The 57,671-nt window shown below is 65.2% G+C and carries 45 protein-coding genes and 2 pseudogenes (1 of these 47 running past the window's edge); 24 read left to right on the forward strand and 23 right to left on the reverse strand.

Annotated elements, in window-relative coordinates; translation table 11 throughout:
- The 3 genes and pseudogenes from HCU64_RS25495 to HCU64_RS23860 form a co-directional block, all read left to right on the forward strand.
- Positions 1–76: pseudogene (locus HCU64_RS25495) on the forward strand (HAD family hydrolase); the annotation flags it as partial.
- A 526-nt stretch (positions 77–602) separates the two neighbouring features.
- A complete protein-coding gene (locus tag HCU64_RS23855) occupies positions 603–2,906 on the forward strand; it encodes an FdhF/YdeP family oxidoreductase (protein ID WP_233386903.1) in 2,304 nt (767 codons plus the stop codon).
- A 204-nt stretch (positions 2,907–3,110) separates the two neighbouring features.
- Positions 3,111–3,233: pseudogene (locus HCU64_RS23860) on the forward strand (integrase); the annotation flags it as partial.
- Positions 3,234–3,472: 239 nt separating this feature from the next.
- Here the strand turns inward: HCU64_RS23860 and HCU64_RS23865 are convergent.
- Positions 3,473–4,426 (reverse strand): GlxA family transcriptional regulator, encoded by a 954-nt coding sequence (locus HCU64_RS23865; protein WP_233386904.1) that lies wholly within the window; start codon positions 4,424–4,426, stop codon positions 3,473–3,475.
- Positions 4,427–4,554: 128 nt separating this feature from the next.
- Here HCU64_RS23865 and HCU64_RS23870 point away from each other — a divergent pair, with 128 nt between their 5' ends.
- The 5 genes from HCU64_RS23870 to HCU64_RS23890 all read left to right on the forward strand — a co-directional run bounded on the left by HCU64_RS23870 (position 4,555) and on the right by HCU64_RS23890 (position 20,934).
- Positions 4,555–5,472, forward strand: a complete 918-nt coding sequence (locus tag HCU64_RS23870; RefSeq protein WP_233386905.1) for an alpha/beta fold hydrolase — start codon at positions 4,555–4,557, stop codon at positions 5,470–5,472.
- Positions 5,473–5,558: 86 nt separating this feature from the next.
- On the forward strand, positions 5,559–6,047 hold the full coding sequence (locus HCU64_RS23875) for a DUF302 domain-containing protein (protein WP_233386906.1): 489 nt from the start codon (positions 5,559–5,561) through the stop codon (positions 6,045–6,047).
- A gap of 1,084 nt (positions 6,048–7,131) precedes the next feature.
- Positions 7,132–17,706: an Ig-like domain-containing protein gene (locus tag HCU64_RS23880; protein ID WP_233386907.1), complete on the forward strand. Its 10,575-nt coding sequence runs from the start codon at positions 7,132–7,134 to the stop codon at positions 17,704–17,706.
- A gap of 163 nt (positions 17,707–17,869) precedes the next feature.
- On the forward strand, positions 17,870–19,570 hold the full coding sequence (locus tag HCU64_RS23885; protein WP_442786008.1) for a type I secretion system permease/ATPase: 1,701 nt from the start codon (positions 17,870–17,872) through the stop codon (positions 19,568–19,570).
- Positions 19,571–19,584: 14 nt separating this feature from the next.
- Positions 19,585–20,934, forward strand: coding sequence for an HlyD family type I secretion periplasmic adaptor subunit (locus HCU64_RS23890; protein ID WP_233386960.1), 1,350 nt, complete (start codon positions 19,585–19,587; stop codon positions 20,932–20,934).
- Positions 20,935–22,170: 1,236 nt separating this feature from the next.
- Here the strand turns inward: HCU64_RS23890 and HCU64_RS23895 are convergent.
- Positions 22,171–22,503: a hypothetical protein gene (locus tag HCU64_RS23895; RefSeq protein ID WP_233386909.1), complete on the reverse strand. Its 333-nt coding sequence runs from the start codon at positions 22,501–22,503 to the stop codon at positions 22,171–22,173.
- Here HCU64_RS23895 and HCU64_RS23900 point away from each other — a divergent pair.
- On the forward strand, positions 22,502–22,756 hold the full coding sequence (locus tag HCU64_RS23900) for a hypothetical protein (RefSeq protein ID WP_233386910.1): 255 nt from the start codon (positions 22,502–22,504) through the stop codon (positions 22,754–22,756). The two genes, HCU64_RS23895 and HCU64_RS23900, sit on opposite strands and share 2 nt — an antisense overlap.
- Positions 22,757–23,310: 554 nt before the next feature.
- Here the strand turns inward: HCU64_RS23900 and HCU64_RS23905 are convergent.
- The 4 genes from HCU64_RS23905 to HCU64_RS23920 form a co-directional block, all read right to left on the reverse strand.
- Positions 23,311–24,090, reverse strand: coding sequence for an SDR family oxidoreductase (locus HCU64_RS23905; RefSeq protein WP_233386912.1), 780 nt, complete (start codon positions 24,088–24,090; stop codon positions 23,311–23,313).
- A 126-nt stretch (positions 24,091–24,216) separates the two neighbouring features.
- Positions 24,217–24,672, reverse strand: a complete 456-nt coding sequence (locus HCU64_RS23910) for a carboxymuconolactone decarboxylase family protein (RefSeq protein ID WP_233386913.1) — start codon at positions 24,670–24,672, stop codon at positions 24,217–24,219.
- Between the two features lie 10 nt (positions 24,673–24,682).
- Entirely contained in the window at positions 24,683–25,090 is a 408-nt protein-coding gene (locus HCU64_RS23915) for a cupin domain-containing protein (RefSeq protein WP_233386914.1), read from the reverse strand.
- Positions 25,091–25,123: 33 nt separating this feature from the next.
- A complete protein-coding gene (locus tag HCU64_RS23920; RefSeq protein ID WP_325170022.1) occupies positions 25,124–25,918 on the reverse strand; it encodes an RrF2 family transcriptional regulator in 795 nt (264 codons plus the stop codon).
- Between HCU64_RS23920 and pdxR the strand changes: the two genes are divergently transcribed.
- Positions 25,862–27,301, forward strand: coding sequence for a MocR-like pyridoxine biosynthesis transcription factor PdxR (gene pdxR / locus HCU64_RS23925; RefSeq protein WP_233386916.1), 1,440 nt, complete (start codon positions 25,862–25,864; stop codon positions 27,299–27,301). The two genes, HCU64_RS23920 and pdxR, sit on opposite strands and share 57 nt — an antisense overlap.
- Before the next feature lie 199 nt (positions 27,302–27,500).
- Here the strand turns inward: pdxR and msrA are convergent, their stop codons facing one another.
- Together msrA and msrB are read right to left on the reverse strand one after the other, a co-directional pair.
- The gene (gene msrA / locus HCU64_RS23930) at positions 27,501–28,010 is read right to left on the reverse strand and encodes a peptide-methionine (S)-S-oxide reductase MsrA (RefSeq protein ID WP_233386917.1); all 510 of its coding nucleotides are present in this window, start codon (positions 28,008–28,010) and stop codon (positions 27,501–27,503) included.
- The gene (msrB, locus tag HCU64_RS23935) at positions 28,007–28,456 is read right to left on the reverse strand and encodes a peptide-methionine (R)-S-oxide reductase MsrB (protein WP_233386918.1); all 450 of its coding nucleotides are present in this window, start codon (positions 28,454–28,456) and stop codon (positions 28,007–28,009) included. The genes msrA and msrB overlap by 4 nt, the downstream gene beginning before the upstream one ends.
- Before the next feature lie 378 nt (positions 28,457–28,834).
- Here msrB and HCU64_RS23940 point away from each other — a divergent pair, with 378 nt between their 5' ends.
- A complete protein-coding gene (locus tag HCU64_RS23940) occupies positions 28,835–29,752 on the forward strand; it encodes an NADP-dependent oxidoreductase (protein ID WP_233386920.1) in 918 nt (305 codons plus the stop codon).
- A gap of 306 nt (positions 29,753–30,058) precedes the next feature.
- Here HCU64_RS23940 and HCU64_RS23945 read toward each other — a convergent pair whose 3' ends face one another.
- Positions 30,059–31,093, reverse strand: a complete 1,035-nt coding sequence (locus HCU64_RS23945) for a transporter (RefSeq protein WP_233386961.1) — start codon at positions 31,091–31,093, stop codon at positions 30,059–30,061.
- Between the two features lie 267 nt (positions 31,094–31,360).
- On the reverse strand, positions 31,361–32,743 hold the full coding sequence (locus tag HCU64_RS23950; RefSeq protein ID WP_233386921.1) for an aminotransferase-like domain-containing protein: 1,383 nt from the start codon (positions 32,741–32,743) through the stop codon (positions 31,361–31,363).
- Between the two features lie 354 nt (positions 32,744–33,097).
- Here HCU64_RS23950 and HCU64_RS23955 point away from each other — a divergent pair, with 354 nt between their 5' ends.
- From HCU64_RS23955 to HCU64_RS23995, 9 genes are all read left to right on the forward strand, one after another.
- Entirely contained in the window at positions 33,098–33,580 is a 483-nt protein-coding gene (locus tag HCU64_RS23955; RefSeq protein ID WP_183502014.1) for an MSMEG_0572/Sll0783 family nitrogen starvation response protein, read from the forward strand.
- Positions 33,581–33,635: 55 nt separating this feature from the next.
- Positions 33,636–34,745, forward strand: coding sequence for a Nit6803 family nitrilase (locus HCU64_RS23960; RefSeq protein WP_233386922.1), 1,110 nt, complete (start codon positions 33,636–33,638; stop codon positions 34,743–34,745).
- Positions 34,690–35,793 carry an MSMEG_0568 family radical SAM protein gene (locus HCU64_RS23965; protein WP_233386962.1) on the forward strand — a complete coding sequence of 368 codons (1,104 nt, stop codon included), beginning with the start codon at positions 34,690–34,692 and terminating at the stop codon, positions 35,791–35,793. The genes HCU64_RS23960 and HCU64_RS23965 overlap by 56 nt, the downstream gene beginning before the upstream one ends.
- A complete protein-coding gene (locus HCU64_RS23970; protein ID WP_233386923.1) occupies positions 35,790–36,335 on the forward strand; it encodes an MSMEG_0567/Sll0786 family nitrogen starvation N-acetyltransferase in 546 nt (181 codons plus the stop codon). The genes HCU64_RS23965 and HCU64_RS23970 overlap by 4 nt, the downstream gene beginning before the upstream one ends.
- On the forward strand, positions 36,335–37,321 hold the full coding sequence (locus HCU64_RS23975) for a sll0787 family AIR synthase-like protein (protein WP_233386924.1): 987 nt from the start codon (positions 36,335–36,337) through the stop codon (positions 37,319–37,321). Before HCU64_RS23970 ends, HCU64_RS23975 begins: the two co-directional genes overlap by 1 nt.
- Positions 37,318–38,493, forward strand: a complete 1,176-nt coding sequence (locus tag HCU64_RS23980; RefSeq protein ID WP_233386925.1) for an MSMEG_0565 family glycosyltransferase — start codon at positions 37,318–37,320, stop codon at positions 38,491–38,493. The genes HCU64_RS23975 and HCU64_RS23980 overlap by 4 nt, the downstream gene beginning before the upstream one ends.
- Entirely contained in the window at positions 38,486–38,767 is a 282-nt protein-coding gene (locus HCU64_RS23985) for an MSMEG_0570 family nitrogen starvation response protein (protein WP_233386926.1), read from the forward strand. The genes HCU64_RS23980 and HCU64_RS23985 overlap by 8 nt, the downstream gene beginning before the upstream one ends.
- Before the next feature lie 34 nt (positions 38,768–38,801).
- Positions 38,802–40,073, forward strand: coding sequence for an MSMEG_0569 family flavin-dependent oxidoreductase (locus HCU64_RS23990; RefSeq protein WP_233386927.1), 1,272 nt, complete (start codon positions 38,802–38,804; stop codon positions 40,071–40,073).
- Positions 40,074–40,162: 89 nt separating this feature from the next.
- Positions 40,163–40,957: a Pnap_2097 family protein gene (locus HCU64_RS23995; RefSeq protein WP_233386928.1), complete on the forward strand. Its 795-nt coding sequence runs from the start codon at positions 40,163–40,165 to the stop codon at positions 40,955–40,957.
- A gap of 350 nt (positions 40,958–41,307) precedes the next feature.
- Here HCU64_RS23995 and HCU64_RS24000 read toward each other — a convergent pair whose 3' ends face one another.
- Entirely contained in the window at positions 41,308–41,475 is a 168-nt protein-coding gene (locus HCU64_RS24000) for a hypothetical protein (RefSeq protein WP_233386930.1), read from the reverse strand.
- The gene (locus HCU64_RS25680; protein WP_442786010.1) at positions 41,472–41,552 is read right to left on the reverse strand and encodes an iron transporter; all 81 of its coding nucleotides are present in this window, start codon (positions 41,550–41,552) and stop codon (positions 41,472–41,474) included. Before HCU64_RS25680 ends, HCU64_RS24000 begins: the two co-directional genes overlap by 4 nt.
- 339 nt (positions 41,553–41,891) lie before the next feature.
- Here HCU64_RS25680 and HCU64_RS24005 point away from each other — a divergent pair, with 339 nt between their 5' ends.
- Positions 41,892–42,446 carry a cytochrome b gene (locus HCU64_RS24005; protein WP_233386932.1) on the forward strand — a complete coding sequence of 185 codons (555 nt, stop codon included), beginning with the start codon at positions 41,892–41,894 and terminating at the stop codon, positions 42,444–42,446.
- 21 nt (positions 42,447–42,467) lie between these two features.
- Here the strand turns inward: HCU64_RS24005 and HCU64_RS24010 are convergent, their stop codons facing one another.
- The 3 genes from HCU64_RS24010 to HCU64_RS24020 are packed head-to-tail and all read right to left on the reverse strand — an operon-like array spanning position 42,468 to position 44,170.
- Positions 42,468–43,253 (reverse strand): anti-sigma factor family protein, encoded by a 786-nt coding sequence (locus HCU64_RS24010; protein WP_233386934.1) that lies wholly within the window; start codon positions 43,251–43,253, stop codon positions 42,468–42,470.
- A complete protein-coding gene (locus HCU64_RS24015) occupies positions 43,250–43,759 on the reverse strand; it encodes an RNA polymerase sigma factor (protein ID WP_233386936.1) in 510 nt (169 codons plus the stop codon). The genes HCU64_RS24010 and HCU64_RS24015 overlap by 4 nt, the downstream gene beginning before the upstream one ends.
- Before the next feature lie 30 nt (positions 43,760–43,789).
- Positions 43,790–44,170, reverse strand: coding sequence for a COG4315 family predicted lipoprotein (locus HCU64_RS24020; protein ID WP_233386938.1), 381 nt, complete (start codon positions 44,168–44,170; stop codon positions 43,790–43,792).
- A gap of 610 nt (positions 44,171–44,780) precedes the next feature.
- Here HCU64_RS24020 and HCU64_RS24025 point away from each other — a divergent pair.
- The gene (locus tag HCU64_RS24025) at positions 44,781–45,134 is read left to right on the forward strand and encodes a hypothetical protein (RefSeq protein WP_233386940.1); all 354 of its coding nucleotides are present in this window, start codon (positions 44,781–44,783) and stop codon (positions 45,132–45,134) included.
- A gap of 4 nt (positions 45,135–45,138) precedes the next feature.
- On the opposite strand, the gene HCU64_RS25500 is transcribed toward HCU64_RS24025, so the two are convergent.
- Positions 45,139–46,539, reverse strand: a complete 1,401-nt coding sequence (locus HCU64_RS25500) for a sensor histidine kinase (RefSeq protein WP_233386941.1) — start codon at positions 46,537–46,539, stop codon at positions 45,139–45,141.
- A complete protein-coding gene (locus HCU64_RS24035; RefSeq protein ID WP_233386942.1) occupies positions 46,523–47,203 on the reverse strand; it encodes a winged helix-turn-helix domain-containing protein in 681 nt (226 codons plus the stop codon). The genes HCU64_RS25500 and HCU64_RS24035 overlap by 17 nt, the downstream gene beginning before the upstream one ends.
- A 418-nt stretch (positions 47,204–47,621) precedes the next feature.
- Here HCU64_RS24035 and HCU64_RS24040 point away from each other — a divergent pair, with 418 nt between their 5' ends.
- Positions 47,622–49,772: a TonB-dependent receptor gene (locus tag HCU64_RS24040; protein WP_233386943.1), complete on the forward strand. Its 2,151-nt coding sequence runs from the start codon at positions 47,622–47,624 to the stop codon at positions 49,770–49,772.
- A gap of 253 nt (positions 49,773–50,025) precedes the next feature.
- Here HCU64_RS24040 and HCU64_RS24045 read toward each other — a convergent pair whose 3' ends face one another.
- Positions 50,026–51,024 (reverse strand): GlxA family transcriptional regulator, encoded by a 999-nt coding sequence (locus HCU64_RS24045; RefSeq protein ID WP_233386944.1) that lies wholly within the window; start codon positions 51,022–51,024, stop codon positions 50,026–50,028.
- A 50-nt stretch (positions 51,025–51,074) separates the two neighbouring features.
- Here HCU64_RS24045 and HCU64_RS24050 point away from each other — a divergent pair, with 50 nt between their 5' ends.
- Complete coding sequence (locus tag HCU64_RS24050; RefSeq protein WP_233386945.1) at positions 51,075–51,803, forward strand: DJ-1/PfpI family protein; 729 nt, start codon at positions 51,075–51,077, stop codon at positions 51,801–51,803.
- A gap of 72 nt (positions 51,804–51,875) precedes the next feature.
- On the opposite strand, the gene HCU64_RS24055 is transcribed toward HCU64_RS24050, so the two are convergent.
- The 5 genes from HCU64_RS24055 to ilvD form a co-directional block, all read right to left on the reverse strand.
- A complete protein-coding gene (locus HCU64_RS24055; RefSeq protein WP_233386946.1) occupies positions 51,876–53,444 on the reverse strand; it encodes a solute symporter family protein in 1,569 nt (522 codons plus the stop codon).
- A gap of 10 nt (positions 53,445–53,454) precedes the next feature.
- Positions 53,455–53,751 carry a DUF485 domain-containing protein gene (locus HCU64_RS24060; protein WP_233386947.1) on the reverse strand — a complete coding sequence of 99 codons (297 nt, stop codon included), beginning with the start codon at positions 53,749–53,751 and terminating at the stop codon, positions 53,455–53,457.
- Positions 53,752–53,799: 48 nt separating this feature from the next.
- The gene (locus tag HCU64_RS24065; RefSeq protein ID WP_233386949.1) at positions 53,800–54,879 is read right to left on the reverse strand and encodes a carbon-nitrogen hydrolase family protein; all 1,080 of its coding nucleotides are present in this window, start codon (positions 54,877–54,879) and stop codon (positions 53,800–53,802) included.
- Between the two features lie 101 nt (positions 54,880–54,980).
- The gene (locus tag HCU64_RS24070; protein ID WP_233386950.1) at positions 54,981–55,877 is read right to left on the reverse strand and encodes a LysR family transcriptional regulator; all 897 of its coding nucleotides are present in this window, start codon (positions 55,875–55,877) and stop codon (positions 54,981–54,983) included.
- 233 nt (positions 55,878–56,110) lie between these two features.
- Positions 56,111–57,671, reverse strand: the 3' portion of a protein-coding gene (gene ilvD, locus HCU64_RS24075; protein WP_233386951.1) for a dihydroxy-acid dehydratase. Its footprint extends 272 nt past the window's final position; 1,561 of the gene's 1,833 nt are visible here — the last part of the coding sequence; its start codon lies off the right edge, out of view; it ends in the stop codon at positions 56,111–56,113.

Genomic DNA, 57,671 nt, shown 5'->3' on the forward strand with positions numbered 1-57,671 from the left:
ATCCGGGGCCGTCAGGGTCTACGAGGATCCCGCCGATCTGCTCAAGCACCTGGACGAGGTCGGAGGCAGGCGTTGAGAAAGTCTTCCGTGAAGTTGAAAACAGTAAGGAGATCGGTGGATACTCCCCACACGCGGACCTAAACCAACGCCACACTGCTATCGACTGCGTTTGACATGCCGCTTTGGCACCATGAAAATCCGACATGAGATCCTTGGGGCCGCAGAAATCGCAGAAGGAATGTCCGCTTTTGGGGGTGGCGCGATCGCCTGAACGGCGAGGTTGGGTTGAAAGCGGCGTTGCTCGAAAGGGTTGATTGTCGCCAGTCCGCTTTCAGGAGGCAAAGCCTAAGAAGCGGTCATTCCCCTGACCATCACAGCTCAGCAGCTTCGTGTCCAACCTCCTAGTAGAAGCCGCTTTTCGACGTTTCTCGAAGCAGCCGTTCCTCTTGCCACTATCTCGGCGGCTTCGCCCCGCCGTCGGCGATCCCGATCTGCGCCAGCCTTGATGTGCGCGGGCAGATCAGGCGGGCCGCGGCCAATTGGCAAGCCGTGGAACTCCCGATTCGAGGTGAGGTTGCCGAGGATCAGCGAGGAGCCAGCCTGTGAGCGACGTCGAGATCGAGCCCTACGACGATCCAGCGGGCGGCTGGGGCTCGGCCCGCTCGCTCGTCGAGATTCTGACACGCGAACAGATTCCTATCTCGGGCGCGGCTCTGCTGTTGAAGCAGAACAAGCCGGGCGGCTTCATGTGCGTGTCCTGCGCCTGGCCAAAGCCGGCGAAGCCCGCGACCTTCGAGTATTGCGAGAACGGCGCCAAGGCGACGGCTTGGGAGCAGACTCGCAAGCGCGTCGGTCCCGACTTCTTCGCGAAGCATACGGTCGCCGAGTTGCTGACTTGGACGGATTTCGATCTGGAGGCGCAAGGTCGGCTTACACATCCCCTGCGCTACGATCCGACGAGTGACCGCTACGCTCCGATCTCATGGGAAGACGCGTTTGCGGAGATCGGCCGCGAATTGTGCGGCTTCGATCCGAAATCCGTCGTCTATTATTCGTCCGGCCGCGCTTCGCTTGAAACCTCGTACATGTATGGGCTGTTCGCGCGGCTCTACGGCAACAACAACCTGCCCGACTCCTCCAACATGTGCCACGAGCCGACTTCGACGGGATTGAAGGCGTCGATCGGCGTGCCGGTGGGCACCACGGTGCTGGAGGATTTCGAGAGCACGGACTGCATCCTGTTTTTCGGCCAGAATGTCGGCTCGAACGCACCGCGGATGCTGCATCCGCTGCAGGATGCTCGGCGGCGCAAGGTTCCTATCATCACCTTCAACCCGCTGCGCGAGCGCGGACTGGAGCGCTTTACCGACCCGCAATCGCCCGTGGAGATGCTGACCAAGTCGTCCACGCGGATCTCGACGCAGTATCATCAGGTAAAGGCGGGAGGCGACATCGCGGCGATCACCGGAATGTGCAAGGCGCTCCTCGCGACCGACCGGGAGACGCAGGCGGAGGGGCGGCCGCGCGTGCTCGACGCCGTCTTCATCGCCGAGCACACCTACGGCTTCGAGGATTTCGTCGGCTTCTGCGATCGCCAGGACTGGGCAGTGCTCGAAAAACGATCGGGGCTAACGCGCGAGGCGCTGGAAGCCGCCGCCGCCGTTTACGGACGTGCTGAGCGGGTCATCGGCATCTACGGCATGGGGCTGACCCAGCATCGTAAGGGCACCGAAACGGTTCAGATGCTCGTGAACCTCATGCTGCTGCGCGGGAATATCGGCAGGCCGGGGGCGGGGCTCTGCCCGGTCCGCGGTCATTCCAACGTGCAGGGCCAGCGCACCGTCGGCATCGCCGAGAAACCGGAGCTGGTGCCCCTCGACAGACTCGCCGACCTCTACGGCTTCGAGCCGCCGCGCGATAAGGGCCTGAACACGGTCGAGGCCTGCGAGGGCATCATCGCTGGAAGCGTGAAGGCCTTCATTGGCCTCGGCGGCAATTTCGTGCGCGCGATTCCTGATACGGAGCGGATGGAGGAAGCTTGGCGCAGCATGCGTCTGACCGTGCAGGTCTCGACCAAGCTCAACCGGTCTCACCTCGTCAACGGCGCGGTCGCCTACATCCTGCCCTGCCTCGGACGGATCGAGATCGACGAGCAGGCGGCTGGTCCGCAGGCGGTCTCGATGGAAGATTCAACCTCCTGCTTCCACGGTTCTGTCGGCGTCACCAAACCGGTGAGCGATCACGTGCGCTCAGAGCCCTGGATCGTCGCGGGCATCGCCAAGGCAACCCTGCCGCCGAACCCCAAGGTCGACTGGGATGCGTGGGTCGGCGACTACGCCAAGGTGCGCGACGCCATCGAGGCGACCTATCCGATGGTGTTCAAGGATTTCAACGCGCGTCTGTTCGAGCCGGGCGGCACCCACAAGCCGCTCGCCGCGCGCGAGCGTCGCTGGGATACCGAAACGGGCAAGGCCAATTTCGTCGTGCCTCAGGGCCTCAACGAGGATCCTGACATGCCGGCCCGGCACGCAGACGTGCTCGACCTGATCACGCTACGCTCGAACGACCAGTTCAACACCACAGTCTACGGCTATCACGATCGCTTTCGCGGGGTGAAAGGCACCCGGCAGGTGCTGTTCATGAACGAGGTCGACATCGCCCGGCTCGACCTCGCGGACGGCGATACCGTCGACGTCGTCACGGAATCCAACGACCAGTATGTGCGAGCCGTGAAGGGGCTCAGAGTGGTCAAATACAGCATCCCGGAGGGCAATTGCGGGGGCTACTATCCCGAGTTGAACGTGCTCATCCCGCTCTCTCATCACGACGAGCAGGCTAAGACGCCAGCGGCGAAGGCGATCCCCGTCCGCATCGCCAAGGCAGGACCGAGGCCGATGCCAAACTGACCATTCGCAGCAATGAGCGCTGACCGCAGATCTCTATTTCGTGCAACGCGTCACGATCGTTAATGAAGCGGAGCAATGAGATCGGCAATCTGTTCGCCAATCTAGGGCAATTGCTTGCGGCCGGCTTCAGCCGGCTGCTTCGCGGCCATTGTTCGCTGGACGATGTCCTAAGCTTAGGTCCGCTTTCGGGACACTTACGCAGTGCGCGGGAAGAACCTGCGCGCCTGCCAGCTGCTGCTGGGGCACACGAAGCTTGAGAGCACGGTACGCTATCTCGGGATCGAAGCAGACGATGCGTTGGTGATGTCCGAGCAGACCGACATCTGACATTCACCTCGGCGGCCAATTTGGCCGTCGCACCTACCCCCTTCGTCCAACAAGGGTGGATAGCAGGCTTTGCTGCCCAGCCCGTGAGCGGACGTTCGGCTGCGAGAACGGTGGGTTGTCCAAGCAGGAGCCGTCGGCGCAGCCTCAGGCAGACACGTGCAAGGCGGCCGGCGACACCGGCTTGGAAGTTGCTGGAGTGAGAGGCCTGCACCTCCAGCGCGATCTCTCCCATGGACGGCTCAAGCGGTCTGGCCGGGATCGTGATGACGGACGCTGCGCCGGATGACCTGGGGTGGCTGACCGAACGCCCGCAGAAAGGCCCGCCGCATCCGTTCCCGGTCGGCGAAACCCGTCTCCCGAGCCACTGTGTCGAGCGAATGCCGGCCGTCCTCCAGCATCGTCCGGGCGGCCTCCAGGCGAAGGTTCTCTACCGCCTTCGCAGGTGATTGGCCGGTCTCCTCCCGGAAGATGCGGCTGAATTGGCGCGGGCTCAGATGGGCAGCGTCGGCCAGTTCCTCCACCGAGAGTTCGTTCCTCAGGTTGCCCCTAGCATAGGCCAGGACTTTCTGGACTCTGTCGGACCGCGGCTGAAGTTCCAGCAGCGCGGAGAACTGTGACTGGCCCCCCGTCCTGCGATGGTAGACGACGAGCATCCTGGCGATGCCCTTCGACATCTCGGGCCCCAGATCGTCCTCGACCAGAGCCAGCGTCAGATCAATCCCGGCCGTCATGCCGGCCGAAGTCCAGACGTTGCCGTCTGAGACGAAGATGCGGTCGTCGTCCACCTTGATTGTCGGATAGAGCCGCTGCAGGTCGCGGGCGTGGGCCCAGTGAGTCGCCGCCTTCCGGCCGTCGAGCAGGCCCGCCTCGGCCAGGAGGAACGCCCCCGTGCAGGTCGCGGCGACGCGGCGCGCAGTCGCCGCCGTCTCGCGCAACCGTTCGACGAGGCCCGGCGCCGAGGCATCGACCCTGACTGAGCCCACGACGATGATCGTGTCGAAGCGCCGGCCGGAGAACGGCTCCGACTTGATGACCATTCCGATGGAGGTCCGGATCTCCCCACCCCCTTCCGACAGGAAGGTCACGTCGTAAAAGTCCCGGCCGAGCTCATGGTTGGCCAGCTCGAAGGCCGTCAGGGGCGCGAGGTTCATCACCTGGAACCCTGGGAACAGGACGACACCAATAGACGGCACGAGGGGCCTCGCGAATGTCTTAAAAGGTTGGATGTTCGACATATGGGATATGGCGGGGTGCGTCTAGGTTCGATCGCAACAGGCACGGGCGACACCCCGCGCCGGCCCGTCGCCAAGGAACTCTTCCCATGACCACGCAAAGCATCACCATCCTCGGACGGGACGCCGAGGACCACACAAGCCGCTGGCTCACCTCCGGCGAGATCGCCGTAGCGACCCTGCGGGACGGGACCCGCATCCGCTACGTCCGGGTGGGAAGCGGGCCGAACCTTGTCCTGACTCACACCGTGCGGACGCAGCTCGACCTGTTTCAGCGTGTGATCCCGCTGCTCTCGCCCCACTTCACGGTCTTCGCCCTCGACTTGCCGGGTTTCGGCTGGTCGGACCTGAAGCCGGACGCCCCGAAGGACGAGCCCGCCCTGCGGGCGGCCCTGAGGGAATTCATCGCGACACTCGGTATCGAGCGCCCGATCCTCGCGGGCGAGTCGATTGGCGCGACGCTGTCGCTCTCCCTAGCCGCCGAACTCGGCGACGAGGTCGAGCGGGTCTTCGCCTTCAACACCTACGACTATCTGCCGGGACTGGAACGCTCGAACCTTTTGGCCTCGCTCATCATCAAGAGCGTGCGGGCGCCGGTCGTCGGTTCGGTCTTCGCCGCGCTGGAGAACCGGTCCATCACCGGCGGCATCATGAGTGGGGGCTTTCACGACCCGCGCAGCCTGCCCTCCGACCTTCTGGACGAGTACTCCCGGGTCGGCGCTCGTGCCGGTTACAGCAGGGCGGCGCGGACGCTACTCAAAGCGCTCCCGAGCTTCGTCGCGGCCCGCGCCCGCTATCGCTCGGTCACCGCGCCGGTCACGTTGGTCTGGGGTGACAAGGACTGGGCGAACCCGCAGGACCGCGCCGGCGTCGAGGCCGCACTCCCGTCGCCCGAGGTCCTCACACTCAACCGGACGGGGCACTTCAGCGCCCTGGAGCGTCCGCAAGCCTGGGCCGACATCATCCTGGCTCGGACAACGAAGCCGAAGGTCTCGGCCGTCGGTTGACGGCCGGCGGCCGACAAGCCGCGCGAGCGGCCGTCGTGGCCCACGCCACCACATCCCCTCACCCGAAGAAGCGAGGATCGACATCCATGTCCGAACAGATGACCTCGACCCACATCACGGTCGAGCACGTGACGCTCCGCTCTCCCAAGACCTACGAGGCGGTGCGCGCCGCCCTGGAGGCTTCGGTGCCTCCCCTCGATCACGCATATGCCGGGCTGCTGCGCGACGGAAAGGTGGACGCGGCGCGTGACCTCCTCGAACGGCAGGCGCCGCTCTCGATCTTCGGCGCCCGCGACCATGGCGGTCTGCTCCTCACCGCCGGCCTAACCCGCAAGGCCGTCCAGTACGACATCGGCAATCCGCTGACGGCCGCGCGGATGACCCGGCACGTCCTCTCCGCCGCTCAATACGCGCCGATCCGGGTGCTCCTGCGCGAGGATGCCGAGGGCGTAGTCGCGTTCGAATACGACCGCCCAGTCACAACCTTCGGACAATTCGCAAATCGGGAGGTCGACGCCGTTGCGGCTGACTTAGACGATCAGCTCAGGGGCGCGCTCGCTGCCGCAGCTGCTTGACTTTAAACGAGCAGTGGATGGGCTGCTTGCCGACCGTCGTGTCCGTTAAGCTTCGTCCACGAGAACGGCCGGGAAGCAGACAGTCCAAGAGTTCGCGAAGGGTCGGAAGCAGCATGTCCCCTTCCGAGCGGACGGACAAATTCCGTTCTTGGCCTAATGCGGCGTTGACTAGTGACTTGGATGGGTGGAAAGCGGTCTGGCTGCTTCCAAACGAGAAACCCGCAAAATCGGACATTAGGCGATCGACAGAAGTTGGCCGAAAGCAGAAAGGCTGCCTTCGGAAACGCAGGTGGAAAGGCGGGCATTATTGCGTTGCGGCCGATGCGTCATCTTCGGTCTCGCTTCCACCAAGGCTGTCCAAGACACTTGCCTTCTTTTTTCTTCGATGAATGGCCGGGAAGTTGCTGCCGGCACGCTGCCTGGAAAAACCCAGCGGAACTTGAGCTCGAACGCGATCGCAAGCCCCGATCTTGGCGCCTAGGATCGACTGCGAGGTGGCCGGTGATGCGCGCTTCCGCCAGTCTGCTTTGCTCGGGCTCTCCAGCGAGTCGGGCCGCAACGTAGCCCTGGCCAAGGCTTTGGCCGCACGGCTTGGAATCCCGCCCCGCCAGTCGGGTCTGAGCGGGTACGTTCCGTTAGGATCTTGAAGCGTCGGATCGACCAAGCGATTACCAAAAGCGGAGGCGGCCTGCGTGGACCCGCGCCGAGTGCGGAGGTCGGGCTCAATGTCACTTCGCGCCGCTCTGCCGAAACGTGAATATTGTTTTTACTAGCCGTTAGTTTTTTGGCCGACATTTTCAATTTTTGACTGAGTTAATGTTTTCTTAAATAATCAAATCAGTGTCGATTTATTTTTGAATTTCAAACTTGTTCCGTCAAACGTCGGAATTTTGCTTAGAAAAAACCTTTCCCATACTAGTACTAGCGCCACAGCCCCGGTCGTTCGACAAATCGCTCGACGATTAATTGGCGCATTGTGGGCTGAAAAACTCGGCTTTGCTTGCGTCTCCGAAAACTCTGCTCGGCATGCATTTGTTAAATTCGATGCGTGCCGAGATTGCGGGTCCGGTCTCGGGGATTGATCATGGCGGTTACGCAGACCTTCGAATCTTCTGTCGGCCTGAATGGCAACCCGATCACCATTGGCGGTTTCATCTATACTCAGCGGACGTCCTCGACGGCGACTTCCGGCAACTTGGTCATTCAAAAGGAATTGCTGAGCGATGCAGCACTGTTTGCGTCGAGTGGATCGGGATATCTGTCGATCTCGCAGACCTCGGGCGCTGCCTTCGATCTCAACTCGCTGTCCATCAACAGAGACATCGCGCTGCTGCCGACGACCTTCATCGTCGGATACCGGAACGGCGTTCAGGTCGGCGTCTATCAGGATACAAGCCTTCTCAATCTCGGCGAACACAACGTCACGCTCGGAGGACCGAACTGGCAGGGCCTGACGGAAGTCAGGATCTTCAATGCGAACAGCCTGCTCGACGTGAGCGTCGGCGTCGGGTTCGGCATCGACAACGTCAACACCACCGACGCGATCGCACCGGGGGCCCCGACCTTGTCGGCCGGCGTCGGCGCCACGGCCGACAACACGCCGACGGTGACGGGAACGGCCGAAATCGGATCGACGGTCACCATCTACGATGGCGCAACGGCGATAGGGACGACGACGGCCGGCGCGAATGGCCTCTATGCCTTCACGCCGACCACCGCCCTTTCGGACGGGGCGCATAACCTCAGCGCACGGGCGACCGATGCCAGCGGGAACGTCAGTCTCGCGTCGCCGGCTGCGTCCTTGCGGATCGATACAGTGGCTCCGACGGCACCGGTTCTGGCGGCTGGGACCGGGCTGAGCAATAGCCACACGCCCGCCATCACGGGAACGGCCGAAGCGGGCTCCACCGTCACGATCTTGAACGGCGCGACGGTTCTCGGTTCGACCGTCGCCGCGGCCGACGGCACATTCAGCTTCAAGCCCGCGGTGGGACTCGCTGATGGAAACTACGTCCTCACCGCGACGGCCGTCGATGCAGTCGGGAATACGAGCATCGTGTCGAGCGCGATCGGCCTGCGCATCGATAGCGTGGCGCCGGGTGCGCCGGCCGTCACGGCCTTCACGGGGCCGACCAACAATACGGCACCGGTCATCACCGGCACGGCTGAGGCGGGCTCCACGGTCACGATCTCCGACAACGGCACCGTGCTGGGGACGACAGTCGCAGCCGCCAACGGCACGTTCAGCTTCACGCCGACCGCCGCTCTGGCGCAGGGCGCCAACAGCTTCACGGCCACCGCGAGGGACGCGGCCGGCAACGTCTCGGTCGCGTCAGCTGCCGTCGCCCTGACCATCGACACCACGGCCCCGACCGCTCCGGTGATCAAGGCCTTCACCGGGCCGACCAACAGTACCACTCCGGCCATTACCGGGACTGCGGAAGCCGGGGCCACGGTCACGATCTCCGACAACGGCGGCGTCATCGGAACCACTGTCGCCGGAGCGAACGGCGCGTTCAGCTTCACGCCGACCGTTGCGCTGGCGGCCGGCAACAACAGCTTCACCGCCACCGCCCGGGACGCGGCCGGCAATGTCTCGGGCGCCTCCGCGGCGGTCGCCCTGACCATCGACACCACGGCGCCGGTGGCGCCCGTCCTCGCGGCTCTTACCGGCCCGACCAACAACACGAGCCCGACCATCACCGGCACGGCCGAGGCGGGCTCCACCGTCACGATCTCCGAGAACGGCACCGTGCTCGGCACCGCCGTGGCCGGGGCCAACGGCGCCTTCAGCTTTACGCCGGCTACCGCGCTCGCGGCCGGCGCCAACAGCTTCACCGCCACGGCGCGAGATGCGGCCGGCAACGTCTCGGGCGCCTCTGCGGCGGTGGCCCTGACGATCGACACGACGGCGCCCGGCGCGCCGGTCATCGCGGCCTTCACCGGTCCGACCAACCACACGACGCCGACCATCACCGGCACGGCCGAGGCGGGCGCCACCGTCACGATCTCCGATAACGGCACGGTGCTCGGCACCGCCGTGGCCGGGGCCAACGGCACCTTCAGCTTCACGCCGACCACCGCCCTGGCGCAGGGCGCCAACAGCTTCACGGCCACCGCGCGGGACGTGGCGGGCAATCTCTCGGCGGCCTCGGCCGCCGTTGCGCTGACGATCGACACCACGGCGCCCGGCGCCCCGGCAATCACGCCTTTCGCGACCCCGACCAACAACCCGACCCCGACGATCACCGGCACCGCCGAAGCGGGCGCCACCGTCACGATCTTCAACGGCACGACGGTGGTGGGAACCGTCACCGCCGGAGCCAACGGCAGCTTCTCGCTGACACCGACCGTGCCGCTTCCCCACGGCACCGCGACCCTGACGGCGACGGCGCAGGATGCCGCCGGCAACCTCTCCGTCCCCTCCGCCGCAGCGACCGTCGTCATCGACACCCATGTGCCGGGCGCGCCCGTCGTCAATTCCATCGCGCCCACCAACGACACCACGCCGGACATCACCGGCACGGGCAATGCCGGCGACACCATCATCATCAAGAACGGAGGCGCTACGGTCGGCACCGGGACGGTTGCCGCCAACGGCACGTTCAGCGTCACCGTGACCACGGCCCTGCCGGAGGGCAACTCGGCGCTCAGCGTCACTGCCACGAGTCCCGGTGGGACCGTCTCACCGGCCGCACCGGTGACCGTGCTGGTGGACACGACCAATCCGCTGGCTCCCGTGATCACGGCCTTCACGGGGCCGACCAACGACACGACGCCGACCATCACCGGAACGGCGGAAGCCGGCACCACCGTCACGATCTCGAACAACGGCGCGGTGCTGGGAACGGCGGTTGCGGGCGCCAACGGCACGTTCAGCTTCACGCCGGCCACCGCGCTGGCAGCCGGGACGGCCAACCTGACGGCGACGGCGAAGGATGCGGCCGGGAACCTCTCTTCGGTCTCCGCCACTACGTCGGTGACCATCGATACCACCGCGCCCGATACGCCGGCGCTGAATCCGTTCGCCGGGCCGATCAACACATCCACTCCGACCATCACCGGCCATGCGGAGGTGGGTTCGACGGTGGTGACGATCACGGCCGGCGGCACGATCATCGGCACGGCGGTGACCGCTGCCGATGGCAGTTTCTCCCTGACCCCGGCCCAGCCGCTGCCCGACGGGGTATCGACCCTGACCGCCACGGCGCGCGATGCCGCCGGCAACCTCAGTGCGGTATCGGCACCGTTGACCGTCACCATCGACACCCACGCACCGGGGGCGCCGTCGATCACGGCCTTCGCCGGGCCGACCAACAGCACCACCCCGACCATCACCGGCACGGCGGAAGCCGGGGCCACCGTCACGATCTCCGACAATGGGACGGTGATCGGCACCGCACTCGCAGGCGCAAATGGCGCCTTCAGCTTCACGCCGGCCACCGCTCTGGCGGCCGGTGCCAACAGCCTCACCGCCACCGCACAGGATGTTGCCGGCAACGTCTCGGCCGGCTCAGCTGCCGTCATCCTGACGATCGACACCCTGGCACCTGCGGCGCCAGTCATCGCGGCCTTCTCCGGCCCGACGAACAACACCGCGCCCACCATCACCGGCACGTCGGAAGCCGGGTCCACCGTCACGATCTCTGACAATGGCACCGTGCTCGGCACCGCTGTCGCCGGAGCGAACGGCATCTTTAGCTTCACTCCGGCGAGCGCGTTGCCGGAGGGCGCCAACAGCCTCTCCGCGACTGCCAGAGATGCGGCAGGGAACCTCTCGGGCGCTTCTGCGGCCGTGGCTCTGACGATCGACACGGCCGCGCCCGGCGCGCCGGTCATCACGGCCTTCGCCGGGCCGACCAATCACGCGACGCCGTCCATCACCGGCACGGCCGAGGCCGGGTCCACCGTCACGATCTCCGACAATGGCACCGTGCTCGGCACTGCCGTCGCCGGAGCCGACGGCGCGTTCAGCTTCACGCCGACCGCGCCTCTCGCGGACGGCGTCAACAGCTTCACCGCCACGGCTCGCGACGCGGCGGGCAATCTCTCGGGCGTTTCCGCGGCCGCTGCCCTGACCATCGACACGGCGGCGCCGGGCGCGCCGGCCATCGCGGCCTTCACGGGACCGACCAACGACTCGACACCGACCATCACCGGCACGGCAGAGGCCGGGGCGATCGTGACGGTGTTCAGCGGCACGACGGTGCTGGGGACCGTCACTGCCGGCGCCAATGGCAGCTTCTCGCTGACGCCGACCGTGCCGCTGCCCGACGGCACCGCCTCCCTGACGGCCACCGCCCGTGACGCGGCCGGCAATCTCTCCGCCTCGTCGGCGGCCACGTCCGTCGTCATCGATACGCACGTGCCGGGCGCACCCGTCGTCAACTTCCTCGCGCCCACCAACGACACCACGCCGATCATCACCGGCACCGGCAATGCCGGCGACACGATCACGGTCAGCAACGGCGGCACGCCGATCGGCACCGGCACCGTTGCGTCCGACGGCAGCTTCAGCGTGACCGTGACCACGCCCCTGACCGAGGGAAGCTCCACGCTCACGGTGACCGCGACGAGCGCGAGCGGGACGGTCTCGGCCGCCGCGCCGGTGACCGTGCTGGTGGACACGACCGATCCGGTGGCCCCCGTCATCGCGGCCTTCAGCGGGCCGACCAACGACACCACGCCGACCATCACCGGCACGGCGGAAGCCGGCACCACCATCACCATCCTGAACGACGGCGCGGTCCTCGGCACTGCCGTGGCCGGGCCCGATGGCAGCTTCAGCTTCACGCCGACGGCGGCCCTTCAGCCGGGCACTGCCAACCTGACGGCAACGGCGACGGATGCGGCCGGAAACGTCTCGCCGGTCTCCACCGCCGCATCACTGACCATCGACACCTCTGCACCGTCGGTGCCGACGCTGACGCCGTTCTCCGGGCCGATCAACACGGCCACTCCGACCATCACCGGCCATGCCGAGGCCGGCTCGACGGTGGTGACGATCACCGCCGACGGTACGGTCATCGGCACGGTGGTGTCGGCCCCGGATGGCAGCTTCTCCCTGACCCCGACTCAGCCGCTGCCCGACGGCGTTTCGACCCTGAGCGCGTCGGCCCGTGACGCAGCCGGAAACCTCAGCGCGGTCTCGGCACCGCTGACGGTCACCATCGACACCCATGCGCCCGATGCGCCGTCGATCGCGACCTTCACCGGGCCGACCAACAGCGCCACTCCGACCATCACCGGCACTGCCGAGGCGGGGGCCACCGTCACGATCTCGGATAACGGCACCGTGCTCGGCACCGCCTTGGCCGGCGCCGACGGCACGTTCAGCTTCACGCCGGGCAGCGCGCTCGGGGAGGGCCTCAACACCCTCTCGGCCACGGCGCACGACGCAGCTGGCAATGCGTCGGCGGCCTCCGCCGCCGTCGCCCTGACGATCGACACGGCGGCCCCGGGTGCACCGACCATCTCGGCCTTCACGGGGCCGACCAGCGACTCGACGCCGACAATCACCGGAGCCGCCGAGGCCGGCACGACCGTGACGGTCCTCAGCGGGACGACGGTGCTCGGAACCGTCACTGCGGGTGCTGACGGCAGCTTCTCCCTGACGCCGACCGTGCCTCTGCCCGACGGCACCGCCTCGCTGACGGCCACAGCCCGGGATGCGGCAGGCAACCTTTCGGCGGTGTCGGGAGCCGTCGCCCTCGTGATCGACACGCATGTGCCGGGCGCACCGGTGGTCGATTTCGTCCCGCCCACCAACGACACCACACCGGTGATCAGCGGCACGGGCAATGCCGGCTACACGATCACCATCAGCAACGGCGGCGCGCCGATCGGCACCGGGACAGTCGCTCCCGACGGCAGCTTCAGCGTCACCGTGACCACGGCCCTGCCGGAGGGCAGCTCCGCGCTGACGGTCACCGCCACCAGTCCAGGCGGAACGCTCTCGCCGGCCGCACCCGTGACCGTTCTCGTGGACACGACCGTCCCCGTTGCCCCCGGCATCACGGCCTTCACCGGCCCGAACAATGACGCCACGCCGACGATCACCGGAACCGCCGAAGCCGGCACCACCGTCACGATCTCGAACAACGGGGCGGTGCTGGGAACAGTCGTCGCCGGACCGGACGGCAGCTTCAGCTTCACGCCAACCGCGGATCTCCCTCAAGGGACGGCCAACCTGACGGCGACCGCGACGGATGCGGCCGGCAACGTCTCGCCGACCTCCGCAGCCACCACGCTGACCATCGACACCTCCGCGCCCTCGATCCCGACGCTGACGGCGTTCCCGGGGCCGGTCAACGATGCAACGCCCACCATCACCGGCCATACCGAGGCGGGTTCGACGGTGGTGACGATCACCAGCGGCGGCACGGTGATCGGCACGGCGGTGACTGCCGCCGACGGCAGCTTCTCGCTGACTCCGACCGTACCGCTGCCCGACGGCACCTCGACCCTGATCGCCACGGCCCGCGACGCGGCCGGAAACCTCAGCGCAGTCTCGGACCCACTCACGGTCACCATCGACACGCTCGCGCCCGGCGCTCCGGTCGTCGCGGCCTTCGCCGGTCCGATCAACAGCACCACGCCGACCATCACCGGCAGCGCCGAGGCAGGGGCCACGGTCACGATCTCGGACAACGGCTCGGTAATCGGCACGGTCATCGCGGGCACCGACGGCGCTTTCAGCTTCACTCCGACCAGCGCTCTGTCTGCCGGCGTGAACAGCATCACGGCCGTCGCTCACGATGCGGCGGGCAATGCCTCGGGCGTTTCCGCGGCGGTCGACCTGACCATCGACACGACGGGCCCCAGCGTGCCGGTCATCACGGCCTTCACCGCCCCAACCAACATCACGACCCCGACCATCACCGGTACGGCGGAAGCCGGAGCCACCGTCACGATCTCCGACAACGGGGCCGTGATCGGCTCCGCGGTGGCGGGAGCGGACGGGACGTTCAGCTTCAGCCCGACGAACGCGCTGACGGAGGGCGTCAACCACTTCACGGCCACCGCTCAGGACATTGCGGGAAACCTCTCGGGAGTGTCAGCGTCGGTCTCCCTGACGATCGATCTCACAGCACCGGCAAGTCCCGTCATCGCGGCCTTCGCCAGCCCGACCAACGACGCCACGCCCACCATCACAGGCACGGCCGAGGCCGGCTCCACGGTCACGATTTCCGACAATGGCACCGTGATCGGCACTGCCCTGGCGGGGTCGGACGGGATCTTCATCTTCGTGCCGACGGGCGCCTTGGCAGACGGTACCAGCAGCTTCACGGCCACGGCACAGGATGCTGCGGGCAATGTCTCGCAGCCCTCCGCGGCGGTTGCTCTGTCGATCGACACCTTGGCTCCCGCCGCTCCGGTCATCGCGGACATCGCAAGCCCGAGCAACCTCGCAACGCCGACCATCACCGGGACGGCCGAAGCTGGAGCCACCGTCACGATCTCTGACAACGGAACGGTGATCGGCACCGCCGTGGCGGGGGTCGATGGTACTTTCAGCTTCACGCCAACGACCGCGCTGGCGGAAGGTGCCAACAGCCTCACGGCCGTCGCTCAAGACATTGCGGGCAATGCCTCGTCCGCGTCCGCAGCGGTGGCTCTTACCATCGATACGATTGCCCCAATCGCTCCGGTCATCGCCAACGCCACGGGTCCGACGAACGACGCGACGCCTACCATCACCGGGACGGCCGAGGCCGGCTCCACGGTCACGATTTCGGATAATGGCAGCGTGCTCGGCACCGTCTTGGCGGGCGCCGATGGCACGTTCAGCTTCACGCCGACGAGCGATCTGGCCGGCAGCAACAGCTTCACGGCGGTTGCCCATGACGCGGCCGGCAATATCTCACCCGCATCCGCAGCGGTGGTTCTGACCATCGACACCACCCTACCGGACGCTCCGGTGATCGCGGGCTTCGCAAGCCCCACGAACGACACGACGCCGGACATCACCGGATCGGCCGTGCCCGGGTCCACCGTGACGATCTCCGAGAATGGCACGGTGATCGGTACGGCCCTTGCCGGCCAGGATGGCGGCTTCAGCTTCACCCTGGCCTCCGCGCTGACTGACGGCACCTATAGCCTCACCGCGACCGCAACGGATGCCTTGGGCCACGTCTCGGGCTCGTCCGTGCCGGTCGCCCTGACCATCGATACAGTTGCTCCCGACGCTCCGGTCATCGCTGACTTCGCGACCCCGACCAACGACCCCGCTCCGGCCATCACCGGAACGGCCGAGGCTGGCTCCACAGTCACGATCTCGGACAACGGCACCGTGCTCGGGACTGCCGTTGCCGGGGCCGACGGGACCTTCAGCTTCACCCCGGCCACCGCGCTGGCGGATGGCCTCAACACGCTCACCGCAACCGCCCACGATGCAGCTGGAAATCTCTCGGGAGGCTCGGCGGCGGTTGCCCTGACCATCGATACCCTCGCTCCCGTTGCTCCCGTGATCGCGGCATTCGAAGGACCGACGAACGACACGACGCCGACGATCACCGGAACAGCCGAGGCCGGCGCTACCGTGACGATTTCGGACAACGGCACCGTGCTGGGCACCGCCATCGCCGGATCCGACGGGACCTTCAGTTTCACTCCTGGCACCGAGCTCGCGCTCGGCAACAACAGCTTCACCGCCGTCGCGCAGGATGCCGCCGGAAACAGCAGCACCGGCTCCGATCCGGTAAACGTGGTGATCGAGGCTGGCCCGCCGGTCGGCGGCGACACCACGGCGCCTGATGCGCCGGTCCTGACCGCCCCCGCCGGACCGACGAACCAGGCGACGCCGGAGATCGCGGGCACGGCCGAGGCCGGTTCGACGGTGAGCATCTGGGACGACGCGAACCTGCTCGGCACCGCAGTGGCTGGCGCCGACGGCAAGTTCGTCGTCAGGTTGGCGCACGCGTTGCCGGAGGGGACGGCGGACCTGACGGCGACTGCGACGGACGCGGCTGGAAACGTCTCGAACCCCTCCGAGATCTTGTCCGTGGTGATCGATCTCACCGCACCCGGCACTCCCGTCATCACGGCTGGCAGCGGGGAGACCCAGGAGACCACCCCGCCCATCACCGGCAGCGGCGAGGCCGGGACTACCGTCACCCTATGGGAAGGCTCCACCCAGATCGGGTCGGCCGTCGTCGACCCGGACGGGACCTTCACCGTCAGGCCCGACGCTCCTCTCACGGAAGGCGGGCACAACCTTGCGCTTCAACTGACCGACGAGGCCGGCAACAGCAGCGCAACCGCGCCGATCGACGTTACCGTTGTTGCTGGCCCAGGCGGCGGGACCACGGCGCCGGTGCTGGTCGGTGACGTCAACCAGGAGGTGGCGCATGCGCCGGCCGTGAGCGGCAATCTTCTGTCGAACGATACCGGTACGGGCCTCAAGGTCACGTCCGTCCAGTTTGCCGACGGTGTGCAGACCCCAATCCCGGAGACCGGAACGGTCAAGGTCGTGGGTCAGCACGGAACGCTGATCGTCGGAGCGGATGGCAGCTACAGCTACCAGGCGATCGGCGCGACCAACATCATCGACGGCGCCCATGCCGTCGAGCATTTCACCTACACAGCGACGGACGCGTCTGGCGCCACGGCCCAGTCGAGCCTCGACATCAGCTTGACCGGTCAGGCACCGGCTGAGAGTGCGAGCTTCGACTTCGCCTTCACCGACGCGAAGGTGATGCTCGCTGGCGAAGCACTGGTGCTGGTCGGTCCGGATGGCGTGACCCGCGACATCAGCGGCATCGATGCCCTGCACTTCACCGATGGCGACATCCAGAACAACGACGGACACCAAGTCGTGGACGACGTCTACTACTACGCCAACAATCTCGACGTCTGGCGCGCGCATGTCGACGCCGACGTGCATTACGAGACCTACGGCTGGAAGGAAGGCCGGGACCCGAACCCGTATTTCCATACGCAGGAGTACCTGGCGGCGAATCCCGACGTCGCGGCCGCCGGCGTCAACCCGCTCGAGCACTACCTGACATATGGCGAGCACGAGGGCCGGAGCACGGGCTCCGACTTCTCCGCGGCGGCCTATCTCGCCAGCAATCCGGACGTGGCGGCGGCCGGGCTCAACGCCCTGTATCACTACCTCACCTACGGTCCTGATGAAGGCCGGTCGGCCCTCGCCGGCCAGGACGAGCGCCAGTCGGTTTCAAACGGGGGGACGGGTTCGCCCGGTCAACCGAGCGATCCGAGCGGTCCGAGCGGTTCTGAGATCGACCCGAACTATCATCCGGGCACTGCTCCGGGAGGATCGGCTCAATCGCTCCACGACTTCGATGCTGGGTCCTATCTGGCCCGATATCCTGATGTCGCGGCTGCCGTCCCTGCGGGAAGCGATCCGGCAACCTTCGCTCTGCAGCACTACCTCACGTTCGGAGCGAGCGAGCACCGGGATCCGAACGCGGTCTTCGACACCGCCTATTACCTCCAGCAGAATCCCGATGTGGCCGCATCAGGCATCAACCCGTTGCTGCATTACGAAACATACGGATGGCACGAGGGCCGCAATCCGAGCGCGTCGTTCAACACGAACGCCTATCTGGCCAGCCATCCAGACGTCGCACAGTCCGGCATCGACCCCCTGGAGCATTACCTCCAGACGAGTGGGCAATTGAGTCACGCAGCATAGGCAAAATCAGGCACGAACACTGCGGCTATCTCAGTGATCGTGCCTTCACTCCGGCCTGAAGTTTCGCGTTGCAGGAGTCAGGATCTTGGCCTCGACCACTGGATCCCAGGAAATTGCATCTGCCCTCAGGAAGTGCCGCGCCGCCTCTCTTGGCGTTGCGGCCATGAGCGGCCTCGTCAACGTGCTTTACCTGACGGGCTCGTTCTTCATGCTGGAGGTCTACGACCGCGTCATCCCGAGCCGCTCGGTGCCGACGCTCATCGGCCTGATGGTCCTCGCGCTGGTACTTTTCGCATTCCAGGGTGTCCTGGAGACCCTGCGCGCCCGGATCCTGGCCCGCATCGGCTGCGCGCTGGACGAGACCCTGTCGGCCCGCGTCTTCGATCTCGTGGTGCGCGCCCCCCTGAAGGGCGCGGCTCCCGGTGACGGGCTGCTCCCCTTGAGGGATCTCGATCAGATCCGGGCGTTCCTCGGCGGAGCCGGCCCGGGCGCCTTCTTCGACCTACCCTGGCTGCCGATCTACCTCGTGATCTGCTTCCTGCTGCATCCGCTGATCGGTGTGGCGGCCCTGGTGGGCGCGGCCGTGCTGGCCCTGATCACGCTCACGACAGACCTCTCCACGCGAAAACCCACCCAAGCCGCGACAGGACACGGCCTGCGCCGCAACGGGCTGGCCGAGGCCGGCCGGCGCAATGCCGAGGTTCTGACCGCGCTCGGCATGCAGGAGCGCATCGCGCAACGATGGGCTCTCGCCAACGACGACTACATCGGGTCGCAGCAGCGCCTGTCGGATGCTGCCGGCGGCTTCGGGGCCGCGTCGAAGGTTTTTCGCACGGCGCTGCAGTCGGGTGTTCTGGCGCTGGGCGCGTGGCTCGTGATCAACAACATGGCCACCGCCGGCATCATCATCGCTAGCTCGATCCTGGTCTCCCGCGCGCTCGCCCCGGCCGAACTGGCGATCGCCAACTGGCGGGGCTTCGTTCAGGCCCGGCAGGCCTGGGGCCGCCTTTCGGATCTGCTCAGCCGCATCCCCGAAGCCGATCGTCCGCATGCTCTGCCGGTCCCCAAGGGCGCACTCACCGTGGAGGGCGTCAGCATCGCGCCGCCGGGCACCCCGCGACTGGTGGTGCAGGACGTCAGCTTCGGCCTCAAGGCTGGGCAGGGGCTCGGCATCATCGGTCCGTCGGCATCCGGCAAGTCCACGCTGGTGCGCGCGCTGGTCGGGGTGTGGCCGGCGCTGCAGGGGAAGGTCCGGCTCGACGGGGCCGCGCTCGACCAGTGGTCGAGCCGCGATCTCGGGCTGCATCTCGGTTTCCTCCCCCAGGAAGCGGAGCTGTTCGCCGGCAGCGTCTCGGAGAACATCAGCCGGTTCGAGGAGGGCGCGGATGCCAAGCTCGTGATCGCCGCTGCCGAAGCCGCGGGCGTCCACGAGCTGATCCTGCGACTTCCCAAGGGCTACGACACCCAGATCGGCGAAGGCGGCCGCGGTCTGTCGGCCGGCCAGCGCCAGCGGATCGGATTGGCCCGGGCGCTCTACCGCGATCCGTTCCTCGTCGTCCTCGACGAGCCAAACGCCAATCTCGACAACGAGGGTGAGAACGCGCTGACCCAGGCGATCCTGGGCGTGCGCGAACGCGGCGGCATCTGTGTGGTCGTGGCCCATCGGCCGAGCGCCCTGGCCGCCGTCGACCTCGTGCTGATGATGGCCGAGGGCCGGGCCCAGGCCTTCGGTCCGAAGGCCGAGGTCTTCAAGCGCGTGCTGCGTCCCACCTCGATCAAGGTCGAACCCGAAAAGGGCACGCGCCGTAAGAAGCCGGAGCCGAGCGTCGAGGCGATGGAGAATCAACTGCTGGAGAGCGCCTGATGGCTACCGCTGCGATGACGGGCGACGCGCTGCCCCGGCTTCCCGTCAAGGTTCCGCCGCGGCTGCGGCCCCTCGCTCAACCGTCGATCAAGCGACACCTGGCGCTGACCTTCTTCCTGGCGGCAGTTCTCGTCGTCGGCGTGGGCGGCTGGGCGACCTACACGCAGATTGCCGGAGCCGTGATCGCACCGGGCCAGCTCGTGGTCGTCTCGGACGTGAAGAAGGTGCAACACCCCACCGGCGGCGTCGTCAGCGAACTTCGGGTCCGCGACGGCGACAGGGTCAAGGCGGGTGACGTTCTGATCCGGCTGGACCAGACGCAGACCAGGGCCAATCTCGACATCGTGCTCAAGGCTCTCGACGATCTCGCCGCGCGGCGGGCCCGGGACGAGGCGGAACGTGACGACGCGAAGGTAATCACCTTTCCCCGCGATCTCCTCGAGAGGGCCGGATCGGACGAGTCAGTCGCGCACCTGATCGAGGGCGAGAAGCGTCTGTTCACGGCCCGGGTCGCCGGCCGGGAGGGCCAGAGGGCCCAGTTGCGCGAGCGCGTGGCCCAGCTTCGCCAAGAGATCGCCGGCCTGATCGAGCAGACCGGCGCCAAGGCCCGTGAGATCACCCTGATCGGGTCAGAACTGACCGGCGTGCGCGAGCTCTTCAGCAAGAACCTGGTTCCGTTCTCGCGGGTGACGGCCCTTGAGCGAGACGCGGCGCGCCTGGAAGGCGAACGCGGTCAACTGATCGCCTCGACGGCTTCAGCTCGCGGCAAGATCTCCGAGACCGAACTGCAGATCCTGCAGATCGACGGGGACATGCGATCGGACGTGGGCAAGGACCTCGCCGAGATCCGGGGCAAGTGGTCGGAGCTGGTCGAGAAACGCGTCGCGGCGGAGGACCTTCTCAAGCGGGTCGATCTGCGCGCGCCCCAGGATGGCATCGTGCACCAACTCGCCATTCACACTATTGGAGGCTTGGTAACCTCCACTGAGCCGGCGATGCTGATCGTGCCTTTGGCTGACGATCTCGCAGTGGAGGTGAAGATTCAGCCCCAGGACATCGACAATGTCCGCGCGGGCCAGAAGTCGGTCCTTCGCTTTCCGGCCTTCAATCAGCGAACGACGCCGGAAATTGAGGGTTGGGTTAGCCGCGTCTCGGCGGACGTCACGACCGACCAGAAGACAGGGACGAGCTTCTACACCGCGCGCATTCACTTCGACGAAGCGCAGAAGGAGAAGCTCGGCCACGCGCGCCTAGTGCCGGGTATGCCGGTCGAGGCCTATCTGCAGATCAACGAGCGCTCGATCCTAAGCTTTCTAACCAAACCGCTGTCGGACCAAATCGCAAGAGCTTGGCGCGAGCGGTAAGACAGCAACGACCAAGTTTCCTTGCCACCACGAAGCTCAAATACGCGGTGCGATTCCCCGTTTGTAAAAATGCGAACCGGTCACTCAGTGCGGCAGAGCGTTAATAGAACCTTCGTAGTCTGCTTTTAAGAAATGTCGGAGGTCGCGGTCTACGTTCGCAATGGGCACGAACCTGCCGCTACTTCGGCAAAGCGGACGTCCGCTTTCGGGCAATACTCCACCTTCCGCGTACGGCGAGTTTGGGTCGATTTCGGACTGCGCTGCCCAACTTCATTGAGCGCCTGCTAATAAACGGGCTTTCCCTGCAAAGTAAAACTTTTTTCCCTGATCATCGGTTCAGGGAATTTCCTCGCAAGCGCCTCAGACCGATCATGAAATCTGCGCCAGCGCGCGGTTGAGTCAGCCCTTTCCGCGGAAATTGCCTGCTCATTCCGGTGAAACAGGGAAATTCAGTGCGAGACAGATTCGAGCGCGGCTGCACGCTCCACCAGGCAGTCGTGCGGAAACGGCCTTTGTTGACCCCTTAGTCCGGAATTTCAAAGCTGGCGGGCGGCTTGCCCAATGGGCCTGTGGTCTTACGGCAGGCTCACGCGCGGAGAATGTTTCGGTTCTGCAAGCAAAAAGTGCAGCATTCTGGCTGAGAATGTTCAGCTTTCCGCGAGCGGTCTTTGCGAACGCTGGAGATAAGTTCGGTCCTTCTGAGAGACTCGGTTCGTGCGTGCGTCTTGAATGTCGGAGCCAAAACCATCGCCGCAGCGCCAAGCGCTTCCGTGAGGACGGAGGCAGTGCGAGAACCGGATCGCGGCTGCTGATCACCCAACCCCGCCGTAGACTAGCGATTGCGCGATCCCCGAAAGCGGACGTACGTTCTGCCGCTGCTACGGCATCAAGCCGCCCATCACGGTCGTTTTGGCCTATAGATCGCGTGCTCCGAAGGGGCATAGTGAGCCGGCGGCGGATGACTTGGTTGGGTGAACTCGTGCCAGTCAAGGTTCAGGTGGCAAAACAAGAAAGCCAACGTTCTCTCCAGTAACCGCGTTAGGAGCTCTGTGCCATGCGCGAGTCCGGAAAGAAGACGCTGCCTCTGCCAAGTTGGGGGCAGCCTTGCAGCTCGCATCTCTGCCATTCAGCGGCTTAATCCCTTCCCCGCCGAGCTGATCGAGATCAAGGCTCCGCTGTCGCGGAACTGAGGGCACTGGAAGCTCTGCTGTTCTTCACGGTGCGACGGAGCAAAGGTCAGACAGCTTCGTCGGGCACTGGTGGATTGCCCCCTGCGAGCCAGTCCTTAGCATCCTGAAGGGAGTAGACCTCACGATCAACGTCATAGGCTCTGACGGTCCAGAGCAGCGTGCCCTCGACAAAGGCTTCCAAGCCGAAAGCGTGGCCCACGGCAATCTTTCCGTCCATCACGGTGTAGTCGTAGTGACCAACCTTACGCAGGGTGTATGCCGTCTTCGGGCGAGGGCACCGAGCCCGACCGCTCACGCCCACGCTCTTGGCGCGTGATGCGGTAGAAATTGGACTGACCTTTGTCCGTATGTCCAACAGGCAGGCGACCGCGGCGAACATGGCCGTCTCTCACAAGATGGTCGTTCAGCCCCCGCGTCAGTTGAACGATGTTTTCCTGACGCAACAAGCGCGAAAGCGCACATCGCTGTCGGTCGTTTCTGAAGCAGCGCGCCGTTCGGCGCCCACCCTAATGTCGGCGCAGAGCAGCCCGGCGGCTCGCCAGCCCAACTCTTTCACCACGCTGATGGGCGTGAACAGCCAGGGCATGATCGAGTATCCGGTACAGACGGCGAGCCTGAAGCAGGCCAAGTAGGCTGCACGGCGAAATGCCCGCTCGGCCCACCGTCACCGCCGCCATGTCGAAACGACCGGCGTCGACCTCGCCCTGATAAGCCCGACGTGCTTCTGGATTTGATCTATCCCTAGCCGGCTGGAAGAGGCCGAAGGTTCTTCGAAATTACCAGCGGGCCGAGCAGCCCGGACTGCAAGAGGCGCTCGACCCGCGATTGCCCGAGGAAGCGAGAGACGCTTCTCGGGGAACTCGGCAAGGCATGCGGGCCAGGCAACATTGTCGAGAGGCCACCTGACCCGCTGTCGCCCTGCGAGGTTCCAGAGCCCTCCCAGAGCAACTCGAAACATGCAGCTCGACCGCCACACGCTACATCAATCTCCAAGCGGTCCGAGCGACGATACATCGGTAATGGCATTATCTGGGCCGCCGCCATCAACCTCGTGGGGTGAGCCGATGACTGTCTAACCGCAATTCTACGTAGTCGCGTTATCTATTCGCAATTTGGTTCATCGGCCGTTTGGCTGAGGCCGAGCGCTCGGCGCTTTCGCTGCCACTTGGATCTTCATCGACCTATCCTAACCCATGCGCTCGGCCGATGACGAACGACTCGTCAGTTGGTCTGCAAGCCACGCCTGAAATGTCTGCGTCGATGTCCAGGCGCCCAGCTCAGGCGTGAGAGATCGATCGTCGATGGCGACACCGAAATAGGCGGCAATCTCGTCGCTCAGGACGGCGCGCGTGTCTCCGACACCTTCGTAGTATTGCGCCAGGAGCTGCGCGAGCGGCATTCGTTCGGGGCCTGCGATCTCGATCATCGCGTTGGCAGGCTCTATCGTTGCCAACTCTACAATCTTGGCCGCGACATCCGAGGCGGCGATGGGCTGGATTGCGGCTGACGTCGCCCGCGTCACGCCATTGGCCGTGGAAGCTTCGGCAATCGTACCGACGAACTCGTAGAACTGGGTCGCTCGCACGAGCGTCCAGGGGATGCCCGACGATACGACCAGCTCCTCCTGAGCGAGCTTGGCTCGGAAATAGCCGCTGTTCTGAAGCCTCTCCGTTCCGACGACCGAAAGAGCGACATGGTGCTTCACACCGGCAGCCTTCTCGGCCGAAGCCAAATTCTGTCCGGAGCGAGAGAAGAACTCGAGAGCGACATGGTCATCGAAGGACAGCGGGTTCGAAACGTCGATGACGACGCTGGCCCCGCCGAGGGCGACTTCTAGACCTTCGCCCGTGACTGCATTGACCCCGCTGCGGGGTGAGGCTGCGATGGCGCGATGCCCTTGAGCCTCAAGCATGGCGACCACCTTGGAGCCGATCAGCCCCGTGCCTCCGATAACGACGATCTTCATGTGATACTCCGTCCTAGCGTCATGGCTCGCCGATGAGATCCTGTTTGGAAAGGTGCCGAGCGGCGGCAGGCCGATATAGCGTTTGCCAAGAGATGCGCGGATCGCGGATGTCCCGCCTGATCGGCGTCAGGCCGCGGCAGCCTTCGGTGTGAGGCGGAAGGTTACTCCGATGCGGTTGTAGGCATTCATCAAGGCGATCGTAACGACGAGGTCCGCCAGATCCTTCTCCGAGAACACCTTGGCAGCGGCCTGATAATCCACGTCCGGCACCTCGGTCTCGGCAACCCCTGTCACGACCTCTGTGAAGGCCAGGGCTGCTTGTTCACGTTCGTCGAACAGCGGAAGCGCCTCGCGCCAGACCGGTACGAGGAAGAGCTTCTCCGGTGTCATGCCGGCTTTGATCAGGTCTCGCGAGTGTTGATCGATGCAGTATGCGCAGCCGTTGATCTGTGAAGTTCTCAAGAAGACTAGGTCGATCAGCTTCGCGCCGAGTTCCGTCTGGGAGTGAAGGTAGCCATGGACCGATCCGAGTGCCTTCATCGCCCCCGGAACGACGGATAGATGGTCTATACGTTGTGTCATCGAAGCCTCCTCAATGCTGGTCGGGAATGGTGAGTGTCTTTTCGTCGGAATCGACGACAAACACGGCCAGAAGCTTCGCGGGTGCGGTGTCGCTGGCATTTGCACTCACCTCGTGATGCGCGCCGGGATTCTCGGTCCACCACTCGCCTGCCCGGTAGACGCGCTCCGGGCCGTCATCGACCTTGCTGCGAAAGGCGCCCTCGAGAACGTACGCCCAGATAAAAGCCGATTTTGCGTGGCGATGACTGCCGGACTTGCCCCCGGGGGCGTACTCGACTGTGACCGCCTTGAGAGATTTCCCGGGAATGTTGGGTATCGCCGCGCCGAAAGCCGGCGCGACCTTGGCTTCGTCAGCCTGGATCGACGACGTTACGAGAAACATGAAAGCAGCGAATGCGACGAGCACGTGAGGTCTCATGATTGATCTCCTTCTGGTCTTCTCCTGATGAGCTCAGGCTTTCGGGCAGGCGGTGCCGTTCGGCGGAGAACAGGGCTGCGCCGCTCGGTTTGAAGAGGTGGATGAGAGCTCTTCGGGCGACGCTGAAACCGTCCGGCGCCGAGCACCTTCGCGGACCGCCGTGAGGCGAGATCGTTCTCGTTTATCGGCGCGGACCTCGAACCACTCCTTCACTTCGTCAGCAAAGCCCGGCGGGGCTTTGACGGATCCTTGGATGTCGGCGAGGGTCGTCCGCCTCAACTCGGCACGCATGCGGTTCTCTGCCCGCAACATCACGGCATGGATCCCACAGACGCCATCGGCGGACCATGCGGGTGGGTTGCCGCCGAACATTGCGCAGCCACGGCGGATTTCCCTGCAATCGAAGAGGCGGCGATCCCCTTCGATCGCATCGACGACGTCGAGCACCGTGATAGCGTCGGTCGATCGAGCCAGCCTGTAACCGCCGCTGATGCCGCTCGCGGATTCCACGAGGCCGGCCTTCTCGAGCTTGGGAAAGATCTTGGCCACCAGCGCAGCGGAGCCCCCCTGCATATCTGCAAGATCTCGGCTGCTGGCCCACGTGCCGAGCGGCTGGGCTAGCCATAGAATGCAGTGCAAACCGTATTCAACGGATGCGCCGTACAGAGTACGGCTCGTCTCAACGGATCGGACTGCACCGATTGGAGGTGTCGTCGGCGTGTTCATAACGCGGTAGATGGCAGTCGGCGTTATCCCTGGGCAGAACCAAGAGTGTCGGAAGCGATAGGACCATCGACCGCCGATGCTCTCGAGCTCACGCTCGACCATGCGGCTGCCGCACCCCTTGCCGAGCAAATCTTCCAGGGCATCCGCAACGCCATTCACCAGGGGCGCATCGCTCCCGATGCGCGATTGCCGTCATGGCGCTCACTATCCGTCCAGCTCGGGGTCGCTCGCGGCACCGTCCGGTCAGCCTATGATCGGCTCGCCGACGAGGAGCTGATCGTGACCGCCGGACCGGCCGGAACACGCGTCGCGCGAAGGATCCCCACGGTCGCTGCGCCTACCGTCGTCATCTCGCCGCCTCTGCTCGCGATGCTGCCGAGCTTCTCGGAAGTCCCTCGGCCTTTCCAGATGGGCGTTCCCGCACAGGATGCTTTTCCGTCAACGGCGTGGTCACGGGTGAACGTGGCCGCCGCGCGCAGCGAATCCCTGGCGCCCACGTCGTATCCGGACCCTCGCGGCGAGCCGAGCCTTCGGGCGGAGATCGTCGCGCATCTTGCCATCGCCCGCGGGCTCGCATGCAGCCCCGATCAGGTCATCGTCACTCAGGGCTACCGAGCCGGGCTCGCTGTCGCGCTCCGGACGATCGGTGCGGAAGGGTCGAGTTGCTGGTTCGAGGAACCCGGTTATCCCATCGCGCGGATGGCGCTCGAGATCGCGAGAGTTTCGCCCATTTCCATCCCCGTCGATGACGAAGGCATCGACGTGGCGGAGGCCGTCAGACGTGCGCCCACGGCGAGAATCGCGCTCGTGACCCCAGGGCAGCAGGCGCCTACGGGAGCCGTGTTGTCACGCGTAAGACGCCACGAACTGCTCGCCTGGGCCCGGGATGCGGGTGCCTGGATCATTGAGGACGACTATCTGAACGAGCTGCAGCTCGATGGCCGCCCTGCGCAAGCGCTGGCGGCAGAGGATCCGGAGGGTCGGGTCATCCATCTGGGGACCTTCAGCAAGACACTGAGCCCCGCCATCTCGATCGGCTTTCTGGTCGCACCGCCTGCGCTCGCCGAGCAGTTTGGCCAAGCCGCTGCGTGCCTGCACCCTTCGCCGAACCGTTCGAAGCAGCTCGCTCTCGCGCGATTCATGCATGAAGGGCACTTCCTCAAGCATCTGCGGCGCATGAAGGCACTCTATACAGAGCGCCGGAAAGCTCTGCTTTCGTGTATCGGTCAGGCCGAGACTGGCCTCGGCATGGGTGGCCTTGCGGTGCTGCTGCCGCTCGAATCCGGGCTCGATGACGTCGGCATCGCCGGCGATTGCTGGCGCCACGGTCTCGCCCCGGCGCCTCTGACCCCCTGGTACCTCACTGGCGGCGCGAAGCCGGGGCTGCTGCTGGGCATAACCAACCTTCGAGCGGCCACGGTTGCTGCCCATTGGGGCCAGCTATCGAACATCATTGCTGCGCGACGAGCCAACGAAACCAATTGAAGGCACCCAAAAAGAGCTGCTCGAATGCAGCCAGGGTTGCTTCGGATACTGGAGTAAAGGAAGCGACCGTCACGATCTTGATGCTCATCCTGCCTTGACTACGTTCGCGACCTCGTCGACGAACAGCCAAGTCTTCGTCGGCTTTAGGCGAGACGCGGCATGACGGCATAAATGCCGCCGTCTCGACGAAAGAGAAATCCTACGCCGCGCGCTCTCGACCCGGCAGCCGCCAGCCGGGGCGAACGAAATGGCAGGTGTAGCCACTCGGAATTCGCTCCAAGTAATCCTGGTGCTCTGGTTCGGCTTCCCAGAAATCGCCGGCTGCTGCCAGTTCAGTCACGACCTTGCCCGGCCATAAACCGGAGGCATCGACGTCCGCGATCGTCTCTTCGGCCACCTTCTGCTGATCGGGTGACGTGTAGAAGATCGCCGACCGGTAGCTCGAACCGCGATCGTTGCCCTGGCGGTTTGCGGTCGTCGGGTCATGGATCTGAAAGAAGAACTCGAGCAGATCTCTGTAGGTCGTCTGCTCAGGATCGAAGATAATCTCGATGGCCTCCGCGTGCGAGCCATGGTTCCGATACGTTGCGTTCGGGACATCGCCCCCCGAATAGCCGACCCGGGAGGAAAGAATACCTGGCTGCTCCCGGATGAGGTCCTGCATGCCCCAGAAGCAGCCTCCGGCGAGAATTGCGCGCTCCGACTTCATGCCACATCCTCCACTTGCGAGAGATAGGCCCCGTAACCCTCGGGTTCCATGTCGTTCCGATGTACAAATCGCAGGGCGGCCGAATTGATGCAGTAACGGAGGCCGCCGTGATCTCGCGGGCCGTCGGCAAAGACATGACCCAGGTGGCTATCGCCGTGAGCCGAGCGGACTTCCGTCCGGTCCATCCCGTGAGATTGATCCCGAGTCTCAGTGACGTTTGCCGGCTCAATCGGCTTCGTGAAGCTGGGCCAACCGCAGCCGGATTCGAATTTGGCAGAACTGGCGAACAGCGGCTCTCCGGACACGATGTCAACGTAGATGCCCGGCTCCTTGTTATGCAGAAGCTCACCAGTACCCGGCCGCTCAGTACCGCCTTCCTGTGTCACGCTGTACTGTTCTGCCGTCAACGCGGAAATGGCTTCCGCGGTCCTCCTATAGAGCGCCATGACGAAGCTCCTCAAGCGTCGAAGAAATGCGAACCGTCTCAACGGAGGCCGATGACGCAAAGGGAATTCTTACGTCTGGAACAAGCCGGCGACGTCCCGGATCTTCGGAGCGGCGACCGGCTCGACGCTCGCCATCTCTCTCCGCACCGATCCTTCGCCGCTGCGCCCGGCCTACCTGCATTCATTCGTCGGAACGCTTCTGTGGGTTACACGGCGTCGTTTGTCGCTGGCGTAGGCGTCGTTGAATGCTGCCCCAAGAACGAACCAGAGCAATCGGCTCGCACCACTGAACCCGATCTTGGCACACGAATTCTTCTCGTTCTTGGTACTTTCGCTGATCCAATGCCGGTCTAACTTGCGGGCCCATAGGAGGCCCCCATGAAAGCGATAGTGGTAGACGATCAAGGGGCTGGAACAGCCGGGATGACGCTGGTGGACAGGCCCGAACCGCAGCCGGCGCTCAACGATGTCGTCGTCCAAGTTTATGCGTCCGGGTTCGTTCCGGACGAGTTGACCTGGTCGCCGACCTGGACCGATCGCATTGGGCGCGATCGCACCCCTTCGATCCCAGGACATGAGCTGGCCGGAGTGGTCACAGCCAAAGGCTATGGCACCACTGGTCTGGAAGTAGGGCAGCGGGTGTTCGGACTTGCAGATTGGTATCGAGATGGAACGCTGGCTGAATACGTCGCAGTCGAAGCCCGCAATCTCGCGCTTTTGCCGGACGACGTCGATTTTACTGTCGGCGCGAGCATCCCAATCTCAGGCCTCACGGCTTGGCAAGGGCTCGTCACACATGGTCGGCTTCGTGCTGGTGAACGAGTAATCGTGCTCGGCGCCGCGGGCGCGGTCGGGTCGATCGCTACCCAGCTGGCACGTGAGTTCGGTGCGCATATCATCGGTACCGGACGTGGGGCTCACCGCCAAGCAGCGCTCGAATTCGGGACACACGAGTTTGTCGACCTCGACCACGACACGCTGGAGAATATCGGAAATGTTGATTTGGTTTTCGACGTCATCGGAGGTGAGATTGGGAAGCGGTCGGCACGCTTGGTTCGCACGGGAGGACGGATGATCTCCATCGTCGGACGATCCGAAGAGCAGCCCGGTGAAGGAACTGCGATCGACTTTGTCGTGGAAGCCGATCGTTCGCAATTGAGCGAACTTGTCGAGCGGGTGCGGGACGGGCGGCTGCAGACAAATATTGGGATCGTCGCACCTCTAGCTGATGCTGTTGCCGCGTTTAACTCGACCGAGCGGCGGCGCGGTAAAACGATCATCCGCATACAATCTTGAGTGCCAACACGATCACAGCGAGCCTGGACCTGTCTTACTGCTAAAATACATAATTCCATTGAGAGTAATTTGCGTTTATCCTTGAGCACTTCCCACTTTGAAGCAGATTGCAACTCCAGACATGCGTCCGCTGTCGCGCTTGAGCAAGTTTTCATATCGGGACCGGGTGGGGCTGTTGAGACTTCGTCACCCGGTCCCTATCGAGTGCAGACCTTGGGAAGGTAAGACACTTCGATTTTCTGGCAGAGGCTATCCCAGCGCCGCTCTTCAGCGGCCGCGACGGCCTCCTGGATATGTCGTCCTGGGTCAGTACTTGCTGACGACCGCCATCGGCGCTGCCGCCGGCGGTGTATAGAGCGGCACGATCACGCGAAACATGCCGTCCGTGCTGTAGTTGGTCTTGGTGATGCCCGTGACGGGCTGGGCATAGGTGACCGTCGAGACGACATCTGTCGCGACGATGGCCTGCACCGAGAACTTCCCGAAATCGTAGCCGATCAGGCCGCCGACCGCGAAGCGGCCGGCCCGCCCGCTCTGGGTGCCGAAGATGCCGGCCGAGGCGCTGGGATCGAGATTGATCGCGCCGTAGGCGACCGGGCCGATCTCGAATTTCGCCTTGCCCTCGTTGAACAGGTCGAACTTCTTGGTTGCGGTCAGGTCGAGGAGCAGCGCATCCGAGATCCGGAACGGGCCACGGGTGTTGAAGCCCGGGAGGTTCACGCCGTCGAATTTTCCGGGCGAGTCGTAGAAGTTGTAGGTCAGGTTGGCGGTGAGGTTATAGCCGTCGCCAGTGTAGCTGCCCGCGAAGCCGATGCGGTAGGTGTTCGAAGAGAGCTGCGGCAGCAGCGGCGCCCCGGCGAACGTGCCGTTGTTCAGCCGCACCACGCCGCGGTCGGCATCGAGGTCGTTCAGGTGGACGGCGCCGAGAAGGCTGACGCCGAAATTGTTGCCGAGATCGAACGCCCAGATGCCGCCGAGCAGGGTGCCGACATTGACCGAGAGATCGCGCACGCCGGTCGCTCCGCCGGCGCGCCCGTAGGCGGAGACGGTCGGCTGCGCTGCGATGAGCTCGAGGCGGCCGCCGAGTGGCGTCCAGGGCGTCGACCAGACGAGGACCGGGACGTTGATCGAGGTGTCGGCGGCACCCGTCAGGGTCGAGGAGGGTGCGCTGGGCGAGCGGTAGATGAAGGTGTCGATGGCATAGACGCCCTCCGGCAACGGGGCGCCGACGGCGAGGCCGACCTGTTCGCCGGGGATCGTCGTCGCCTGGGCGAAGGCGCCCGTCGCCGCCAGACCGAGCGAGAGCGAGAGTGCCCCCGTCGCGAGAATATGCTTCATGATCAGACCCCTTTTTGTTGAGTTTAGAGCAGCCGACATCGGCCGCAGCCACCGGCTGCGTTAGGAGGATCAATGATCGCTCAGCAATCATTGACCGGAAAACCATTCAATTTGACTGTGTTTCTAGTCTATACAATGATTGTGCACTGCAATTTGCTTTAGTCTACTCGAAATGAGCCTCGAAGAATGATGAGACGCTTGTCGTTGCAAGAAAAACACATCGCGATGTGACGGCGCTTAGGCATCGCCGGCCTCTGGCGCGCGTCCCATTCAGATGTAGGCCGAGGCCAAGGCCGGCGATTGCTCGAGCACGTGGGCCATGACCTCGAGCGCCTGGGTGATCTCGGCGCGGGTAGCCAGCCCTCCGAGGCAGACCCGCGCGGCTTCGGGCGGCTTGCCGGAGGTGCAGAAGGCATCGCTGCCGACGACGCCGAGGCCGACGGCCCGGGCCTGGCTCGCGAAGGCCGAGCGGGTCCAGCCTTCCGGCAGCGAGAGCCAGAGATGGAAGCCGTGGGGATCGGCCTGGACCAGCTCTGGCGGCAGGAGCCGTGCGGCGATCGACTGCCGCTTGCTCGACTCCGTGCGGATGAAGCCGAGGACCGTCTCCGCCGTCCCGTCGTCGATCCAGCGCGTCGCCAGGGAGGTGGTGATCGGCGAGGCCATCACGGCCGTTGCGCGCAAGGCGGCGGCCAAGGGCAACGAGGCGCGGGCATTCGGGGCAACGAGATAGGCGATGCGCAGGCCCGCGCCGAGGCACTTGGCCAGCCCGGCGATGTAATAGGTGATCTCGGGCGCCAGCGTCGCGAAGCTCGGCGGAGGGGTCGGGCAGACGAAGGCGTAGGCGTCGTCCTCAATGATCGTGACGGCGTACCGCCGGGCCACCTCGATGATGGCCTGGCGTCGACCCCGCTTGATCGTGGCGGTGGTCGGGTTCTGCAGGAGCGGGTTGAGGTAGATCGCCTTGGGAGCCACGCGCGTGCAGGCGGCCGCGAAGGCTTCCGGGTCGACGCCGTCCTCGTCGATCGGCAGGTCGACGAGCTGCAATCCCCGACGGGCCGCGAGCGCGCGGATGCCGGGATAGGTCAGCCGTTCGACGCAGATCGCGTCCCCCGGTTGCGCAACGGTGTCGAGGATCGCGCCCAGCGCGCTATGCGTGCCGGGGCAGATCAGCAGCCGGTCCGAGGTCGCGATGACGCCGCGGCGGGTGAGCCAGCGCAGGGCCGCCGCCTTGTCGTGCTCGGTGCCCCCGAAGCCCTGATAGCGCAGCAGGTTCGGCAGATCTGCGGCGAGCGCGGCGTAGCCGGCGCGCATCCGCGCGACGAGTGCCGGGTCGTCCGGCTCCGGCGGCAGGTTCATCGTGAAGTCGACCGCGCCGCGATGGGCCGGTGGGGCCGCCCGTTCGCGCCCGACGGGATCGGTCACGAAGGTGCCCTGACCGACACGCCCCTCGACGAGACCGCGCTTCTGCGCCTCGACATAGCCGCGTGCCACCGTCGTGAAGTTGAGATCGAGGGCCTGGGCCAGCGCGCGCTGCGGCGGCAACCGCGTGCCCGCCGCGAGCCGACCGGTGCGGACATCCTCGGCCAGCGCCTCGACGATCGCGAGATAGTGCGGCTTGCCCCATTTTCTGAGGTCCGGGTTCCAGGAACTCATGCGCTCGGCATCCATCCAGCCTTTGATCCGGTCAATTCAGTATTGAATGGATAGCAAGCTCCATGCCGATCGCATCAATGCATCGATGGGAAAGGTGGTAGTTGCGAGAAATTCTGGGAATCAATTCAATCTGGTCAAATACAGATCGAGATTGATGCAGATGATGCGCGCGAAATACGCGCAATGCTCAATTCATGAACATGGCGTGATTGATGGCATCTTCAGAGTAATTGAATGGATTTGTGAACGAGACTCGCCTGGATTTGATCGGATCTCCGCGTTGGCACGGGCCTTGCCATTCCCTGTTCGATCGGCGGCGGAGTTCGCTGCGGAGCAAGATCAGGGAGCACACAAATGCCGGCCGTCACTCACGAGCAGCACAAGAAGGGCGATTTCTTCGTCGACTATGAGGAGAAGGTCTTCGAGGATGTGAAAGCAGAGCCCGGCCAGAAGGCGCTCGTCACCTTCCACACCGTCGCCTTCGAAGGCTCGATCGGCTTCGTGAACCTGCTCCAGGCGACCCGCCTGCTGCGCAAGGGCTTTGAGACGTCCATTCTTCTCTACGGCCCCGGCGTGACGCTGGGTATCCAGCGCGGCTTCCCGACGCTCGGCGACGAGGCCTTCCCGGGCCACCAAAACTTCAACAATCAGATCGCCAAGTTCATTTCGGAGGGCGGCAAGGTCTATGCCTGTCGGTTCGCCCTTCAGGCCCTGTACGGCCATGGCGAGCCCTCGCTGATCGAGGGCATCCGGCCGATCAGCCCCCTCGACGTCCTCGACCTTTCGCTCCTGCACAAGCGCGACAACGCGGTGATCATCGACACCTGGACGCTCTGACGCGACCACCCGGCGGCCGCACCCTCGCGGCCGCCGCCCAAGCCGGAGCCACGCTATGTCAGACAACCGGATCGTGCGGGCCGCCGCCGTCCAGATCGCACCCGACCTCGAGAACCCGGATGGAACGCTCGAGCGCGTGCTCAACGCCATCGACGAGGCCGCCGCCAAGGGCGCGCGCTTCATGGTCTTTCCGGAGACCTTCGTCCCCTACTACCCGTATTTCTCCTTCGTGCTGCCGCCCGCGATGCAGGGCGCGGAGCATTTGCGCCTTTACGACCGCGCGCCCACTGTACCCGGACCGGTGACGCAGGCGGTCTCGGCCGCAGCACGGCGGCACGGCGCGGTGATCGTCCTCGGCATCAACGAGCGCGACCACGGTTCGCTCTACAACGCGCAGCTGATCTTCGACGCCGACGGCACGCTGAAGCTCAAGCGCCGCAAGATCACCCCGACCTACCACGAGCGCATGATCTGGGGTCAGGGCGATGGCGCCGGCCTCACGGTCGTCGACACGGCGGTCGGGCGCGTCGGCGCGCTCGCCTGCTGGGAGCACTACAACCCGCTCGCCCGCTACGCCCTGATGGCGCAGCACGAGGAGATCCACGCGGCGCAATTTCCGGGCTCCCTCGTCGGCCAGATCTTCGCCGACCAGATGGAGGTGACGATCCGGCACCACGCGCTGGAGGCCGGCAGCTTCGTCGTCAACGCCACCGGCTGGCTCACCGACGAGCAGGTCGCCGCCGTCTGCCCGGACGAGCGCCTGCGCGGGGCCTGCCGCGGCGGCAACTGCACGGCGATCGTCTCGCCCGAGGGCCGGCATCTCGCCGATCCGCTCGGGCCCGGCGAGGGCATCTTGATCGCCGACATGGACCTCGCCCTCGTCACCAAACGCAAGCGAATGATGGATTCGGTCGGCCACTACGCCCGGCCGGAACTGCTCAGCCTGCTCCACGACAAGCGCCCCACCGCGACGGTTCACGCGGCGGCCGACATCCAGAACGCTTCCACGATCCCCGGCACCAGGACACTCGATCATGAGCGACAGCCCGCTTCTGACCAGCCCTCTCTCGCCCTCGCTGCCGCCGGTGGCCCCGGCGATGGCCGCGGGCATGCCGACCGAGCGCCTGATCAACGCGTTGCAATCCTTCGGAGTCAGGCTGGCTGACACCTCGGCCGGTGTCGCGAGCCGACGCGGCGGGGCCGGGCCGTCCGACCACAAGGCCATGACCATCGCCGGGCGCACGGTGATGGTGCCGGTCCATACCGCGCCGGCCTTCGAGTCGCCGTTTCTGGTCCGCCGCCCCGGGCCGGACGGCTATTCGGAGATCGAGCACGACGGGGCGGTGATCGGCCGGGTGACCTTCCCCGGAAAACCCCGCTTCTACGCGCTCTCGACCTTCGACGGCGTTCCCTATTCGAAGATCGCGGTGCTGCACGGGCGCGACGTCCTGGCGACGACGATCCTGCAGACCTGCATCCGCTACCAGAGCCGCACCAAGACCTGCCAGTTCTGCTCGATCGGTCAGTCGCTCGCGGCCGGGCGCACCATCGCCCACAAGAGCCCGGCCCAACTCGCCGAGGTCGCTCGCGCCGCCGTCCTGCTCGACGGCGTCAAGCACATGGTCATGACCACCGGTACGCCGAACGCCACCGACCGCGGCGCCGCGGTGCTGTGCGAGAGCGCCTTCGCCGTGAAGGCGGCCGTCGACCTGCCGATCCAGGGCCAGTGCGAGCCGCCGGACGACGACCGCTGGTTCGAGCGCATGAAGGCCTCGGGCATCGACGCGCTCGGCATGCATCTCGAAGCCGTCACGCCGGAGGTGCGGGCGCGCATCATGCCGGGCAAGGCGAGCGTGCCGCTGGAGCGCTACTACTCGGCCTTCGAGGCCGCTGTGCCGGTCTTCGGGCGCGGCCAAGTCTCGACCTACATCCTCGCAGGCCTCGGCGACACGCCGGAGGCGATCCTGGCCATGTCCGAACGCCTGATCGGCATGGGCGTCTATCCCTTCGTGGTGCCTTTCGTGCCGATCTCCGGCACGCCGCTCGAGAGCCACCCCTCGCCGAGCCCCGATTTCATGCACGCGATCCTGCAGCCGCTCTCGCAGATGCTGGAGCGGGCGGGGCTTCGCTCCACCGACATCAAGGCCGGCTGCGGACGCTGCGGCGCCTGCTCGGCCCTGTCGAGCTACGAGCGCACGAGGGTCGCGGCATGATCTTCGAGCCCTTTCCCGCCTATCGCCCGAGCTACTTCCACGTGAAGTTCGCGACCGCGCCCTGGGAGCGCCTCGCCTGCGCGGCCCTGCGGCGGCAGGTCTTCTGCACCGAGCAGGGCATCTTCGAGGATGACGACCGCGACGCGATCGATGCCCAAGCCATTCCGATCTGCGCGCTGTCGACCCTCGGGGGCGATACCGACGCCGTCGTCGGCACGGTGCGCATCCACGAGGTCGCCGAACGGCCCGGTGAATGGTGGGGCTCGCGCCTTGCCGTCGCGAAGCCGTTCCGCGGCACGGCGGCCCTCGGGGCGGGCCTGATCCAGGTCGCCGTCTCCTCCGCTCATGCGCGGGGCTGCACGCGCTTCCTGGCCCATGTCCAGGAGCGCAACGTGCCGCTTTTCCAGGCGCTGCACTGGGAGAGCCTCGGCCCGATCGACCTGCACGGGCGCCCGCATGATCTGATGCAGGCCGACCTTGCCGCCTATCCGCCGATGGCCGATCCCGAGACGGGGCTCGTCACCCTGCGCAAGGCGGCGTGATGGGCGTGGCGGTCGACATCGCGGCCCTCGCCCGCCAGATCCGCGACGCCCAAGGCGTCGCCCACAAGCGCGACATCGACGCGGTGGTCTCGCGGCTCGGGCTCGGCCGCCGCGACGCCGCCGTGCCGGTCGGCGACGATTGCGCGGCGATCCCCGACGGCGACGGACACCTGCTGCTCGCCATCGAAGGGTTCATCGACTCCTTCGTCGCCGCCGACCCGTATTTCGCGGGCTATTGCGGCGTGATGGTCAATCTCAGCGACGTCGCCGCCATGGGCGGACGGCCCATCGCGGTGGTCGATGCCCTGTGGAGCCGGGACGCGGCCCAGGCCGATCCTGTGCTCGCCGGCCTCTCCGCTGCGGCGGCGATCTACGGCGTGCCCGTCGTCGGCGGCCATACCAATACCCGCGCGCAGGCCGGCAACCTCGCCGTGGCGGTGCTCGGCAAGGCAGGACGACGCCTCCTCACCAGCTTCGATGCGCGGCCTGGCGACGCCCTGATCGCAGCGATCGACCTGCGCGGGCGTTTTCGCGAACCGAACCCTTACTGGGATGCCTCCACCGGCGCGCCACCCGAGCGGCTACGCGGCGATCTCGCCCTGCTGCCCGGCCTCGCCGAGGATGGCCTGTGCGCCGCCGCCAAGGACATCAGCATGGCCGGCATCGTCGGCACGGCGCTGATGCTGCTCGAATGCTCGGGCGTCGGCGCGCTCATCGATCTCGACGCGATCCCGCGGCCAGACGGTGTTGCGATGGCCCGTTGGCTCACGGCTTTCCCGAGCTTCGGCTACCTGCTCAGCGTCCGGCCCGATCGCACCTCCCACGTGCTGGCGCGCTTTGCCGGGCGCGACATCGCCGCCGCCGCCATCGGCAGCATCGACGCGAGCCGGGTCGCCCGTGTGCGCGATGCCGGCGGCGAAGAGGCGGTGGTCTGGGATTTCCTGGCCGGCCCGCTGATCGGTTGCGGCGTGGAGGCCTCGCCATGAGGCCACTGCGCATCGCCATCCTGACCCATTCGGTCAATCCGCGCGGCGGTGTCGCGCATTGCCTCTCGCTGGCCGAGGCGCTCTGCACCCTGGGCCACGAGGCGGTGGCGCACGCGCCCGACACCACCGGCGAGGGCTTCTTCCGGCGGGCGAGCTGCCCGACCACCTCCGTCGCCGCGAAACCAGTCAACGGGACGACGGCCGATCTCGTGCGGACGCGGATCAACGACTACCTGCGCCACTTCGCGTCGCCCGCGGCCTGCGATTTCGACGTCTTTCACTGCCATGACGGCATCGGCGGAAACGCGCTCGCCACCCTCAAGCACCGCCGCCTGATCCCGGGCTTCGTCCGCACGGTTCACCACCTCGACACCTTCGCCGATCCCTTGATTGCCGATTGGCAAGACCGGGCAGTGCGCGAGGCCACCCGCCTCCTCTGCGTCAGCCGTGTCTGGGCAGATCGGATCGAAGCCGATTTCGGTGTCGAGCCGGACGTCGTCGGAAACGGGGTCGACCTCTCGGTCTACCGCCCCGAGCCGAGCGAGGCGGATGCCGTGGTGCGCGAGCGTTGGGGCCTCGGGTCGGGACCAATCGTCCTCTGCGTCGGCGGTCTGGAAGAGCGCAAGAACACGGCGACCATCATCGAGGCCTTCGCACTCTTGCGGGAGAGGCACGGCGACGCACAGCTCGTCATTGCCGGCGGCGCCTCGCTCCTCGACCACGTCTCCTATCGGGCCCGCTGTCTCGCAACGCTCGATGGGCTCGGCCTCGCCTTCGGGCCGGGCAAGTCCGTGGTCATGACGGGCCCTGTCCCGAACGATCAAATGCCGGCGCTGTACCGGGTGGCGGACATGCTCGCCTTCCCGTCGTGGAAGGAGGGGTTCGGTCTCTGTGTGCTGGAGGCGATGGCCTGCGGGACACCGACCATCGTGTCCCGGTTGGCGCCCTTCACCGAATACCTGGATCCCGGCGACACGCTGTTCGTCGATCCTGCCGAGCCGCGGGACATCGCCGGTGCCATGGCCTCGGCCCTGGATCCGGTCGAACGCGTCAACCTTCGGAAGGCTGGTTTCGCCCGCGCCGCCGCTCATTCCTGGCGCGCCTGCGCCGAGCGCCATCTCGATGCCTACGCGTCCTGTGCCAGCCTGAGACCGGAGCCGATCCATGCCTGAAATGCGCTTCCACGTGCTCTGGCCGGATGGTCGGCGCGAGGCCTGCTACTCGCCCTCCCTCGTCGTTCAGGACTTCCTGAAACCGGGAGAGAGCTACGCCGTCGAGGATTTCGTCGAGAAGAGCCGCACGGCGCTCAACATCGCCAGCGAGCGCGTGCGCGAAAAATACGGCTTCGCCTGCTCCTCGGCCCTCGACCAGCTCGCCCGCATCGAGAGCGCGGCAAAGGGCCAACCCCCTGGTGGCCGCGTCACCGTCGAGACCTTCGATCTCTGAAGCCTCCGCAACCAGACCAGCAAGGAGTTGCAGCATGTCTTCCGTGTCCAGCCACATCCCGGTCGCCGTCGTCGGAGGCGGCCAAGCCGGTCTTTCGATCAGCTACCACCTCAAGCAGCGCGGCATCGACCACCTCGTCTTCGAGAAGCACCGTGCCGCCCATACCTGGGCGACCCAGCGCTGGGACACCTTCTGCCTCGTGACGCCGAACTGGCAATGCGACCTGCCCGGTCATCCCTATGACGGGCCGGACCCGGACGGCTTCATGAAGAAGGACGAGATCGTCGAGTACCTGAAGGGCTTCATCGCCAAGGTGAAGCCGCCGATCCGCGAGGGCGTGACCGTGCACCAGGTCCAGCGCCGCGCCGATGGGGCGTTCTCCGTTGAGACCTCGGACGGCGACTACACGGCGGACGAGATCGTCGTGGCATCGGGCGGCTACCATACGCCGATCTTCCCGCGCATGGCCGAGAAGCTGCCGGGTTCGGTCACACAGATCCACTCGAACCAATACCGCAACCCGGCTCAACTGCCCGAGGGCGAGGTGCTGGTCGTCGGCTCCGGCCAGTCGGGCGCGCAGATCGCCGAGGACCTGCATCTCGCCGGTCGCAAGGTGCATCTCGCGGTGGGCGACGCGCCGCGCTGCGCCCGGTTCTACCGGGGGCGCGACGTCGTCACTTGGCTCGCCGACATGGGCTACTACGAGATGACGATCGACAACCATCCGCTGCGCGATGGCGTCCGCGACAACACCAACCACTACGTCACCGGACGCGACGGCGGACGCGACATTGACCTGCGTCGTTTCGCCAAGGAGGGCATGAAACTCTACGGCCTGTTGGAGGATTACGACGCCGGCGCCCTGCGCTTCCGGGACGATCTCAAGACCTCCCTCGATCAGGCCGACAAGACCTATAACAGCATCAACGCGGCCATCGACAAGTACATCGCCGAAAAGGGCATCGAGGCCCCTACACAGGACCACTACGTCCCAGTCTGGCAGCCGGGCGAGCCCGTGACGTCGCTCGATCTGTCGTCGAGCGGCATCACCTCCATCATTTGGTGCATAGGCTTCACGCCGGATTTCAAATGGCTCGACGCCTCGGTGTTCAATGGCTCCGGTCGGCCCAAGCATACCCGTGGCATCACTGGCGAGGCCGGCATCTCGTTTATCGGCCTGCCCTGGTTGAACACCTGGGGCTCAGGCCGTTTCGGCGCAGTCGGCCGCGACGCCGAGCACGTGGTGCAGGCGATCACATTGCGCCTCGGCGTACAGCGCCCGATCCCCGTGAAGGTCGCTGTCTAGTCGGTAGGGGGGAACCGCCTATGGCGTTCCATCCAAGGTCGGCCGATGCGGGTCTCCCACTCGATAGCGAGGGACGATACACGCTCGGCATGCCCCATCTCTGTCCGAGCGGATTCTCGGAGAACTGGCTCTGGAAGGAGTTAGGGCATCGACATTGGGAGCTGATCGGGCAGAGTCTCGGCCGGGCCGCATCGGGCTTCGGTACCGAACGCGAACAGCCGATCTATGCGGCTTTCCAGCGGATATCGCTCGAACATGGCGCCCTCGATGCCGTCCGGGAGAACGACATCCTGGAGGTGCGCTCCGCGCTGATCCTGCTGTCGGCCACACGGGTCGTCAGTCGACATCGAGCGGCGTGTGGTGGCCGTCTGGTAGCGGATGTCGAAATGACCTCCGTGTTCATCCAGCGTCGGATCGCTGGCGAGAACCGTTCCATTACCCGGGTGAAGGTCGGGCGCCACCCCGCTGGGCCTGCGTTGGTTGACGTCGGGAACGGGCATCGAGGGAGCGTGGAGGCCGGTGCGCTTCCATCCTGGACGGAGATGGACGAGTTGGGCAGCGTGGTCGTCGACCCATGCCCTCAGCTGGAATTCAACGGAGCCGGGCTCCTGTACTTCAGTAGCTACGTCGCGGCTGTCGACCGGACCGAATGGCAGCTTTCGGGAAGGAGGCGGCCTCGATCCACGACGCGGGCACGCCGCGTCGTCTTCCATTCCAACATCGAGATCGGAGACCGTCTCGTCGTTCGGATCAAGGGTTCGATGGATGGCGCGACCGCCCGATTCAAGGCTTCGATCTGCAGCGAGGCCGACGGGAGGCTTCTCGCCGAGGTCATGACTGACTGCGTCAATGTGCCAATGAGAAGCTCGCAACGCACAGGGTGAGCTGGTGGGCGAGACCTCACATTTGGTGCCCCCGCAGGAGGCCCGAACCGGGTTGAACGCGGTAGTCAGATAGACGTTCGCTTCGCTAATGTTGAGACGCGAGAGCAGACCGGCAGATCTCGACCCAATCCGGACGTTTGGGCTGCTCCGCCAGTTTGCAACTAGCAGACATGGAGTTGCCGACCGCTCGATAGACGAAAGCGGTCCTATGGCGGACTGTAATATACTCACAATATAGCGATCACTTTGGGATTTGTTGCATGGCGTCATTTCGAAATCCCAGCGCCTTGATTCAATATAAGTATTTATACTATAACAATAGCATGCAATAACACTTTAAGATCTGCCGGTCAACCAGTGCAACCAACAAGAACATGCAGGATGCGGCCAACTAAACTGTTATCAGGAATGAGATCAGACATATTCCATAGCGCCTGTTGCATCGCCTCAACGACACCGGCATTGGCAGGGAATTGCACAGCCGGCACGGTGAGTTCGGCGGGGAGGAACGTGATCAAGGATCCATCTTGATCGGCTGGAGGTAGACGGCCGCGACCTTGAGCCCCGTCTGCGTGACGCGGGGTCCGACAGGCACCTCCTTCGCCTTGGCAGGCAGGGACAGGCCCTTAGAGATAGGGTAGCGCCTGACGTCGGCTGCCTAATCGACACACGGCCGGATCGAATGTATTTCCACGTTGATCAGAATGATTCAAACGAACAAGCCGATAATAGTCAGCCACCCTCGTACAGAAGCAAGCCCGCACATTACAAACATTGGGAATAATCAATCTTTCGTGGCGGAGAATTCGCAAGATCGACTTACTTTGCGGATTGCTGCCGACCGAGAAATACTCCTTATGACGGCAGAGACTTCCGGCGGCTGAGAGCCGTTGATGGCCGTCACGCTCGACCTATCCCGCGAAGAATTCGACACATGAAGACATCCGAAGCCCGGCACGATCGCGTAACGATCCTGCTCCACTGGCTGACAGCCGGTCTGGTCGCCGTCCTCTGGCTGGTCGGCACGTTCCTCGAAGACCTTCTCGCGAAAGGGCCGCTTCGATCGGGCATCTGGTCCGCGCATGTCGACGCCGGCTTCGTGCTCACGGGGATCATGGTCTCGGCGATGATCTGGCGCAGCACGCGTGGACTGAGTCTGCCTCCGGAGAGCGCCGGCGCCTTGCGCGCGCTGGCAAAGTCCACCCATGCGGCTCTCGCGCTGCTCCTCGTGGTCGTGATCACACTCGGAATCGCCAACGCTCTCGTCCGGGGCTTCACCTTGGCCGGGCCGATCAAGCTGCCGCAGCTCGGCAACATCGATTGGCGTCGCCCATTGACGCGGTGGCACGGTTGGGCCGCTCACGTGCTGATGGCGGTGGCCCTCTTCCACGCCACGGCTGCGCTCGTTCATCATTACCTATGGAAGGATGACGTGTTGCGTCGGATGCTTCCACGCAGCAAGGAGCAACGTCTCACCGGGCGCCCCTGAGAGGGGCTCCATCGATGCCAGTCAGTTCGACGAGGAGCGAAGCTGCGCGTCGACCGATTGCGCGATCGTCAGGAGCCGCGCCTCGCTGATCCGTGCCGTGACGGCGTAGGACAGGCCCCCCTCGCTCCACGAGAAAGCCGTGACGTCACCCTCGCGAGCGTAGCGGATTCCCGAGTGCCCATCGGCACCGTGGCGTGAATAGAGTGTGAGGCGCGTCCCTTCGGTATCGTCGTACATGAGGAGAGCCGCAGGACGGTCGCCGGCGGGTAGGACGCGCCCGCCCATCAGCCGGAATCCCTGGCTTGTCAGATCGGGCACCCGAACTGGGTGGTCGAGGCGCCGTGACAGCCATTGGACCAGGTGCGGCTCCTCGTTGGCGCGCACTTCGACGGGGTGAGCGGCTTCGACCACGAAGGTGCGGAAGGCCGTCACCGCGTCCTGCGTCATTGGTGTCACGTCGTCGGATGACCGCGTGCCGAGCGAGCCGCGCGTGAACCATCCGCCTGCGCCGCCGGCTCCCAGGCTCAGGACGATGGCAGCGGCGATCGGCAGCCAGCGCCGCGCCGAGGCGCGCTGTCGATGCAGGTTTTCGATGCGCAGGCGCGCCGGAATCGGCTCGGCGGCGATCGGAGCGAGGCGCTCGCGCAAACGCTCGCGCAGGGCGCGATCCGCGCGAACGCGCTCGGCGGTTTCCGGGTTCTTGGCGAGCCAGGTCTCGACGACGACGCGCCGCTCCGGGGCGAGGCGCCCGTCGATGAAGGCATGGAGGTCGTCTTCGCCCACGGGCCGTGGGTCGCCAACACTCATTTCACCCTCCGCAGCAGACCGGAGCGACCCGTTTCCATGTAGGCCCGCAAACGTTCGCGCGCCCGGCTCAATCTCGACATCACGGTCCCGACCGGCACCTCCAGGACGGCAGCCGCTTCGGCGTAGGACATGTCCTCAACCGCGACGAACAAAAGCGCCGACCGCTGGTCTTCGGGCAAGGCATCGAGGCCAGCCAGCACGTCGCGAGCCCCGAACATGGCCTCGGGATTGCCGGCCGGTGACGCGATACCGTCCAGCGCCTCCGCACCGACATGCGGACCGGCGCGCCTTGTACGCCGAATATGCTGGAGGAAGAGATTGCGTTCGATGGCGAAGAGCCAGGCGCGGATGTCGCCACCCGCGCGTCGGCCAGACCAGCCGGCGAGCGCTCGTTCCAGCGTATCCTGAACCAGGTCGTCGGCAGCGTCGCGATCGCGCAGCAGCGCGTAGGCGTAACGGCGCAAGGCCGGGATCTGCGGCTCGATCAGCCGGGCGATCTCGTCCACGCCGCTCTCCTCCTCCCGATTGGCCGACCGCTAAGGCTGCACTACGTGCCAGGCGCCGTTGAGGAACCCGTCGCCGGTGATGTCGCCGGGCTTGGTATCCTTCGTCCAGGTGTAGAGCGGCTTATCCTTGTAGGCCCACTGCTTGCTGCCATCGTCCCGCGTGACCACCGACCAGGAGCCCGACGGCGTAGCGCCGGCTGGAGCAGCAAGCGGCGGCCAGTTGGTGGCACAGGGACCATTGCAGGCTGACTTGCCCGCGCTGTCCTTGTCGAACGTGTACAGGGTCATGCCTTTGGCATCGACGAGAGCGAGTCCCTTGGCCGTCTTGGCTGTCGCCGCGGGCGAGTTGGCCAGAACCGGCTGAGCCGCGAGCGCTGCGATGAGCGTGACCGGAAGAAGAAGCTTGCGCATTGAATGAACCCTCCTGCGATCGCCGGGGACCGCCGAAGAGAGATGCCGATCGCGCGATTCTATTCCCGGCACTCACGCAAAAAAACTTCCGGGGCTCACAGGATTTTGCACGAAAGATGAAAGATGCTCGCCTACTCGGATTATTCCCGCGTCTCGAAGAAAAGATTTTCTCAGCTTTCGACGTCGGACTGATGGTCATCGACTGAACTAAATCCATTCCAAAAATTGGCAATTATCAATCTTGGAGCGATGTAATATCTTCGCCTTGAATGATATAGCCATCCGTGTCGACCTCTCTTCAGGTCCTGCGCCGCAAGGCTTGCAGAACCACCGCATAGCCGGAGTGGCCATGCCAACGGCAGCATCGACCCATCGCGTTCTGGATGGCTTCTTGGACAGCAATCTTACTGGCCACATTGCCAAAACGGCCTCAAGCCGTGGCCCGCGACGTCGCCGCATCCGATGGGTTGCCCAAGCCAAGGACGGCGCTGCAGAGGCGTCGGCGTCCTCGCCTCAGCTATCGAGCCGGGCAATCGCCTGCCTGATCCAATGCGTGCCAGGGGGGCGCAGGCCACAACGGAGCGGTTCACGCGATGACGACTTCGCCTTCATGGCGATCTCGCCGGCGAAGTTGCTCAAGCTCGCAGCCGGTTGTTCGAAGGCCGAACTGCTCGCCATGCGAGGCGTCGGGGTCGGCACGGTCGTCGAGATCGAACAATGGCTCGATGCCCATGGCTATGGATTCCGCTCCGATCCCGATGCGCTGACGACTGCGCTCGGGAAGGCGATCGAACACCTGGAGGCCGTGGTGGAATCGCATTCCGACGAGGCGTTGCTTCAGGCGTTCCTGGCGCTGCCAGCGTTGAAGAAGGCCTTGCGTGCGGCGCCCTGGAAGCAGGTGCGTTGTCGACAGGTCCGTGCGCTCGACCGGCCCGAGCCTCGAACGGCCGCCTCGCGTCGCTAGCAGGCTAACTTTGGCCCCTGGTCGCGATTGCCCCGGCGGCTTCCGCGGCGAGGACCGGAAAGGCCACCGTGACGCGCAGGCCCGGCTCATTGTCCGAGAGGTTGACTGAGCGACCGTGCAACTCCGCGATCGCGGCGACGAGTGTGAGGCCGAGGCCGTTCCCCGGCATGCCTCGGCTTTTCTCGACACGGTAGAAGCGCTGGAAGACCTTGTTCCGTTCGAAGGCCGAGATGCCTGGCCCATCGTCCGCGACGCTCAGCGTTGCGATGTGGTCAGCGACGTGCAGGCCGATCTCGATGCGTGCGCCGGCCGGCGTGTGGTGCAACGCGTTCTCGCAAAGGTTCGCGAGAAGTTGGGTCAAAAGCTCCTTGTCCCCGTTGATCCGCACGTCTGGCGCGATGGCGAGAACGAGCTGCCGCCCGCCATCCTCAATTGCAGGACCGTAGGCATCGGCCACGGTCCGGGTGACCGCCGACAGATCGACGGCGCGGAATCCGGCCCGACGCGTGCCGCCCTCCACCTGGGCGATCCTGAGCAAAGCCGCGAACACATCCAGGATCTCATCGATCTCACCCGAGGCGCGATCAATCGCGCCTCGGAACTCCTCGGCGGTCGAAGCCCTGTCGTTTACGCTCTGTAGCCCCTGGCGGAGTCGCGTCAGCGGCGTGCGCAGGTCGTGTGCGATGTCGTTCGAGACCTGCCGCAGATTGTTCATCAGGCCGCCGATGCGGTCGAGCATCTGGTTGAGCGTCCGGGCCAGCCGATCGAAATCGTCTCCCGAACCCGTCGTCGGGACCCTCCGGCCGAAATCTCCCGCGATGATCGCCTCGGCGGTGCGGGAGACGTTGTCGACCCGCTTCAGCATCGCGCCGGACATGAAGACGCCGAGCACGGAACCGAGCAGCAATGCCGCCGCCAGCGCGACCGCAAACGCCTTGCCGAGGATCGCCTGGACATCTCGGACGCTTTTCAGATCGTCGGTGACGACCAAGGTCGTTCCGTCGCTCAGGGGCTGGGCCGCGGCCACGACGGTGACATCGGGCCGATCGGTATCGGGAACGAACCGCGCCGGCACGCCGGCGAGCCTCTTGTACGCGGCGAGTGTCGGACTGCCGGTGACGACGCGCCCGTCGGTCTCGATCACCGCGTAGTGCAGCGGGACCTCGCCACGGGTCAGGCGGCCCGTGAGCGCAGCATCGAGATCCGGCCGGCCTCCATCGATGAACTCGTCGGTCAGTTCGGCAATGACCTGGTCGACGCGATCCCTGACCTGCTCGTTGAGCGCGTCGCTGACGGCGGCATGGACCAGCCAGCCGATCACCGCCACCGAGAGAACGAAGGCAGCGGTGTAGAAGAGCGCGAAGCGAAATCCGGTGCTCGCGATCAGTCTACGGAAGGACGTCACGGAGGATGTACCCGGAGCCACGCACGGTGTGGATCAACCAATTATCGAAGCCTTTGTCGACCTTGGATCGAAGCCGGCTCATATGCGTCTCGACGATGTTGGTCTTCGGCTCGAAGTGAAACTCCCAGACGTGTTCGAGCAACTGCTTGCGCGTGACCAGCGATCCGGCGTTGCGCAGCAGGAACTCGAGGAGCTGATATTCGCGCGGCTGGAGTTCGATGATCGTCCCTGCGCGGCGGACCTTGCGGGACATCAGATCCACCTCGAGGTCCGCGACCCGAAGCATCGTCTCCGCCGGCGCGAGTGGAGGTCGGCGGCCGAGAGCATGGATCCGGGCCAGGAGCTCCGCAAAGGCGAACGGCTTGACGAGATAGTCGTCTCCACCGGCTTCGAGACCTTCGACACGATCGTCGATGCCGGACATCGTCGTCAGGAAGAGCAGAGGCGTACGGATCGTGGCGGCGCGCAGGCGCCGGGCAAGCGCGAGACCATCCAACTTCGGCATCATGCGATCGACGACGACCACGTCGTAGGCAGCCCGCCGAGCGAGCCGTAATCCTTCCAGGCCATCCGGGGCATGATCGACGACATGACCCGCATCGGCCAGGGCCGCCGCGACGAGGTCGGCCGTACGAACATCATCCTCGACAAGCAAGATCTTCACAAACAAACCCGATCGTGTCTGAGGCTGTGGATACTGAGTTTCGACCCGTTCCGAACTGCGAGTCGAAAGCATGTGATGAAAAAACCACACTCTCTTCTATCGGAGAGTGGAGCTCCAGGATTTGGCGGTCACGTCGCCGATCATCTTGCGGAACTCAAATCATGTATTGATCCACCTGGGAAATTGTCAAGTATACATCCCCAAGATCTTAATTAGATGAGTTCCAATCTGCTGACATTGGGGATCTGTAATTTGACCCTCGGCCGATCCGGCCGCCTAGACGTCTCTCAGCAAGTTCCGCGCAACTCACCGCAGGAACTACTTCAACTTACAGCTGAGGATTGTTATGCAGCACGCTGTCTACGGCAGACGCTCCCACCTTGTCTTTGCATTGTTGGGATCCGTTGCAACCATCGGGATGGCATCTGCCGAGCCTTTGTCCGGACAGCGCCAGGGCTCGCAGGCGAATGAGCCGGCGACGACGGGGGCGCTCCAGCCCGGCGCCCCGGCAACGCTCGAGGAGATCGCGGTTGCCGGCGAGCTCAGCGGCCTCCCCAGAGTGGGGCCGCAGGGCGGGATCACCGTCGGCTATGCGACGACGCAGACGCGATCGGCGACGAAGACGGCAACGCCCCTGATCGACACGCCGCAGGCCATCACGGTCGTCACGCAAGAGCAGATCCGCGACCAGAACTTCCAGAACCTCACCGATCAGCTGCGCTACGTTCCGGGCTTCATCCCGGCGCAGGGTGAGGGCAACCGCGATCAGGCGATCATCCGCGGCCAGAGCACGAGCGCGGACTTCTTCGTCAACGGCATCCGCGACGACGTGCAATACTATCGGGATCTCTACAACGTCCAACGGGTCGAGGTTCTGAAGGGCCCGGATTCGCTGATCTTCGGCCGTGGCGGCGGCGGCGGCGTGATCAATCGGGTGCTCAAGGAAGCGGACGGCACACGGGTCCGCGAGATTGTCGCCGGCGGCGGCCAGTTCGGCGACAAGCGCCTCGCCGTGGATGTCGGCGACCGGGTCAGCGACAGCGTGTTCTTCCGCCTCAACGGCGTTGCCGAGGATAGCGGCACGTATCGCCAGTTCGGCGATCTGACCCGCTACGGCGTCAATCCGACGATGACCTTCCTCATCGATCCGCAGACGACGCTGAAGCTGTCCTACGAATATTTTCACGATGACCGCTTCCCCGACCGGGGCATCCCGTCCCAGTTCGGCCGCGCCTACAACTATCGCAACAATATCCGGACCTTCTTCGGCAACCCGGACGTGAACTACACGAAAGTCGATGCGAACATCGCCACCGCAACGCTCGATCACGAGTTCGACACCGGCGTCCAACTGCACAGCCAACTGCGCTTCGCCGACTACAATCGCTTCTATCGCAACACGCTGCCGGGAAGCGCGGTGAACAATGCCGGGACCGCGGTGACGATCACCGGATACCGCAACGAGACCGACCGCACCAACTACTTCAGCCAGAACGACTTCACCTACAAATTCAACACCGGTACGCTCAAGCATACGCTGCTCGGCGGCTTCGAGCTCGGCTATCAGGAAGGCCTGACCTTCCGCGAATCCGGCCTCTTCGGCAGCAATCTCGCGTCCAGCGTGGTGGTGAATCCGCTCTCGCCAATCACCCGCGTTCCGGTGACCTTCCGCAACAACGGCACCACCGATGCCAATAGCCGCTACAATCTCGGGCTCGCGGCCGTCTACGCGCAGGACCAGGTGGAAATCACCAACTGGCTCCAGCTGATCGGCGGCGTGCGCTACGACCATTTCGATTTCGCATCGACCGACCAGCGCACGCGTGTGACCCAGTCGCGCGTGGACGACCTGGTTTCGCCCCGCGCCGGCATCGTGCTGAAGCCGCTGCCGAACCTCGCCTTCTACGGCAGCTATAGTGTCTCCTATCTGCCGAGTTCGGGCGACCAGATCGGGACGCTCTCACCCGGCCTCGTTATTGCCAAGCCGGAAGAGTTCGAGAACACCGAGGTCGGCGTGAAGTACGACGTCAATCCGACCCTTCAGCTCACGGCAGCGGCCTATAACCTCGACCGCAGGAACCAGCGTCTCGCGGACCCGAACAACCCCGGCTTCTTCATCCTGTCGGGCAAGACGAACACGCAGGGCATCGAGATCGGCGCCAACGGCTACGTCACCGATTGGTGGCAGGTCGCGGGCGGCTACGCGCTGACCGATGCCCGGATCGACAGTGCGACCTCGCCGACCATCGTGAAGGGCAATGTGGTCGGGCTCGTGCCGTTCAACTCGTTCTCGCTCTGGAACAAGTTCGCTGTCACGAACGACTTCTCGATCGGCATCGGCTACATCTACCAGACTCACACCTATGCCAGCTCCGACAACTCGGTCCGCCTGCCAGGCTATTCGCGCTTCGATCTGGGGCTGTTCTACACGGTGAACGAGAACGTCCGCACTCAGCTGAACGTCGAGAACCTGTTCGACCGCGGCTACATCTATACCGCCGACGGCAACAACAACATCACCCCCGGCGCCCCACGGACCATCAGAGCCCAGGTTATCGTGAGGTTCTAACGTGCAGCAATCGGTCCGCTTCCACACTCCAAGTGCCGGAAGCGGACGCTCTTCTTCCCGACAGTTGTCAGCTATCTTATGTCCGCTTCTTTCGATTTGGCACTCGAAAGCAGACTGGCTGAGGACCACCCCAGCGATCATCATCAGTCAGCTACTTATGTCCGCCGACCGAGATGGGCGCGAAGCCGTTGGCACGAGGCCGCACTTAAAGCAATTTTTTATTTTTCTAAATGCAAATAGAATTGAGTTTCATCTACTTAAATACACTAAAACGAGAGCGATAATCTTGCGGCGCGCTCGCCAATTGGCGCAGAAAACTCCGGCGCATGGTCTCTTCCGAACCGAAGCCGCATAGCTGACCAATCCGTTTCACGGGCTGGCGCGTGTCGGTCAGCATCTGTCGAGCAGCCTCGACCCGCAGCCGCTCGACGGCACGGGCGGGCGTCACGCCCGTTTCTTCGAGATAGCGCCGGCTGAAGCTGCGCTCGCTCATGCCCGCCTGCGCGGCAAGCGTTCCGAGTGACAGATCGGATGCGAGATTCGCCCGAACCCAGTGATGCAGGGCTTCGAAGCGATCTCCGGCCGTCTGCAAAGAAAGGGCCGCGCTGAACTGGGCCTGTCCCCCGGGGCGTTTGAGGAAGACGACGAGGTAGCGCGCGACCGCGAGAGCGATCTCGCCGCCGAGATCCTCCTCGACCAAAGCGAGCGCCAGGTCGATGCCGGCGGTGACGCCCGCCGAGGTCCAGACCGACCCATCGCGCAGGAAGATTGGATCGGACTCCACCCGCACGGCGGGAAAGCGCCGGGCGAGGGCATTGCAGAACGACCAATGGGTGACGGCCCTCCGACCGTCCAGGATGCCCGCCGCTGCTGCGAGGAAGGCACCGGTGCAGACGGACGCGACCCGCCGCGCATGGCTCGATCGGTCGCGCAGCCAGTCGATCAGCTCCGGGTCTGCTGTTGCTGCCTCGACGCCGGGGCCACCAGCGACGATGAGCGTATCGACCGCGTCCCCAACCGCTGGCAGTGGCTCGGGGGCGAGCACGAGACCTGCAGAGGAGATAATACCCTTTGTCTGCTTCGCGACCACGCGCAGCCGATAGGCTGGGGCTTGCCCCGCCTTGGCGAGATGCTCGTTGGCGGAGGCGAAGACCTGAAGCGGGCCCGTCACGTCGAGCACCTGCACGCCTTCGAAGGCAAGCACCTCGATGGAGCGGTTGGACTTTGGCGATAAACGAGGGTTCTTTGGCATTCGCGCCAAACCTTGCCGCGTTAGTGTCCGGCTGTCCATCGGAGGCAACGATGATTTCGCCCGACACCCATCTTCAGATCGGATCCCTGCTCTTCGAGGGCATCGACCAGATCGACCTCACCGGCCCGTTCGAGGTTCTCTCGCGCATCCCGAACGCGACCTATCGGATCTACGGCGAGACCGCGGATCCGGTCCGCGATGTGAAGGGCCTCCTGCTGACGCCGGATGCCGCCATTGCGGATGCGCCGCAACTCGACGTGCTGCATGTGCCCGGCGGCTTCGGTCAGGAGAGCCTGATGGAAGACGAGGCCGTGCTCGCATGGCTCCGCAGTCAGGCGGCAGGTGCGATAAGCGTATTTTCCGTCTGCACGGGGGCTCTCCTGTGCGGAGCTGCCGGCCTCCTGCAGGGACGGCGCGCGACGACCCATTGGGCCTCGTTCGATTTGCTGCCGTACTTCGGAGCAATCCCGGTCGATAAGCGAGTCGTTCTGGACGAAAGCTGGGTCTTCGCGGCCGGCGTGACGGCCGGGATCGACGGCGCGCTCCGCCTCGCCGCAGAGCTGCGCGGTGAGGACGTGGCAAAGGCGATCCAGCTCTACATGGCCTATGCCCCCGAGCCGCCCTTCGATGCCGGGACGCCGGAGCGGGCGCCTGCGGCCGTGCTGGAGCAGGCCCGGGCGTCCGTCGCCGCGATCACGGAACGGCGCACGGCGACCGCACGGCGCGTCGCCGCAAAGCTCGGCTTGACCGTCGAGGCCGTGTCCCAGCCTTGGGGATAAAGCTGACGATGCGAACGAAAACGGGGCGCCCCTCGGCACCCCGTCCTCTCGATCACGGCGATGCGCGTCGCATCACTCGGCGGCAACGGCCTCCCGCGAGGCGCCGAACATGATCCGCCGGCGCATCTCCCGGAAGCTGCTCTCCGCGCCATCCTCCTCGGTCACCAGCGAGACCGCGATTGCGACGAGGAAGGACAGCGGCATGCAGATCAGCGCAGGGTTCTTCATCGGGACGAACCACCAGGCCTGGGTGACCTCGGCGAGGCTCTTGCCCATCACGTCGACCTGCACCGTGGGCGACAGACAGATCAGCAGGAGCGAGGAGATCGTCCCGACTAGGATGCTGGCGACGGCGCCCGAAGTGGTGAAGCGCTTCCAGGCGATCGACAGCAGCAGCGCCGGGAAGTTGGCCGCTGCTGCGACCGCGAAGGCTAGCCCCGCCATGAAGGCGACGTTCTGACCTTCGAACATGATGCCGAGGAAGACGGCCAGCACCGCGATGGCAACCGTCGCGATCCGCGCCACGGTGAGCTGCTCGCGCTCTGGGGCATCGCCGCCACGGACCACGTTGACCCAGAGGTCGTGGCAGACGGTGGCCACGCCCGACAGGGTCAGCCCGGCGACGACGGCCAGCATCGTTGCGAAGGCGACCGCGCAGATGAAGCCGAAGAAGCCGTTGCCGCCGACGGTGAGGGCGAGCAGCGGAGCCGCCATGTTGCCGCCGCCGCCGGCCTTGATCACCGCCTCCGGGCCGACGAGGACCATGGCCCCGAAGCCGATCACGAAGACGAGCAGGTGGAAGGATCCGATGATGCCGGTGGCGTAGAGGATCGACATGCGCGCCTCTTTGACGTCCGGCACCGTGAAGGCCCGCATCAGGATATGCGGGAGTGCCGCCGTGCCGAACATCAGCCCGACGCCCAGCGAGATCGAATCCCAGCCGCTGCCCGCGACCTTGCTGCCCGGCTGCAGAACCCGCGTGCCGTATTTCTCGGCGGCTGCGGAGAACAGGTTCAGCGGGTTCATGTCGAAATGCGCGAGCACGAGCATCGCCAGCACGAACCCGCCGAGCGAAAGCAAAGCCGCCTTGATCACCTGGACCCAGGTGGTCGCCAGCATGCCGCCGAAGATCACGTAGGTGAGCATCGCCGTTCCGACCACGACGACCGAGGCGGTGTAGGGCAGCCCGAACAGCAGTTTGATCAGCGAGCCGGTCGCGACCATCTGGGCGATCAGGTAGAGCAGGATGACGGTGAGCGTGCCGATGGCAGCCGCCATCCGGACCGGCCGCTGCCGCAGGCGGTAGGCGACGACGTCGGCGAAGGTGAACTTGCCGAGGTTGCGCAGGGGCTCGACGATCAGGAACGAGATGATCGGCCAGCCGACGAGGAAGCCGATCGAGTAGATCAGCCCATCGAAGCCGTTCGAGGTGATGATGCCGGCAATGCCGAGCAGGGCCGCCGCGCTGAGAAAGTCTCCGGCCAGCGCCCAGCCATTCTGCCAGGCCGTGATCTGGCCTCCGGCCGCGAAGAACTGTTCTGTGGTGCGTGTGCGCCGCGCCGCCCAGTAGGTGATGCCGAGCGTCAGCGTCATGAAGACGAAGAAGAAGGTGATGGCGAGTGGGTTGTTCGCGGCCTGCATGGCTGTCTCCTCAGCTCATGATGCGGCGCACGGCCGGATCGTAGAATCGGTTCGCCCAGACGACATAGGCGAGGCAGAGAACGAAGGATCCGACGATGACTCCGGCGCCCAGTAGGATGCAGAGGGACAGGCCGGGGGCGAGGATCATGCCCATCGTCGGCTTCGCGAAGGCGAACATCGTCATGAAGCCGAAATACATCGCGATCATCACGACGCTCAGCGCGATGGCGACGCGCGATCGTGTTCGGGACAGCTTGGCGAATTCATCGTCCTCCCTCGGAAGGACGACCTTGTCAGGTGAAAGCATGCAGCATCTCCTCCCGTTGGCGTGAGACTTGGACGCGATCGAGCAGGATCAGGTGCCTGTGCGGCGCAGGGGCTGAGCAGGCTCGCGAAGGTCGGGATCGGGGCTGCCGAAATCGGGGCCGTCGCCCCCACCGATCGGCTGAGCAGCCGGGGCATCGAAGGTGATCGGGTCCCGCGGCGAGCGGTCGACATTGAGCCGGAAGATGTCGAAGCGGTTGTAGTAGCCGACGACGTCGTGGAACTGTTTCGGCTCGACACAGGCCGAGACGTCGATGTTGGCATAGAGAATGGTCTCGTCCCCCTGATGGGCCTCGACGACATGCGAGCCGGTGGGGTCGAGCACCATCGAGACGCCTGCCGGCGTGCGTTCGACGATGTCGGCCAGCGCGTCGTCGCCGTCGCACAGGATGGCGCGGGCAGCGCGGTCGAGGACGGCCGAGCAGACGATGTTGAACACCTTCGCCTCGAAAGCGTGGGCGCCGGCCCGGATCTCGATGGCCCGCCGCAGATCGTAGGCGGCGCTCTCGCCAGGCGGGCGGGTCGGCCAGGCCGGCGGATAGGTCGAGATGTGGACCTGCTCGCCCTGGGCCATGAGGGCATAGCGGGCGAGCGGGTTGGTGTTCTCGCCGCAGATCAGCATACCGACCCGGCCGATCTCGGTGGACACCACCCGAAGGCCGCGCGCATCGCCGTTCGCCCAGACGAGCTTCTCGTAGAAGGTCGGCACCAGCTTGCGGTGGTGGTTGAGGATCGCTCCGTCCCGTCCGATCAGGACGTTGGAGTTCCATAAGCAGCCGACACTCGCCTCCGTGCTCTCGCTGAAGCCGAGCGAGACGAGCACGCCGTGCCGGCGCGCCGCGGCACGCACCGCGCCGATCTCCGGCCCATCGATGCGCACGGATTCGGCGGCAATCCGCTTGAACAGCTCGTGGTTGCGGATTGGCGCGCGCAGGGCCGCCCAGAGGGGAAAGCCCGGCATGTAGCCTTCGGGGAAAATGACGAGATTTGCTCCTGCGCGGGCGGCCTCGCCGATCAGGGCGACAGCCTTCTCGGCCGAGGCCGTGCTGTCGAGATAAGCCGATGCGACGTGGCAGGCGGCCGCCTTGAACTGTGGGTACTGGGCGGACATCGGAGCGGCTCCTGAATTAGGCAGCCGCATTAGCAACAGAGGTTTTTGGCGACGCGAACCCGGAAAATCTGCAATGGCCGCTGCAATCATGCCGGGTGCGCCTAAAATCGGTTCAAGTACTCTGCCTCTTCCGTGAACAGGTTGGCCAGGAACCGGGTCACAGCGCGGACCCGCCCGACATGCTCGATGTCTTCGTGGACGCTGAGATAGAGTTCGCGGCGGACGACCACCTCTTCGGCCAGGACCGGCACGAGCCGCGGGTTCGTTTTTGCCGAGAAGAGAGGCAGCAGGGCGATCCCCGCACCCGATGCGACCGCGGTCTGCTGCGCCGCCATGCTGGTCGAGCGGAACACCACAGTCGCGGGCGTCAGCACTTCGAGGAGCCAATGCACGGGCTCGATCGCGATGAGATCGTCAATGTAGTCGACGAAATCGTGGTGCTGCAGCTCAGCCTTCGTCTCCGGCTGCCCGCGCCGCGCGAGGTAAGCTTCCGATGCGAACAAGGCGAGGCGGAACTCGCCGACGCGCCGGACGTGAAGGCGTGGCCCATTCGGCGGTACGAAGGACACCGAGATGTCGGCTTCGCGCTTGGTCAGATTGATCAGGTGCCGCTCGGTGACGAGCTCAACGACTACGCCGGGCGTTGCCGCAGAGAATTCGGCGAACTTGGCCGACAGGTAGAATGCCGCGATGCCCTCCATGCTGGCGACCCGGACGAGGCCCGTCGGCAGCACGGCGTTTTGTAGTCCGAGCGCTTCGGGCACCGAGAGCATCTTCTGCTCTATGGCCTCGGCAATCACGAAGAGCTTGTGGCCGGCTTCCGTGAGCTGAAAGCCGTCGGAGCCCCGCTGGAACAGCTTCGCGTCGAGGCCGCGCTCCAGTTCGGCGATGCGCCGGCTGACTGTGGTGTTGTCGACCTTGAGCCGGCGCGCAGCCGGCATCAGCCGCCCGTGCCGGGCGAGTTCGAGGAAGAAGGTGAGGTCGTTCCAATCGAACATAGGGGGCTCGGAATCACGGCACGGGCCAGACCGTATCTCCCCAGTTTCTAAGCTGGAAGCAGAGGCTAGCGCCGGCAACGAGTTCCCATACCTGGCACATCTACACTTGAATCGGTACGCATGGCCGGGCTGGGCGCGAAGCAGCCGGTATGAATTGGCCAAGAACGGACAGCTGCTTTCTAGACAGAAGCTCGAGAAGCGGGCTCGCCGATCACCAGCGATTTATACCGTGCCTACGGCAATAGCCTCACGCCGCCTTTGGCCGCGCTGCTCGCGAGGAGTGCATAGGCCCGCAGGGCAGTGCTGACCTGCCGCTTGCGCGGCGTGGCGGGGTGCCAGCCCTTGTCGTCCTGCGCAGTGCGCCGCCGGTCGAGTTCGGCTGCGTTGACCGCCAGATGGATGCGGCGGTTCGGGATGTCGATCTCGATCCGGTCTCCGCTCTCGACGAGCCCGATCAAGCCGCCCTCGGCCGCTTCCGGCGAGACATGGCCGATCGATAGCCCTGACGAGCCACCCGAGAAGCGGCCATCCGTGACAAGGGCGCAGGCCTTCCCAAGGCCCTTCGATTTCAGGTAGCTCGTCGGATAGAGCATCTCCTGCATGCCGGGGCCGCCGCGGGGGCCTTCGTAGCGGATCAGCACGACTTCGCCGGCCGTGACCCGGCCATTGAGGATGCCGTCGACGGCGGCGTCCTGGCTCTCGAAGACGTGCGCAGTGCCCGTGAAGGTGAGGATCGAAGCGTCGACGCCCGCCGTCTTCACGATGCAGCCCTCTTCGGCGAGGTTGCCGTAGAGCACGGCGAGACCGCCATCCTGCGAATAGGCATGTCCGGCCTCGCGGATCACGCCCTTTTCGCGGTCGAGATCGAGCTCGTCCCAGCGCGCGCTCTGGCTGAAGGCGGTCTGCGTCGGCACGCCGCCGGGCGCGGCGCGGTAGAAAAGGTGGACGCTCTCGCTGGAGGTGCGGCGAACGTCCCAGCGCTCCAGGGCGTGAGACAGACTCTCGGCATGGACGCTTCCGACGGAGGTGTCGAGGAGCCCGGCACGGGCGAGTTCGCCGAGGATGCCCATGATCCCGCCGGCCCGATGGACGTCCTCCATGTGGACGTTCGCCACCGCCGGCGCGACCTTGCAGAGCACCGGCACGCGGCGTGACAGCCGGTCGATATCGGCCATCGTGAAATTCAGCTCGGCCTCGTGCGCCGCCGCCAGGAGGTGGAGCACGGTGTTGGTCGAGCCGCCCATGGCGATGTCGAGGGTCATCGCGTTCTCGAAGGCGGCGAAGCTCGCGATGCTGCGCGGCAGCACGCCGGCATCGTCCTGCTCGTAATAGCGCCGGGCGAGGTCGACGATGAGGTGACCGGCCTCGACGAAGAGCCGGCGGCGGTCGGCATGGGTCGCCAGCGTCGAGCCGTTGCCGGGCAGCGAGAGGCCGAGCGCCTCGGTGAGGCAGTTCATGGAGTTGGCCGTGAACATGCCCGAGCACGAGCCGCAGGTCGGGCAGGCCGAGCGCTCGATCACCGCGACATCCTCGTCCGAGACGCGGTCGTCGGCGGCCGCGACCATGGCATCGACGAGGTCGAACTTGCGGGTGACGCCGTGCATCACGACCTTGCCGGCCTCCATCGGGCCGCCGGAGACGAAGACCACCGGGATGTTCAGGCGCAGCGCCGCCATCAGCATGCCGGGGGTGATCTTGTCGCAGTTCGAGATGCAGACCATGGCGTCCGCGCAATGCGCGTTGACCATGTACTCGACGCTGTCGGCGATCAGCTCGCGCGAGGGCAGGCTGTAG

Source organism: Methylobacterium sp. C25, assembly GCF_021352225.1.
Classification (GTDB): domain Bacteria; phylum Pseudomonadota; class Alphaproteobacteria; order Rhizobiales; family Beijerinckiaceae; genus Methylobacterium.

Excerpts from the sequence above, each read along its gene's own strand:
- HCU64_RS23870 (WP_233386905.1), top strand. The coding sequence starts at position 4,555 with ATGACCACGCAAAGCATCACCATCCTCGGACGGGACGCCGAGGACCAC.
- HCU64_RS23875 (WP_233386906.1), top strand. The coding sequence starts at position 5,559 with ATGTCCGAACAGATGACCTCGACCCACATCACGGTCGAGCACGTGACG.
- HCU64_RS23880 (WP_233386907.1), top strand. The coding sequence starts at position 7,132 with ATGGCGGTTACGCAGACCTTCGAATCTTCTGTCGGCCTGAATGGCAAC.
- HCU64_RS23885 (WP_442786008.1), top strand. The coding sequence starts at position 17,870 with ATGAGCGGCCTCGTCAACGTGCTTTACCTGACGGGCTCGTTCTTCATG.
- HCU64_RS23890 (WP_233386960.1), top strand. The coding sequence starts at position 19,585 with ATGACGGGCGACGCGCTGCCCCGGCTTCCCGTCAAGGTTCCGCCGCGG.
- HCU64_RS23900 (WP_233386910.1), top strand. The coding sequence starts at position 22,502 with ATGGCCGTCTCTCACAAGATGGTCGTTCAGCCCCCGCGTCAGTTGAAC.
- HCU64_RS23895 (WP_233386909.1), bottom strand. The coding sequence starts at position 22,503 with ATGTTCGCCGCGGTCGCCTGCCTGTTGGACATACGGACAAAGGTCAGT.
- HCU64_RS23905 (WP_233386912.1), bottom strand. The coding sequence starts at position 24,090 with ATGAAGATCGTCGTTATCGGAGGCACGGGGCTGATCGGCTCCAAGGTG.
- HCU64_RS23910 (WP_233386913.1), bottom strand. The coding sequence starts at position 24,672 with ATGACACAACGTATAGACCATCTATCCGTCGTTCCGGGGGCGATGAAG.
- HCU64_RS23915 (WP_233386914.1), bottom strand. The coding sequence starts at position 25,090 with ATGAGACCTCACGTGCTCGTCGCATTCGCTGCTTTCATGTTTCTCGTA.
- HCU64_RS23920 (WP_325170022.1), bottom strand. The coding sequence starts at position 25,918 with ATGGTCGAGCGTGAGCTCGAGAGCATCGGCGGTCGATGGTCCTATCGC.
- msrA (WP_233386917.1), bottom strand. The coding sequence starts at position 28,010 with ATGAAGTCGGAGCGCGCAATTCTCGCCGGAGGCTGCTTCTGGGGCATG.
- msrB (WP_233386918.1), bottom strand. The coding sequence starts at position 28,456 with ATGGCGCTCTATAGGAGGACCGCGGAAGCCATTTCCGCGTTGACGGCA.
- HCU64_RS23940 (WP_233386920.1), top strand. The coding sequence starts at position 28,835 with ATGAAAGCGATAGTGGTAGACGATCAAGGGGCTGGAACAGCCGGGATG.
- HCU64_RS23950 (WP_233386921.1), bottom strand. The coding sequence starts at position 32,743 with ATGAGTTCCTGGAACCCGGACCTCAGAAAATGGGGCAAGCCGCACTAT.
- HCU64_RS23955 (WP_183502014.1), top strand. The coding sequence starts at position 33,098 with ATGCCGGCCGTCACTCACGAGCAGCACAAGAAGGGCGATTTCTTCGTC.
- HCU64_RS23960 (WP_233386922.1), top strand. The coding sequence starts at position 33,636 with ATGTCAGACAACCGGATCGTGCGGGCCGCCGCCGTCCAGATCGCACCC.
- HCU64_RS23965 (WP_233386962.1), top strand. The coding sequence starts at position 34,690 with ATGCCGACCGAGCGCCTGATCAACGCGTTGCAATCCTTCGGAGTCAGG.
- HCU64_RS23970 (WP_233386923.1), top strand. The coding sequence starts at position 35,790 with ATGATCTTCGAGCCCTTTCCCGCCTATCGCCCGAGCTACTTCCACGTG.
- HCU64_RS23975 (WP_233386924.1), top strand. The coding sequence starts at position 36,335 with ATGGGCGTGGCGGTCGACATCGCGGCCCTCGCCCGCCAGATCCGCGAC.
- HCU64_RS23980 (WP_233386925.1), top strand. The coding sequence starts at position 37,318 with ATGAGGCCACTGCGCATCGCCATCCTGACCCATTCGGTCAATCCGCGC.
- HCU64_RS23985 (WP_233386926.1), top strand. The coding sequence starts at position 38,486 with ATGCCTGAAATGCGCTTCCACGTGCTCTGGCCGGATGGTCGGCGCGAG.
- HCU64_RS23990 (WP_233386927.1), top strand. The coding sequence starts at position 38,802 with ATGTCTTCCGTGTCCAGCCACATCCCGGTCGCCGTCGTCGGAGGCGGC.
- HCU64_RS23995 (WP_233386928.1), top strand. The coding sequence starts at position 40,163 with ATGCCCCATCTCTGTCCGAGCGGATTCTCGGAGAACTGGCTCTGGAAG.
- HCU64_RS24005 (WP_233386932.1), top strand. The coding sequence starts at position 41,892 with ATGAAGACATCCGAAGCCCGGCACGATCGCGTAACGATCCTGCTCCAC.
- HCU64_RS24010 (WP_233386934.1), bottom strand. The coding sequence starts at position 43,253 with ATGAGTGTTGGCGACCCACGGCCCGTGGGCGAAGACGACCTCCATGCC.
- HCU64_RS24020 (WP_233386938.1), bottom strand. The coding sequence starts at position 44,170 with ATGCGCAAGCTTCTTCTTCCGGTCACGCTCATCGCAGCGCTCGCGGCT.
- HCU64_RS24025 (WP_233386940.1), top strand. The coding sequence starts at position 44,781 with ATGGCGATCTCGCCGGCGAAGTTGCTCAAGCTCGCAGCCGGTTGTTCG.
- HCU64_RS24040 (WP_233386943.1), top strand. The coding sequence starts at position 47,622 with ATGGCATCTGCCGAGCCTTTGTCCGGACAGCGCCAGGGCTCGCAGGCG.
- HCU64_RS24045 (WP_233386944.1), bottom strand. The coding sequence starts at position 51,024 with ATGCCAAAGAACCCTCGTTTATCGCCAAAGTCCAACCGCTCCATCGAG.
- HCU64_RS24050 (WP_233386945.1), top strand. The coding sequence starts at position 51,075 with ATGATTTCGCCCGACACCCATCTTCAGATCGGATCCCTGCTCTTCGAG.
- HCU64_RS24055 (WP_233386946.1), bottom strand. The coding sequence starts at position 53,444 with ATGCAGGCCGCGAACAACCCACTCGCCATCACCTTCTTCTTCGTCTTC.
- HCU64_RS24060 (WP_233386947.1), bottom strand. The coding sequence starts at position 53,751 with ATGCTTTCACCTGACAAGGTCGTCCTTCCGAGGGAGGACGATGAATTC.
- HCU64_RS24065 (WP_233386949.1), bottom strand. The coding sequence starts at position 54,879 with ATGTCCGCCCAGTACCCACAGTTCAAGGCGGCCGCCTGCCACGTCGCA.
- HCU64_RS24070 (WP_233386950.1), bottom strand. The coding sequence starts at position 55,877 with ATGTTCGATTGGAACGACCTCACCTTCTTCCTCGAACTCGCCCGGCAC.